At 68.4% G+C, this 55943-nt stretch carries 56 protein-coding genes and 2 pseudogenes (2 of these 58 running past the window's edge); 27 read left to right on the top strand and 31 right to left on the bottom strand.

From position 1 onward, the window contains the following. The 15 genes and pseudogenes from HEQ16_07980 to HEQ16_07910 all read right to left on the bottom strand — a co-directional run. On the bottom strand, positions 1–1110 hold the 5' portion of the coding sequence (locus HEQ16_07980) for a sensor histidine kinase (GenBank protein ID MCO4053979.1). It extends 270 nt beyond the left edge of the window; only the first 1110 of its 1380 coding nucleotides appear in the window; its start codon is at positions 1108–1110; its stop codon lies beyond the left edge, outside the window. Positions 1111–1158: 48 nt separating this feature from the next. Further along, on the bottom strand, positions 1159–1827 hold the full coding sequence (locus HEQ16_07975; GenBank protein ID MCO4053978.1) for a response regulator transcription factor: 669 nt from the start codon (positions 1825–1827) through the stop codon (positions 1159–1161). Positions 1828–1859: 32 nt separating this feature from the next. Next, positions 1860–2168: a hypothetical protein gene (locus HEQ16_07970; protein MCO4053977.1), complete on the bottom strand. Its 309-nt coding sequence runs from the start codon at positions 2166–2168 to the stop codon at positions 1860–1862. Positions 2169–2243: 75 nt separating this feature from the next. Beyond that, on the bottom strand, positions 2244–3017 hold the full coding sequence (locus HEQ16_07965; protein ID MCO4053976.1) for a glycoside hydrolase family 108 protein: 774 nt from the start codon (positions 3015–3017) through the stop codon (positions 2244–2246). Between the two features lie 37 nt (positions 3018–3054). After that, the gene (locus HEQ16_07960) at positions 3055–6966 is read right to left on the bottom strand and encodes a hypothetical protein (GenBank protein ID MCO4053975.1); all 3912 of its coding nucleotides are present in this window, start codon (positions 6964–6966) and stop codon (positions 3055–3057) included. Beyond that, positions 6963–7427 (bottom strand): peptidase P60, encoded by a 465-nt coding sequence (locus HEQ16_07955; GenBank protein MCO4053974.1) that lies wholly within the window; start codon positions 7425–7427, stop codon positions 6963–6965. Before HEQ16_07955 ends, HEQ16_07960 begins: the two co-directional genes overlap by 4 nt. Further along, positions 7424–8307, bottom strand: a pseudogene (locus HEQ16_07950) (DUF2163 domain-containing protein). Before HEQ16_07950 ends, HEQ16_07955 begins: the two are co-directional and overlap by 4 nt. A 2-nt stretch (positions 8308–8309) precedes the next feature. Further along, complete coding sequence (locus tag HEQ16_07945; GenBank protein MCO4053973.1) at positions 8310–8948, bottom strand: DUF2460 domain-containing protein; 639 nt, start codon at positions 8946–8948, stop codon at positions 8310–8312. A 12-nt stretch (positions 8949–8960) separates the two neighbouring features. Then, positions 8961–9566 carry a phage tail tape measure protein gene (locus HEQ16_07940; protein MCO4053972.1) on the bottom strand — a complete coding sequence of 202 codons (606 nt, stop codon included), beginning with the start codon at positions 9564–9566 and terminating at the stop codon, positions 8961–8963. A gap of 51 nt (positions 9567–9617) precedes the next feature. Then, positions 9618–9830, bottom strand: a complete 213-nt coding sequence (locus tag HEQ16_07935) for a phage tail assembly chaperone (protein ID MCO4053971.1) — start codon at positions 9828–9830, stop codon at positions 9618–9620. Then, positions 9830–10207 (bottom strand): gene transfer agent family protein, encoded by a 378-nt coding sequence (locus tag HEQ16_07930; GenBank protein ID MCO4053970.1) that lies wholly within the window; start codon positions 10205–10207, stop codon positions 9830–9832. The genes HEQ16_07935 and HEQ16_07930 overlap by 1 nt, the downstream gene beginning before the upstream one ends. Before the next feature lie 3 nt (positions 10208–10210). Beyond that, positions 10211–10621: a phage major tail protein, TP901-1 family gene (locus HEQ16_07925; protein MCO4053969.1), complete on the bottom strand. Its 411-nt coding sequence runs from the start codon at positions 10619–10621 to the stop codon at positions 10211–10213. Between the two features lie 21 nt (positions 10622–10642). After that, entirely contained in the window at positions 10643–11053 is a 411-nt protein-coding gene (locus tag HEQ16_07920; protein MCO4053968.1) for a DUF3168 domain-containing protein, read from the bottom strand. Next, positions 11050–11391 (bottom strand): phage head closure protein, encoded by a 342-nt coding sequence (locus HEQ16_07915; protein MCO4053967.1) that lies wholly within the window; start codon positions 11389–11391, stop codon positions 11050–11052. The genes HEQ16_07920 and HEQ16_07915 overlap by 4 nt, the downstream gene beginning before the upstream one ends. A 2-nt stretch (positions 11392–11393) precedes the next feature. Next, on the bottom strand, positions 11394–11963 hold the full coding sequence (locus tag HEQ16_07910; GenBank protein ID MCO4053966.1) for a hypothetical protein: 570 nt from the start codon (positions 11961–11963) through the stop codon (positions 11394–11396). Here HEQ16_07910 and HEQ16_07905 point away from each other — a divergent pair. Both HEQ16_07905 and HEQ16_07900 read left to right on the top strand, forming a co-directional pair. Beyond that, positions 11962–12717 (top strand): S1 family peptidase, encoded by a 756-nt coding sequence (locus HEQ16_07905; protein ID MCO4053965.1) that lies wholly within the window; start codon positions 11962–11964, stop codon positions 12715–12717. The two genes, HEQ16_07910 and HEQ16_07905, sit on opposite strands and share 2 nt — an antisense overlap. 71 nt (positions 12718–12788) lie before the next feature. Beyond that, a complete protein-coding gene (locus HEQ16_07900) occupies positions 12789–13712 on the top strand; it encodes a S1 family peptidase (protein MCO4053964.1) in 924 nt (307 codons plus the stop codon). Between the two features lie 6 nt (positions 13713–13718). Here HEQ16_07900 and HEQ16_07895 read toward each other — a convergent pair whose 3' ends face one another. From HEQ16_07895 to HEQ16_07870, 6 genes are all read right to left on the bottom strand, one after another. Continuing rightward, positions 13719–14972, bottom strand: coding sequence for a phage major capsid protein (locus tag HEQ16_07895; protein MCO4053963.1), 1254 nt, complete (start codon positions 14970–14972; stop codon positions 13719–13721). Positions 14973–15029: 57 nt separating this feature from the next. Then, positions 15030–15491, bottom strand: coding sequence for an HK97 family phage prohead protease (locus tag HEQ16_07890; GenBank protein MCO4053962.1), 462 nt, complete (start codon positions 15489–15491; stop codon positions 15030–15032). 68 nt (positions 15492–15559) lie between these two features. Beyond that, positions 15560–15811: a hypothetical protein gene (locus HEQ16_07885; GenBank protein MCO4053961.1), complete on the bottom strand. Its 252-nt coding sequence runs from the start codon at positions 15809–15811 to the stop codon at positions 15560–15562. Between the two features lie 60 nt (positions 15812–15871). Further along, complete coding sequence (locus tag HEQ16_07880; protein ID MCO4053960.1) at positions 15872–16054, bottom strand: hypothetical protein; 183 nt, start codon at positions 16052–16054, stop codon at positions 15872–15874. Continuing rightward, positions 16020–17255 (bottom strand): phage portal protein, encoded by a 1236-nt coding sequence (locus HEQ16_07875; protein ID MCO4053959.1) that lies wholly within the window; start codon positions 17253–17255, stop codon positions 16020–16022. Before HEQ16_07875 ends, HEQ16_07880 begins: the two co-directional genes overlap by 35 nt. A gap of 73 nt (positions 17256–17328) precedes the next feature. Beyond that, complete coding sequence (locus tag HEQ16_07870; protein MCO4053958.1) at positions 17329–17571, bottom strand: hypothetical protein; 243 nt, start codon at positions 17569–17571, stop codon at positions 17329–17331. A 204-nt stretch (positions 17572–17775) separates the two neighbouring features. Here HEQ16_07870 and HEQ16_07865 point away from each other — a divergent pair, with 204 nt between their 5' ends. After that, positions 17776–18600 carry an IS5 family transposase gene (locus tag HEQ16_07865; GenBank protein ID MCO4053957.1) on the top strand — a complete coding sequence of 275 codons (825 nt, stop codon included), beginning with the start codon at positions 17776–17778 and terminating at the stop codon, positions 18598–18600. On the opposite strand, the gene HEQ16_07860 is transcribed toward HEQ16_07865, so the two are convergent. The 6 genes from HEQ16_07860 to HEQ16_07835 form a co-directional block, all read right to left on the bottom strand. Then, positions 18538–19041, bottom strand: coding sequence for a hypothetical protein (locus HEQ16_07860; GenBank protein ID MCO4053956.1), 504 nt, complete (start codon positions 19039–19041; stop codon positions 18538–18540). The genes HEQ16_07865 and HEQ16_07860 overlap by 63 nt on opposite strands. A 65-nt stretch (positions 19042–19106) precedes the next feature. Then, positions 19107–20354, bottom strand: coding sequence for a DNA-packaging protein (locus HEQ16_07855; protein ID MCO4053955.1), 1248 nt, complete (start codon positions 20352–20354; stop codon positions 19107–19109). Further along, the gene (locus HEQ16_07850) at positions 20296–20724 is read right to left on the bottom strand and encodes a hypothetical protein (protein MCO4053954.1); all 429 of its coding nucleotides are present in this window, start codon (positions 20722–20724) and stop codon (positions 20296–20298) included. Before HEQ16_07850 ends, HEQ16_07855 begins: the two co-directional genes overlap by 59 nt. Before the next feature lie 407 nt (positions 20725–21131). Beyond that, positions 21132–21716 carry a TIGR00730 family Rossman fold protein gene (locus HEQ16_07845; protein ID MCO4053953.1) on the bottom strand — a complete coding sequence of 195 codons (585 nt, stop codon included), beginning with the start codon at positions 21714–21716 and terminating at the stop codon, positions 21132–21134. Further along, a complete protein-coding gene (locus HEQ16_07840) occupies positions 21713–23104 on the bottom strand; it encodes a dipeptidase (GenBank protein ID MCO4053952.1) in 1392 nt (463 codons plus the stop codon). Before HEQ16_07840 ends, HEQ16_07845 begins: the two co-directional genes overlap by 4 nt. A 172-nt stretch (positions 23105–23276) precedes the next feature. Continuing rightward, complete coding sequence (locus tag HEQ16_07835; protein MCO4053951.1) at positions 23277–24812, bottom strand: DUF853 family protein; 1536 nt, start codon at positions 24810–24812, stop codon at positions 23277–23279. 197 nt (positions 24813–25009) lie between these two features. Here HEQ16_07835 and HEQ16_07830 point away from each other — a divergent pair, with 197 nt between their 5' ends. The 5 genes from HEQ16_07830 to HEQ16_07810 all read left to right on the top strand — a co-directional run bounded on the left by HEQ16_07830 (position 25010) and on the right by HEQ16_07810 (position 30774). Then, entirely contained in the window at positions 25010–25390 is a 381-nt protein-coding gene (locus HEQ16_07830; GenBank protein MCO4053950.1) for a DUF2267 domain-containing protein, read from the top strand. A 151-nt stretch (positions 25391–25541) separates the two neighbouring features. After that, a complete protein-coding gene (locus tag HEQ16_07825) occupies positions 25542–27416 on the top strand; it encodes a methylmalonyl-CoA mutase (GenBank protein ID MCO4053949.1) in 1875 nt (624 codons plus the stop codon). Then, on the top strand, positions 27400–29574 hold the full coding sequence (gene scpA / locus HEQ16_07820) for a methylmalonyl-CoA mutase (protein MCO4053948.1): 2175 nt from the start codon (positions 27400–27402) through the stop codon (positions 29572–29574). Before HEQ16_07825 ends, scpA begins: the two co-directional genes overlap by 17 nt. Before the next feature lie 37 nt (positions 29575–29611). Next, positions 29612–30430: an NADPH-dependent oxidoreductase gene (locus tag HEQ16_07815; protein ID MCO4053947.1), complete on the top strand. Its 819-nt coding sequence runs from the start codon at positions 29612–29614 to the stop codon at positions 30428–30430. Positions 30431–30582: 152 nt separating this feature from the next. Next, the gene (locus HEQ16_07810; GenBank protein MCO4053946.1) at positions 30583–30774 is read left to right on the top strand and encodes a hypothetical protein; all 192 of its coding nucleotides are present in this window, start codon (positions 30583–30585) and stop codon (positions 30772–30774) included. Positions 30775–30793: 19 nt separating this feature from the next. On the opposite strand, the gene HEQ16_07805 is transcribed toward HEQ16_07810, so the two are convergent. Then, positions 30794–31816 (bottom strand): alpha/beta hydrolase, encoded by a 1023-nt coding sequence (locus HEQ16_07805; GenBank protein ID MCO4053945.1) that lies wholly within the window; start codon positions 31814–31816, stop codon positions 30794–30796. A 116-nt stretch (positions 31817–31932) separates the two neighbouring features. Next, positions 31933–33108 carry an alpha/beta hydrolase gene (locus HEQ16_07800; protein MCO4053944.1) on the bottom strand — a complete coding sequence of 392 codons (1176 nt, stop codon included), beginning with the start codon at positions 33106–33108 and terminating at the stop codon, positions 31933–31935. A 56-nt stretch (positions 33109–33164) separates the two neighbouring features. On the opposite strand from HEQ16_07800, the gene HEQ16_07795 reads away from it, so the two are divergent. From HEQ16_07795 to HEQ16_07755, 9 genes and pseudogenes are all read left to right on the top strand, one after another. Continuing rightward, positions 33165–33881 (top strand): peptidase C15, encoded by a 717-nt coding sequence (locus HEQ16_07795; protein MCO4053943.1) that lies wholly within the window; start codon positions 33165–33167, stop codon positions 33879–33881. Positions 33882–33918: 37 nt separating this feature from the next. Next, complete coding sequence (locus tag HEQ16_07790; protein MCO4053942.1) at positions 33919–35316, top strand: TIGR03808 family TAT-translocated repetitive protein; 1398 nt, start codon at positions 33919–33921, stop codon at positions 35314–35316. 252 nt (positions 35317–35568) lie between these two features. Further along, positions 35569–35976 (top strand): annotated as a pseudogene (locus HEQ16_07785) (hypothetical protein). A 608-nt stretch (positions 35977–36584) separates the two neighbouring features. Next, positions 36585–38885: an NADP-dependent malic enzyme gene (locus HEQ16_07780; GenBank protein MCO4053941.1), complete on the top strand. Its 2301-nt coding sequence runs from the start codon at positions 36585–36587 to the stop codon at positions 38883–38885. Between the two features lie 340 nt (positions 38886–39225). Further along, positions 39226–40833, top strand: a complete 1608-nt coding sequence (locus tag HEQ16_07775; GenBank protein ID MCO4053940.1) for a peptide ABC transporter substrate-binding protein — start codon at positions 39226–39228, stop codon at positions 40831–40833. Between the two features lie 80 nt (positions 40834–40913). After that, a complete protein-coding gene (gene oppB, locus HEQ16_07770) occupies positions 40914–41837 on the top strand; it encodes an oligopeptide ABC transporter permease OppB (GenBank protein ID MCO4053939.1) in 924 nt (307 codons plus the stop codon). Next, the gene (locus HEQ16_07765) at positions 41834–42973 is read left to right on the top strand and encodes an ABC transporter permease subunit (GenBank protein MCO4053938.1); all 1140 of its coding nucleotides are present in this window, start codon (positions 41834–41836) and stop codon (positions 42971–42973) included. Before oppB ends, HEQ16_07765 begins: the two co-directional genes overlap by 4 nt. Continuing rightward, positions 42973–44574, top strand: coding sequence for an ABC transporter ATP-binding protein (locus HEQ16_07760; protein MCO4053937.1), 1602 nt, complete (start codon positions 42973–42975; stop codon positions 44572–44574). Before HEQ16_07765 ends, HEQ16_07760 begins: the two co-directional genes overlap by 1 nt. A 135-nt stretch (positions 44575–44709) precedes the next feature. Continuing rightward, positions 44710–45561, top strand: coding sequence for a D-amino-acid transaminase (locus HEQ16_07755; protein MCO4053936.1), 852 nt, complete (start codon positions 44710–44712; stop codon positions 45559–45561). A gap of 14 nt (positions 45562–45575) precedes the next feature. Here HEQ16_07755 and HEQ16_07750 read toward each other — a convergent pair whose 3' ends face one another. Next, on the bottom strand, positions 45576–46226 hold the full coding sequence (locus HEQ16_07750) for a hypothetical protein (GenBank protein ID MCO4053935.1): 651 nt from the start codon (positions 46224–46226) through the stop codon (positions 45576–45578). Further along, the gene (locus HEQ16_07745) at positions 46223–46741 is read right to left on the bottom strand and encodes an invasion associated locus B family protein (protein ID MCO4053934.1); all 519 of its coding nucleotides are present in this window, start codon (positions 46739–46741) and stop codon (positions 46223–46225) included. Before HEQ16_07745 ends, HEQ16_07750 begins: the two co-directional genes overlap by 4 nt. A gap of 454 nt (positions 46742–47195) precedes the next feature. On the opposite strand from HEQ16_07745, the gene coxB reads away from it, so the two are divergent. The 10 genes from coxB to HEQ16_07695 form a co-directional block, all read left to right on the top strand. Next, positions 47196–48047, top strand: coding sequence for a cytochrome c oxidase subunit II (coxB, locus tag HEQ16_07740; GenBank protein MCO4053933.1), 852 nt, complete (start codon positions 47196–47198; stop codon positions 48045–48047). A gap of 24 nt (positions 48048–48071) precedes the next feature. Beyond that, positions 48072–49697 carry a cytochrome c oxidase subunit I gene (ctaD, locus tag HEQ16_07735; GenBank protein ID MCO4053932.1) on the top strand — a complete coding sequence of 542 codons (1626 nt, stop codon included), beginning with the start codon at positions 48072–48074 and terminating at the stop codon, positions 49695–49697. A 200-nt stretch (positions 49698–49897) separates the two neighbouring features. Further along, positions 49898–50848 carry a protoheme IX farnesyltransferase gene (locus HEQ16_07730; GenBank protein ID MCO4053931.1) on the top strand — a complete coding sequence of 317 codons (951 nt, stop codon included), beginning with the start codon at positions 49898–49900 and terminating at the stop codon, positions 50846–50848. Position 50849: 1 nt separating this feature from the next. Next, entirely contained in the window at positions 50850–50993 is a 144-nt protein-coding gene (locus HEQ16_07725; protein ID MCO4053930.1) for a protoheme IX farnesyltransferase, read from the top strand. Further along, a complete protein-coding gene (locus HEQ16_07720) occupies positions 50990–51619 on the top strand; it encodes a cytochrome c oxidase assembly protein (protein MCO4053929.1) in 630 nt (209 codons plus the stop codon). The genes HEQ16_07725 and HEQ16_07720 overlap by 4 nt, the downstream gene beginning before the upstream one ends. 53 nt (positions 51620–51672) lie before the next feature. Next, positions 51673–52530 (top strand): cytochrome c oxidase subunit 3, encoded by an 858-nt coding sequence (locus HEQ16_07715; GenBank protein ID MCO4053928.1) that lies wholly within the window; start codon positions 51673–51675, stop codon positions 52528–52530. A 69-nt stretch (positions 52531–52599) separates the two neighbouring features. Further along, the gene (locus tag HEQ16_07710; protein MCO4053927.1) at positions 52600–52959 is read left to right on the top strand and encodes a DUF983 domain-containing protein; all 360 of its coding nucleotides are present in this window, start codon (positions 52600–52602) and stop codon (positions 52957–52959) included. Positions 52960–52961: 2 nt separating this feature from the next. After that, positions 52962–53789, top strand: a complete 828-nt coding sequence (locus HEQ16_07705) for an SURF1 family protein (protein ID MCO4053926.1) — start codon at positions 52962–52964, stop codon at positions 53787–53789. 92 nt (positions 53790–53881) lie between these two features. Further along, the gene (locus tag HEQ16_07700) at positions 53882–55297 is read left to right on the top strand and encodes a threonine synthase (protein MCO4053925.1); all 1416 of its coding nucleotides are present in this window, start codon (positions 53882–53884) and stop codon (positions 55295–55297) included. Further along, positions 55294–55943: the beginning of an insulinase family protein gene (locus tag HEQ16_07695; GenBank protein ID MCO4053924.1), read on the top strand. It continues 697 nt past the right edge of the window; the window shows 650 of its 1347 coding nt (coding positions 1–650); its start codon is at positions 55294–55296; its stop codon lies beyond the right edge, outside the window. The genes HEQ16_07700 and HEQ16_07695 overlap by 4 nt, the downstream gene beginning before the upstream one ends.

The raw sequence follows: 55943 nt of genomic DNA, 5'->3' as shown, positions 1-55943 counted from the left end.
GGCCCACTTGAAGGCGTTGTCCAGCAGGTTGCCCAGCATCTCCTCAAGATCCTGCTTCTCGCCCCGGAAGCGCAGGGCTCGCTCGACATGGATGGTCACGGTCACGCCCTTGTGCCGGTAGATCTTCTCGAAGGTGCGGATCAGCGCATCCACCGGCGGCGTCACGTCGCAGTCGCCGCCCAGCACGCCCGAGAGGGCCGCGGCGCGGGCGCGATCGAGATAATAGCTCACCTGGTCGCGCATAAGCATCGCCTGTTCGCTGACCTTCGCCGCAAGCACGCCGGGGTGCGAATCAGCCTCGTTGACGATGACGCTCAGCGGCGTCTTCAGCGCATGGGCAAGATTGCCGACATGGGTGCGGGCGCGGTCGAGAATCTCGCGGTTGGACTCGATCAGCTGATTGAGCTCACCTGCCAGCGGCTGGATGTCAGGGGGGTAGGCCCCGTCGATGCGGCTGGCGGCGCCGGTCCTCACCTCCCCCACCGACTGGCGCAGCCGCGCCAGCGGCGCGAGGCCAAGCCTGACCTGGAACAGGGTGGAGGCGATGAGCGCCATGAACAGCAGGCCGAAGGTGATGCTCAGCGCGATGCGGAAATCCCGGATGTCATCGACGAACTCATCGGCGGGCGCCGCCACGGCGATGATGTAGCGGCCATCCTCGCCGGCATCGATGCTGCGCTCGAACTGCCGCAGGCGGCGCTCGTCAGGCCCGATGATGTAGCCCTGCCGCGCGCCGCGGGCGACCTCGGCGCCGAGATCCTCGAGCTTGGGCAGTTGCCCGCCCACCAGCGAACGGGATGCGCGGATGACGGGCCGATCGCCATCGGTGCGCATCACCTGCCAGTACCAGCCCGACATGGGCAGGTCGAAGCGCGGCTCGCCCAGATCCCCGATCTGGCGACGGTCATTGTCTATGGGCGCGGCGAGGTCGGCCACGATCTCCTTGACATAGACGCCGAGGCGCTCGTCGAAGCCGCGCTCGGTGACCTGGCGCTGCAGCGTCGACAGGATGAGGCCCGCGACGAGGAGGATGATGAACGACCACAGGGCCGCCAGGCTGATGAGCCGGCCCGATAGCGATGATTTGGCGAGGCTGCCGGGCAAGCGCATCGTCACGATCCCTCACGCCAGCCGCCGGCCTGCCCCGCACGGGGCCGCTCAGCGCGTGCCGGGAGCCGCGAGCACATAGCCGAGGCCACGAATGGTCTGGATGACATCGACGCCGAGCTTCTTGCGCAGGCGGCCGACGAAAACCTCGATCGTGTTGGAGTCGCGGTCGAAATCCTGATCGTAGAGATGCTCGACCAGCTCGCCGCGCGACACCACGCGGCCCTGATGATGCATCAGGTAGGCCAGCAGCCGGTATTCATGGGAGGTGAGCTTCACCGGCTGGCCATCGACCAGGACACGGCTGGCGCGGGTGTCCACGCGGACCGGACCGCAGACGATCTCGCTTGTGGCGTGGCCGGCCGCGCGGCGCAGCAGCGCCCGCAGACGCGCCAGCAACTCCTCCACATGGAAGGGCTTGACCACGTAATCATCCGCGCCGGCATCGAAGGCGGCGACCTTGTCGCTCCATCGGTCGCGGGCGGTGAGGATCAGCACCGGCATCGTCTTGCCGGCGCGGCGCCACTGCTGCAGCACGCTCACGCCATCGACCATGGGCAGGCCGAGGTCCAGCACCACGGCGTCGTAAGGCTCGGTCTCGCCCAGATAGCCGCCATCCTCGCCATCGAAGGCGCGATCGACGGCGTAACCGGCCTGCTCCAGCGCCGTCACGACCTGCCTGTTGAGATCCTTGTCATCCTCGACCACGAGAAGTCGCACGGCCATCCCCTCCCACGCGCGGACAATGCGCGTCAGCGCACCTCTGCGACCTTGCCCGAGCTGCCGTCAACCGTCACGTGGCCGACGCGGCCGTCGCGCTGTAGCAGGGTGACGCGGTAGACCAGCCGCTCATCCTGGTGGCAGAGCCGGACGCGCACCACCTCGCCGGCCTGGGCGCCGCGCGCGGCGCGCGTCGCCTCGATGGCTGGCACGGCATGGCCGGCGTTGACGGCCGCGCGCAGTTCCTCGCCTGTCAGGCAGGCATTCTGCGCCCGCAAGGGCGCAGCCGCGCTTGCGGCGAGCGCGACCGAGACGGCACATGTGAGGTGGAACGGATGCATGCGAGACGACTAGGGTTGAACGCCTGAACTCATCATGAATAGGCGGCGGCCACCGCAATGGCACGCCGCCGACGTTCACATGCTCGCGATGCGCTTGGTCGCGCCAATGCGGAAGATGGTGGAGGCGATGAAGCTGAGGCCCGCCACCACCTGCGGCACCGCCTCGGCAAGGCGGGCCGTGTCCGCCGCGCTGGTGTGCCCCCCTGCAAGGGACAGCATGATGGCGCCAAGGCCGATGAGGTTGGACCACAGCGTGCGCGAGGCCATGAGGTTTTTCGTGTCGGTCATGGGCGTTTCGTCCTTCGGCCGGAGAGGAGGCATGTCCGCCGCGCCTTGTCCGGCCAGGGCCAGGGCGGCGGCTTCGGTTTCGGTCACGCGGCGTCGCCAGCCACGGCCGAAGGCGGTCCAGGTCGGCAGACGCTCGAGGAAGCCCAGGCGCCGGCTCGAATAGGCGCGGATCAGCCCGGCGACCGGCCGCGCGCGGGCTGCGGCGAGCGTCACCGGGCCGATCACGCCATCTTCCCGGACCAAGAGCTCGCGCTGCAGCCAGCGGGCGGCGCGGCCGGGGCCTGAATTGACGGCAGCGTCGAAGATGGCGAGATCGAGTCCACCTGGGAGCCTGTCGGCGTTGATCGCGTCCCAGTAGCGGGCGCGATAGATCCGACCGGCCTCGGCACGATCGAGCGCCATCAGCTCCGCTTTCGAAACAGGCCGGCCGCGATGCTGCGCCAGCGTGGCGCGGGTGATGCCCATATTGGTCGCGCCGCCCGGATCGAGCGGGTGATCGGCATAGCCGCCTTCATGCCGGAAGATCAGGCTCAGTGCCTGCGGATAGGTTTCGCGCGCCATGGGGCCTCCTGTTGCGGTTTGCGGATCATGCAGCGGCTCACGCCACGACGACGAGGCTGCGCCGGACATGGCCCAGGCCAACAGCCTCGCTGAGCTGCGCGACCGCAATGTCGAGCGTGGCCTGGGGCGCTCCGAAATCGGCCGTTTCCCAACCGGCTTCATAGAGCGCTTGCGGCGCGCTGCAGGTGAGACGCCGCAGCGGCACACCACCGCCATGGATGGTGACGTCGTAGCGCTCGGAGCTCTCGCCGAGCGGGACTTCGGCCAGCTCCCAGTTGTCGCCGTCGAGCCGGGTGCGGCGCGTCCAGCCGATGAGGATGCCCGACGCCGTACGGCGCGCCCTCAGATGCACGGGCGAGAGTGGGCGCAGGGCATGGCCGGTGGCAACGGTCTCAAGCTCCAGCACGGCCGGATCGGCGGCATCGAGCCCGGCTGGCACGAGCCTGTGGCGCAGGGCGCGGCCGAGATCGCCAAGCCCGCTCACCAGCGGAACCAGCGCCTCGTCGAGCGCGACCAGCAGTGCGCCGGCCGGTGCGGACGTCCGCGCGACGTCCTCCGTGCCGCCAAGACCACGCAGCAGCCGGGCGAGGCGATAGCGCCGCGGGCCGACCAGTGTGACCGAGGCCGCCGCCAGAACCTCCCATCGGCCATCGGCGCCCTGAACCGCGAAGCTGTTGGCGCCGGCCAGCGCAGCGCGATCGGAGACGGACTGAAGTTGTCCAGCCTCGATCTCGACCTCGCAGGATGCCGTCAGGTCCCAGCGCCAGAACAGGCCAGGCGGGAGCGGCGCAACGAGCCGTCCCATCAGCGCCGGGCGGGAGATGCGCCCGACCGTGGCGAAGCTCACGCCATCGGCAGAGCGCAGCAGGTCGAGCCCACCCGGCCAGGGCGCGGCATGGGCGGCCATGTATTGCAGCACCGGCGGCTCACGAATGGCAGTGAGTTCGAGCACCACGGCGAAGGGCTTGCCCGGCAGGGCCGGCGCTGCGATGCGGCGTGGGGGCTCGGCCGGCGGGGCAACAGGCGGCGCAGGCGAGCGCTCGGCGCTCAGCGCGGTGACGCGCCGCACCGCCCCATCGGCGATCTCGACGATGTGGAACAGGCGCTGCGCGCCATCAACTGAAAGCGAGATCATGTCGCCGGGCTCAAGGCGCAGCTCGCGCGGCGAGAGCGAAAGGCTCAGGGTTTCGCGCCCGACCCAGGCCTCCCTCAGCCGCATCTCGGCCAGCCGGTCCGCCTCGGGCCGCGCCGTGACGATCGCCGCCTCGATGGACAGCTCGCGACGAGCCGCTCCCGCCAGCCGGCGCGAGCGGCTCGTCGCGCGCCGGTACTCCCAGGCGCCGTCAATGAACCCGACGCGCAGCTCGCGTGGCAGCTCCGACTCCTGCGCGCGGCGCAGGATGAAGGGCCGGCCTTCCTTATCCGGGACCAGAGCCTGCGGAGTGACCATGATGGGATTGCGGCCGCCGCGCCCCCGGATGACAAGCCGGCCTTCGCTGAAGGCGGCATCGAGCCCGAAAAGCCGCGCCAGCGGCTCGATCGCCTCCCGCGCCGCCATGGGGCGATCGACGACATAGCCCTCGACGATGTGATCCATCTCCAGCCTGGCAGCAGGTTCGAGGCCGAAATCGGCGAGGATCGCAGCGATCAGCGCATCAAGCGGGGCTGCCTCCAGCCGGCCATTGAGCCAGTGCCCGGTGCGCCAGTTTCCGCCATCGCTCCACACCTCCCCAAGCATGGGGAAGGCAGGAAACGGCCGCGCATCCCAGGCCCAGACGGCGATGTCGGCGGGATCGATCATCCGCGACGCTTTGTTCGCAGACAGCGGATTGGCCTGAGGATCGAACATGGCCGAGCCGGGGGTGAGTGCCGCGATCTGCGCCGCAAGCGCCCGCAGCTGCATCAGGTCGTCGCGCTCCCCGGTCGAGAAGAAGGGAACCGCGCCCTCCGAGGAGCGCGGATCGGGAAAGACGTTCGGCGCATTCGCGCCCTTGTCCACGGCCGGACAGCCGATTTCCGTGAGCCAGATCGGCTTGGAGCCGGGAACCCAAGGCGTTGCCCCCGCCAGCTCCACGCCGCCGACCCGCTCGCGGTGCGGGCTCAGCCACCAGCCGGCCAGATCCTTGGGCCGGAACACCCAGGGCTTGCCATGAGCGCCGTCGGTGATCGGCGTGCGGAGCTGCGCGGCGCGGGCGGCGCCATCGGCATAGAACCAGTCGAAGGCCTCACCCGAGCGCTGCCGCGCGGCGAGATGGTCAAGGTCATGCACCGACCGGGCGGAGCCGGCATCCAGATGATCGGGGCCATCGCGCCAGTCCGTGACCGGCGGATAGTAGTCGATCCCCACCGCGCTGATGGCGCTCGAGGCCCAGAGCGGATCGAGCGGAAAACGCACCTCCTGGCCGCCATCGCGCACATGGGCGCCATACTCGGTCCAGTCCGCCGCATAGGTGATGCGCGTGGCGGGGCCGAGCATGGTCCGCGCATCGGCGGCGATCGCCATGAGGGCGGACACGAAGGGATAGGCGCCGGCACCAGACCTGACGCGGCTGAGCCCCACCATCTCCGAGCCGATGACGAAGCCATCCACCCCGCCGGCCTGCCCCGCAAGGCGCGCATAGTGCAGGATATGGCGGCGGAAGCTCCACTCGTCGGGCCGGGCGCAGGCGATGGCCCCGTTGAGCACGGAGAGGTCGGACGGCCCGACCGTGCCGACAAAGGCTGCAAGCTGCGCCGTTGCGGCCGCCGTGCCGTCGGGCGAGCCCGCCAGCCCCGGCGCAGGCGCGCAGGTGATGCGCCCGCGCCAGGGAAAGGCGGGTTGCGATGCCGCGCCACCCGGCGCAGGCAGCGCGTTTCCGGGTCCGACATCCATCATGATGAAGGGATAGAGCGTGACCTTGAGGCCCCTGCGCTTGAGCTCGGCGATCAGCGAGAGCACGCTTTCGTCACTCGGCGTGCCGCCATAGGCCGCGCGCCCCTCCACCTGCGTGACGAGCCGGGCGCTGGCGCGGGTCTGCCCCGCCACGCGCCAGGTGGCGCCGGTTGTCGTCTTGACGGCATTGTCGATGCGCGGCGCCACAGTGCAGGAGCCGACGCGCAGGTCGTCGCCGAACCAGCTGATGATCACCTGCACTCCCGTCAGGTTCGGGCACAGGGCCTGAAGCTGGTCGAGCGAAGCCATGACATCGCTGTCGGCAGCCAGTTGATGGCGGTTCTCGGGCTGGGAGCCGCCGAGGCCGAGAGGCCTTGTCACGCGGCCCACCTGATAGGCGAACTCGCTGGAGCCGGGGATGAGATTCACGGAGCGGATGAGATCCCCCGCGCCCGGCAGCGCGCGCACCACCTCGAAGGAGAACTGCGGCACGCGGTTGCCATAATCCGCGAGCGGGAGCCGCTCGAACACGACATAGGCCGTGCCGCGATAGGCCGGCGCGTTGCCAGCGCCTTCCTTGGCGAGAATCAGCGCGTCGGGCTGCTGGACGCCATCGCCTCGATAGACGCGCATGGTCAGCCGGGTGAGATCGACCTCGCGGCCATCAGCCCAGACGCGCCGCACGAAGCTGATCGGCCCGTCGCACAGGCCGATCGCGAGGTTGGCGAAATAGCTGAAGCTGGTTTCGCGCTGCCGCTGGCCGGACAGGCTCTTGCCGCCCGAGGCCTTGCGCGTGGCGGTGACGACCTGTTCCTCGAAGCGCGTGGCCCAGATCAGCTGGCCACCAATCCGCGCACGGCCATAAAGGCGCTGGATCGGGCCGCCCTCGCTGGCGCTGAGCCCGTCCATCTCGCGCAGCCTTGGGCCTTCGACGAGCCTGGGCTTGCCGGCGAACAGCGCATTGTCGATGGCGGCCCCGGCCACGGCGCCGGCGGCCCGGCCGATCATGCCGCCGATGGGCCCGCCGAAATAGGAGCCGATGGCCGAGCCGGCGGCCTGCAACACGAGCGTGGTCATGGCGTGATCTCCGGAAAGCGGAAGGCTGCTGCGAGGTGCCGTTGCCACCAGGGGCCGAAGGGCGCCTCGCAGACCGACGCGCCGTCATGGGCGTGGATCATCAGTCCCGGGGCGCTCAGGATGGCGAGGTGCTTGGCCGGCAGGTAGGCGCGCCAGCGAAAGGCGAGCACGTCGCCGGGCATAAGCTGCTCGATCTCCACCCGCAGGAGGTGACGCGCCGCAGCAGCGAGCAGCGGCTCTGCCCGCCCCGTCCCCGCCAAAGCGTCCTCTGCGGGCAGGCTCTCTGCCCAATCCGGCGCGTAAGGCGGCAGGTCTTCGGGCTCGGAACCATAGCGCTCGCGCCAGACGCCACGCAAAAGCCCGAGGCAATCGCAGCCGACGCCGCGCAGCGATGCCTGGTGGCTGTAGGGCGTGCCGATCCAGCCACGCGCCGCGGCCACGATGTCCTTGCGGCCCCTCACCGGAAGAGGCTCCCGCCATCGAAGGCCTGCCCGCCATCCTCGGTGGCCACCTGAAACAGGAAGTCGCTGCCCGGAATGTGCGGAAAGCCCTGGAAGTTGACGCTGTTGCCGAAGCGATCGCGGCATGTGGCGAAGCTCTTGTCGCAGCCCGGCGAAAGGCTGACCGCATCGCCGATTGCCATCGGGCGCGGCGCGTCGAGCCAGAGCTCGATGCGGTGGAGCCCGTCGTCAAGGTGATGCCGCCTGATCTCGACGGCGTGGCCGGCATTCGCGCCGCCGAGCACGGCGAGCCGTCCGCCGGTGAAGCGGCCGGCCGGAACCGCCGCGAGGCCTGCGACAGCGATCCAGCCGCGGCCATCGGTGGCGGCGATGGTCGCGGCAAGGGGATCGACCGCCACCGTGCAGCGCGCATCTCCCAGATCGGCGCCGCAGCGCATGGCGTAGAGCCGGCCGCGCTCCTCGTCATGGCGGTGGCCCGCGCCCCGCAACTCGGCGGTGAAGCCCGTGTCGCCGCGGGTGATCTCGCCGATCGTCAGGACGTCGAGCCGCTGCCGGTCGCCGGCTCGCTCCAGTCCACGATGTGAATGGCGACCTCGGCATCGTCATAAAGCCCGCGCGAGATGTCGGCCTCGGTGATGCCGGCTGAATGAAGCACGCCGGCCACATCGAGGCTGGCAACCGCAAAGCCCAGTTCGCTCTGCGCCTCGCTGGCTTCGAGGCCGGATCGGGCCTTGTGGACCACGCCATCAATGACGAGATCGCGGTCGTGATCGGTGAAGCCCATCACCACGCCGTCGGCGCGGTTGAGGGTCCAGCAGCGGGCGAGCGTGGTGACGGCGCCCGCGAGATGGGCGGCAAGGCCGGGATGGACGGCGCGCATGGTCAGAGCACCAGTTCGACCAGAGGAATGCTGGGGATGGCGCCCGCGTCGAACGCGCTGAGCTCCACATCGAGCTCATCAATGTCGAAGCGCACCGGCACGTCGAACTCGAAGCCGGCGAGCAACGCCGCGCCGGCCGGCGGCGGCGCCGCAAGCGTGACGACGCCGCTCGCGGCATCGACCGCAAAGGCCGAGGACGCAAGCGGCGCATCTCCGACGGCAAGCCGCACCGTACCGGCCACGGGCTTCACGATGGGGCGCTCATAGGGCGCATGGGCCCCGCCATAGCGCTTGACCAGCTGGAATGCGGTGCGGACGCCATCGCCCTGCCCGATCGGCTGATCGAGCGCCGTCGGCGGCGCATTGCCTGGAGCGCTGGTCCAGTCGAGCGGATCGCGCCAGCGGAAGCCGATGAGGCGCCCGCGCCGCTCCTCGAAGAAGGCGACGACCTCCGCCAGGGCGGCAAGCGTCCTCACGCCGTAGCCCGCATCGAAGCGCCGCCGCGAATGCTGCCAGCGCGCATTGCGATGCTCGCGGCCCGAGGCAAGCGTGACGATGTCGGTGCGACGCGCCGGCCCACCCCGCGCGCCGCGGGATATCTCGATCGGAAAACGCACCTCGTGAAAATCAGCGAAGCTCATGAAGCCCCCTTGTCAGAGCGTGCGGCGGCCGCGCGAGACGGCGCGGGCCATGGCGGCGGAAATCTGGCCTTCCGAGCGGCGGAAGCTTTCGAGATCGGCGGCGGCGATGTTCACGGTGATGCTGGCCGGCGCTGCGCCCTGCCCCGCGGCGCTGACGCCGAGCTTGCCGTCGGGGCCGCGCGACAGGGGCAGGATGGCCTCGGCGCCCGCCTCGCCCATCAGCCCCAGATTGCGGCCCATTCCGAAATAGGTAGGCTGGCCGATCACCCCGCCATTGGCGAAGGGCCTGACCGAACCCATGAGCTGCATGGGCGGGCCGACGCCGCCACCAGAGCCGCCGAGCCCGCCTGGAACCGACTGCAAGCCCTCGGACAGCAGGCCGGAGACGCCCTGTTCGAGCGGCTTGAAGGCGGATTTGAGGAGCGACTGCGACAGGCGCAGACCGATGCTGCGCAGCACATCCTCGAAGCGCCGCCCCTCCGTCGCGCCCCTGGCGAAGGCGCTGGACAGGGTGTTGCCCAGGGTGGTGGCGCTCACGCGCAGTTCACGCAGCAGATTGGCCTGCACAAGGAGCGGCTGGGTTGCATCCTCTGCGGCCGGGGCGTCGTCAGGGGTCATGGGGCATGTCCTGTCAAGGTTGCGGTGGATGGCGGGCGAAGGGGGCGGCGATCAGCCATGCCGGCGGATCAGGTCCTCCAGGCTGGCCCGATCGAGCGGTGCAGGGCGGATCTGGCCTGCGCCCGCCATCAGGGCGAGTTCGCGCGGGGTCAGGGACCAGAATGTGTCAGGGGGCAGCCGCAGGTGGCCAAGGCCGAGCGCCAGCGCATCGGCCCAAGGGAAGGCCGGCGCCTTTCCAGCGCGCGATGGGCCACCTGCGGCGATCAAGGGTTGTTGCAGGGGTCCCTGCGAGCGGCCACGCCTGCTGCCTCCGCGGTGACGGCGGCTTCGCCTTCATCCCCGAAGGTCGCGACCAGCAGGGCCGCGATGGCGCCGATCACGGGCCCGAGGCCATCTTGAAGCCCAAGTGCCGCGATGTCGGCGTCGGACAACTGATGGCCCGCGCCGTGCAGGCCGATGCGCAACAGGCCGATGATGTCGCGCGCGCCGAGCCGGCCCGCGCCGAAGCGCTCCGCCAATCCGGCAAGATCGCCTGCGCCCATCGCGTCCTCCAGTTCGGCGAGGCCGCCAAGGGTGAGGCGCAGGCTGAGGCGTCGGCCGCCGATTTCGAGCGGGATTTCCCCGCGATGCCGGTTCGCCATGGCTCAGATCGCCGTGAAAGTGAGCGCGCCGGCGGAATCGAGCGAAAGCTCAAACGTGACCTCGGCCGCATGTTCGCCGCGATATTCGAGCGTGGAGAGCTGGAACAGCCCCTGCACGCGGCCGAAATCGGGGATCACCAGCTGCCAGGCGCGAATGTCGCCATCGAAGAATATCTGGCGCACCAGCGCATGGGACGCCTCGTCGCGGAACACGCCCGCGCCCGAGATCGCTGCACGACGCATCCCGGCCCCGGCGAGCAATTCGCGCCAGCGGCCGCTCGATTCGGCATGGGTGATGTCCACTGCCTCGGCGTTGAAGGCGATTTGCCGCGCCCGCAGGCCAGCAACGGTGGTGAAGGTTCCGGGCGTGTTTTCGAGGCGCAGCAGCAGGTCCCGGCCGCGTTGGGCTGTCATGGCTTTGTCCTTTCCTGAGGGTCAGAGGCGTTCGGTGACGCAGCGCAGGCGCACCGTCGCGCTGGAAAGCCCGGTGCGGGCGTCGCGCTTGAGGTCGAGGCCGGTCTGGCGGATCTGCACGAGCCGGTGACCGGCCGGACTGAGCGGCGCGTCGTGCAGCAGGGCGGCAAGGCGCGCCGCGATCGTGAGGGCAGCGGCCGTCTCGCCACCGCTGCCTGCCCAGACGACGAAGGACAGGGCCTGCTCGCAGCCCTCCTCGGTGCCGGTCGACCAGTCCCGGGCCTCGACATCGCCATGGACGATGTAGGGGCCGGAGGCGGCGCGCGGCGGCTCGTCATAGAGGCGCGGGCCGCCAAGCAACGCGCCCAGCTCCGCGTCCGCTACAAGGCGGGCCTGGATGACCCGGCGAAGGGCGATCACGGCATCCATCATGGCTTGATCTCCTCGCAGAGGCAGACAAGGCGGCGGCGCGTGCCGTCGGGATCGCCCGCCGAAACGATGCCGAGCGTCATGTCCGCTCCGATGAGGCGCATTCCGGCGGTGACGCCCGCTCGCCAGCGGAAGCTGACCTCATGACGGGCAGCCTGTTCGGGCCGGCCGGCGAGCCTTCGCTCCTCCCCGCCGCGCCAGAGCAATTGCGCCCAGACCAACGCGACCGGCTGGTGCGTGGTGGCCCAGCCTCCCGCATCGTCCGCGATGAGGACAGGCTGTTCGAGCGTGAGGCGGCGGCGGGCCGAGCCGATCCGGGATGCACTGCGGTTCCTTGCCATGCTCAGAGCCTCGCGCGGCGATAGGGCGCGATCAGCGCCATGACATCGGCAGGCAGACGCGCCTCGGTGCCCTGGGCATCGTCGCCCCGGTTCTCGAACCAGCGCGCGACGAGCCGCAGCATGGCCTGGCGCAGGGGCGCGGGCACATCGGCCGCAGCCGGCCCGAAGCCGCAGACCAGATCGATCTCGATGCCGGACTGGCGGCGGCCGGGCTCTGGCGGCGATGCGTCAAGCCGCAGCACGGCCGGGTCCGTGTTCGGCATCAGCGACAGCACCCCCGCCGGCACGGGCGTCGCCGTTCCCACCGCATCGAAGGTGCGCGCGGCTGCGATCGACGCGACGGGTGCAAAGGGCAGCCTGAGCGCGCCGCCTGCCGGCCAGGCGCCCAGCACGAGACGCCATGTCTGCGCGATCATCAGCCGGCCGCTCGCCGCCTCGATCAGCAGGCGCGAAGCGGTGATCAGCGCGCGCAGCAGTTCATCCTCGTCAGGACCGTCGATCCTGAGATAGAGCTTGGCGTCGGCCAGCGAGACGGGCTCGACGGCAGGTGGCGCGATCAGGATGGGGCTCATGATGTCCTCGGCAAAAACACGGTTGCGGTTCGGCCTGCGCCTGGGCGCGGCGCTGCTGCTGGCGGGGTGGGCCGGCACGGCGCAGGGAATCGTCGGCGGCCAGACGGGCGGGCCGCTCGATGCGTCGGCGGTGATGGTGCTGCATGACCGGGGCGGCGTCTGCACCGGGGTGGTGGTGGCGCCCGACGTCATCCTGACGGCGGCGCACTGCGTGCCGCAGGGAGCCCAGCTCAGGGTGCATTATCGCGAGACGGGCCAGCCTGTTCTGCTCGAAACCCAGGCGGTCCAGCGCCATCCGGGCTACCGGGCCAATGCCGTGAAGGAGCGCAAGCGCTCGATCGACCTTGCGCTCGTGAAGCTGCCCGCGCCCTTGCCCGGGCGCTTCGAGGCCGCGACGCTGAGCGCCGCCGCGCCGGAGGGCCGCGTGACCGTGGCAGGCTATGGGCTCGGCCGCGAGGGCGTGGCCTCCAGCACCGGCACATGGCGCTCGGTCCGGCTCGACGTGGCCACGCCCTATGGGCCGAGCCGCATCCTGCTGTGGGCGCGTGGCCCCGCAGGCTCCGGCGGTTGCCAGGGCGATTCAGGGGGGCCCATGATCGATTCCGAGGGCGGCGTAGCTGCGATCATGACCTGGTCGGTCGGCACAGGCGGCAGGTCCTGCGGCGATCTCACCCAGGGCGCGCTGCTCGGCGCGCAGCGCGAGTGGATCGACGTCAGCCTGGCGCGCTGGTCTCGCAGCGCGAACTGGCGCTGAGAGGTGGCATTTTCACCAGGGCGGCGCGGGGACGCTGGACGCGCCGGCGGCGCTGGAACAAAATGAAGGCGATGAACCGGATCACGCAGCACAGGCATGGCCGCAAGGCCGGCGCCCATTTTGTGGCCTTCAGCGCCGCCCTCATGCTTGCCGGCGCGCTGCCGCAGCCCGCCAGCGCCATCGTGGGCGGCGATCTGGTGCGCGCCTCCGATCAGGCGCGCCGCTGGACCGTGAAGGTGGAGAGCAGCAAGGGCGAGCTTTGCACCGGCGTGGTGCTGAGCCCGCGCATCATCCTCACCGCAGCCCATTGCGTGCTCGTGGACGGACGCTTCAGCATCGTCGCGCTCGACGCTGGGATGCGCCGGCGCAGCATCGGCGTGACGCATGTCGTGGCGCACGAGACCTTCCTGCCGGGCCGCACGCCGAGCACCCAGCCCGGCGTGGATCTGGCGCTGCTGCGGCTGGCCGAGGCGCTGCCGCAGGGCACACAGCCCGTAACCATGGGCGGCGAGCTGGGCACGGGCGAGCCCCTGACCATCGCAGGATTCGGCCTTGGCCAGGAGGACAGGCGGCAGACAGCCCGGACGCTTCGGCAGAGCCGGCTGATGTCGGCCGGGTCCTACACGTCGAGCAACAGCGTCGTGGTGGCCGTGGACATGAACAACCTAGGGCAGGCACCGGGAGCCGGCGCCTGCCGCGGCGATTCAGGCGGGCCCATCACACGCGGGGGGCCGGACTCGAACGAACTCGTCGGCGTGGTCAGCTGGTCGAGCGGGCCGACCAACCAGAGGGTGCGCAGGGTATGCGGCGGCTACACCGCCATCACCCCCGTCGCCCCGCATCTGGACTGGATCAACTCCCGCGCCGACCTGCTCGCAAAGATGCCGGAGGAGCCGTCCGCCCGGCCCGCCGCGCCGCCCGAGGCAGGCGCGCGCCGTCCCCTGCGCTCCCCGCTGCCGAACACATTGCCGGTCCGGCAGCAGGGCGGCGGCTGAGGCGGCTCAGGCTGCGAAGCGCAGGCCCTTGATCGCGGCGAAGTCCTGAATGCCGCCACCCACCCTCTTGGTGGTATAAAACAGCACATACGGCTTGGCGGAATACGGATCGCGCAGGATGCGCACACCTGCCCGGTCCACGATCAGGTAGCCGCGCCGGAAGTCGCCGAACAGGACCGAGACGGAGTTGGCGGCGACGGCCGGCATCGCCTCGGCCTCGGCCACGGGAAAGTTCATCAGCGTGGCGGGCTGGCCGACGCCGGCCGGCGGCGTCCAGATGTAGTTGCCGGCGGAGTCGCGGAAGCGCCGGATCGTGCTCTGCGTGCGGCGGTTCATGAGGAAGGCGCCGTTCTGGCGGTAGCCGGTGCGCAAGGCGTAAACCAGATCGATCAGGACATCAGACGGATTGGACCCCGAGAAGGCGCCGGCCGCGCCGGTGTTGAGGACGCCGATGTTGCCCCAGCTCCAGCTCGCATCCGCCACCACGGGCGCGGTGAGCACGCCGCGCGGCTGGGTCGTGCCGTTTCCGGTGAGGAAGGCGGCGCTTTCCTGCTCGGCGAATACCGTCTCCACCTCTTCCGCAACCCAGGCATCGACATCCACCAGCGCGTCGTCCAGAATGGACTGCGTGGCCGAGGGCATGGCGTAAAGCTCCATGGCCGGAAAGACGAGCTCGGAGAGCTGCTGCGAGGCCGTCTCGGGCCGCGCCGCAGTCTCCCCCACCCAGCCCGATGCCGGGCCTGTGACTGAGAAGGCCGCGCGGTAGGTCCCCGCAGAAATCGAGCGGACGGTGGCGAGGCTGCGCATCGGCGACAGGTTCGCCAGCCGTCGCAGGATCTCGCCCTCGACCTCGGCCGGGGCGACGAAGCCGCCATCGGGGCCGGAGCCGACCGACAGCGCCTTGCCCTCAAGGCCAGGCCCGGCCACCTCTCCGCGCCGCACATAGGCATCGAAGCTGGCCTTGCGCTCGGCGGAGCGGCCCTCGTCGCGACGTGACGCGCCATCCAGCGCAGGGCGGCGGTTGCCCAGAGCGAGGCGGTCCATGCGTCGCTTGTGCTCGTCGAGCGCATCGTCGATCCGCGCCAGCTTCTCGTCGAGCAGGACATCGGCGCTGGAGCGCTGCTCGATCTCGTGCAGGCGCTGGTCGTTGGTCTCGCGGAAGGCCTCGAAGGCGTTCCTCAGCTCGCGATAGGCTTCGCCGGCCTCGCCCAGATGGGCCTTGGCTTCAGGGGCGGCGGCAGGTTGGGACAGGCTGTCCATTGGGCAGGCTCCTTGAGGGTTGGTGGAGGGACACAACAGGGGTTCGGGTTGCCACGCTCAGGCGTGGGCTGGCCCGGCACAGGGGCGGCACGCGGCCTTGACCGCAGAGACGCGCGCCTGAGGCAGAAGCGGGAAGGTCACGATGGAGATTTCCCAAAGGTCGATTTCATGCAGCCGGCGATGGCCGGTGCGCGGATCGGTGCGGGCCTTGACGGTGCGGAATCCGATCGACAGCCCGTCGATCGCACCCTCCCGCATCAGGGCCAGCGTCTCCCGGGCGCGGGCCACGCCATCGGAAAGCCGGCCCCGCACGAACAGGCCGCGCTCATCCTCGCGCAGCAGCAGCCAGCGGCCGATCGGCTGGCCGGGGTCATGCTGCCAGAGCAGCCTGATGCCGGAGGGTCCGCGCCTTGCCAGCGAGCGGGCGAAGGCGCCGGGCTCCACGACATCCTTGCCAAGGTCGGGCAGGCCGAAAAGGCTGGCATAGCCCTCGAACTGGCCGGCGGCATCGATCCGCATGCGGGGCTCCGGGTGGCTCTTCGCCTCGAGCCAGGGCCGAACTGCGAAATGGGCTTGACGGGGGCTCCTCATCGCGGCTTCGCCCTTGATGGGCGCGGCCCTGGCGCCGCTTCGGCGCTGCCTGCAACGGAGCGCGGGCGCGCGCTGCGCTGCGGCGAAAGCCCGAGGCGCTGCACGTCGCGGTCGAGCCGTTCCAGAACGCGCACGAAATGGCGGATGGCGTCATGCGCTTCGGCGCGCTCATTCTCCTTGCGCTCGGCAGGCGGCACGGGGCCGCTCAAACGAAAAAGCCCGCCTTGCGGCGGGCGGTCCGGTGTCATCTTGTCAGCTCCCTCGTTGTGGTTTGGGCGGGTGGCGCGCGGCGCCGGGCCTCGGACTCGTCAGCTTTTGTGGCGCTGGTTGAAGCGCGCCAATTCCCTGACGAACTCGTCGAAGCGGCGGTTGGCCGCCGCCAGATGCTTCAAGGTGCGCGTAAGCAGCATCGAGGCGCCCACGGCCCAGAACAGAAGCGCGATGTGGCCGATGTCGCTATTCTCGGCGAAGCGTTCGAGAAGAGTCTCCATGGCCGTTCGCCTCCCCGGCGGTGGTCGGTTTGACAGGCGGATATCCCAGCGCCTCACGTTTCTCGGCCTCGGTCAGCAGGTCCCCGGCCGCCAGCACGCGGCGCCAGAGCTTCTCGCGGTCCTCCGCCAGTTCCTCGATCGCGTCGAGGTCGGGCTCGATTTCGATGCGCGCGCCATAGGCTGTCTCCAGCCAGCCGGCCATCGAGCCCAGCGTGCGCCTGACGAGCGGGATCACCGTCTGCCGCCAGAGGGCGCGGTTGGCTTCTGCATAGTTGGCGTGGGTCGAGTCCCCCGGCAGCCCGAGCAGCAGCGGCGGCACGCCGTAGGCGAGCGCGATCTCGCGGGCGGCGGCGGCCTTGGCCTCGATGAAATCCATGTCCTTGGGGCTCAGCGATAGCGGCTTCCAGTCGAGGCCGCCCTCCAGCAGGAGGGGCCTGCCGGCATTGCGCGAACCCTGGAAGCCATCCTCAAGCTCGGCCTTCAACCTCTCGAACTGCGCATCCGTCAGCGTCGCGCCGTCAGGCCCGGCATAGACCAGCGCGCCGGAGGGGCGGGCCGCATTGTCGAGCAGCGCCTTGTTCCACATGCCGGCAGCATTGTGGGTGTCGAGCGCGCGGGCGGCCGCCTCCATCGGCGACAGCCCGTAGTGATCATCGAGTGGATGGAACAGCGTCAGGTGCAGGATCGGCGGCAGGCCATCCCCATCCTGGCGGAAGCGCACGGTCTGGCCGCCCACGGTGTAGTCATGGGCCTCCGCCCAGCCATCGGGGCCGGGCACTACGCGCATCCGGTCGGGGCGCAGCGCATGCAGCTCCCGCACATCGGCATCGAGCGAGACCGCCTCGACATAGGCGTTGCCCGACAGGAGCAGGTGGCCATAGACCGTCTCGAGGAAGGCGCCTGCGGCCTGGTTCGGGTTCGGCCGCACCAGCAGAGCCTGCAGCGGATGGCCGGAGGCCTCTGCTCCATCGACGCGCACGCTGAGCGCAAGCTGGGCGGCGCTTTCCGCCACAAGCCGCACGCAGCGATGCACGATGGCATTGGTCTGGTAGCCCTCGCGGGCCAGCGCGCCGTAATCGCGCGGGGTCCACAGCGCCCGGCCATGGCGCTGCAACGCGATCAGGGGCGCTGTGCGCGAGCGCTTTGCTTCAGGCACAGGAGCGCGCGCCCGCGAGAGCCAGCCGGAGAAGAGATTAGGCATGTGTGGGGTTTCCTCAAACGAAAAGCCCGCCGGAGAGGCGGGCTTTCAAAATTTTAATCAACGCAGCTAGCTTCTATGCAGCGTGGTGCATTTCCTCGCAATCATCATACCCGTCAGCGCAATCCATGCCCTCTTGGTCTGAAACCAAAGATGGTTCGTTCAAAAGCGCATCGTTCCATTCTTTGGCAGACATGCGATCAATCAAGGTCTGGTTTGGCTTTGCGTAAAATGCGTCTGCACGCTTATGAGCTGCGGTCATAGCGTCGAGCAACGTGTCCGGGGCCTCAACTGCACCAGCAGGAATCCTCGCGGTCATTTCACACCTCCTTTCCTAACCATTTTGACTTTGATTGCGGTACAATCAAGTCGCTATACCCGTACCGGGCATATTTTTTCGGGTCAACGGCATCCTTGACGCGAACCTCTCGGCAGTTGAGGAGCTTCGCGTACTCCTCAGAGACTGTTTGGAAAGTCGGCGATTGGTGTTTCGGTGGGCTGGCGAATGTGATTCACATTACGGATGTGGACACATGAGAACCGGGGCCGGATGGCCAAGATCGCCAAGAAGACGAAGCGCTATCCCTGCGACCTGACGGACGAGGAGTGGGCCCGGATCGCGCCCTTGATGCCCAAACCCGGACGGACGGGACGGCCTCGGGAGACGGACTTCCGCGAGGTGATCAACGCCGTGCGCTATCTGGTGCGCTCGGGCTGCGGCTGGCGGATGCTGCCTCATCATTTCGGCCATTGGCGAACGGTTTACGGCTGGTTCCGCGAACTGGCGCGGCGCTTCCTGTTCCAGACCATCCACGATGTCGAGCTGATGCTCGACCGGGAGCGGGTTGGTCGCGAGGCAAGCCCCACGGCGGCGGTGATCGACAGCCAGTCGGTCAAGGCTCCGCAAGCCAAAACAAGGGGTTACGACGCCAACAAGAAGATACGCGGCCGCAAGCGACATATCGCGGTCGATACCGACGGACGGCTCTTGATGGTCAATCTGACGACCGCCGACATCTCCGACAGCGCCGGTGCGCAAGCCATCCTCGATGCCATCCGCAAGCGCTGGCCCTGGGTGAAGCATCTCTTCGCCGACGCCGCCTACGACCGCCTGACCTTGATGGACAAGGCCGCCTATCTCAACTTCGTCATCGAGATCATCCGGCGCTCCGAGCAGCAGAAGGGCTTCCATGTTCTGCCCCGGCGCTGGGTCGTCGAGCGGACCTTCGGATGGATGATGCGCTGGCGCCGCCTCGTCCGCGACTATGAAAAACGCATCGACGTCTCAACCGCCATGATCCACGTCGCCATGGGCGGCCTTCTTATCCGAAGAAACGCTCATCCCTGACTTTCCAAACGGACTCTCAGCGCATGCCAAAATCATAACCAATGCACCCTGGAGATACGATGGGGCAAACGATCTTTCGATCCAGTTAAGAGACAGATAGCTCTTGCTGCGATTTGGCTTACCAAGCGCAAGGGCCTGCAGTTGCCTTTTTCCATTTATAACTTGCCATACGGCCATATCGAAGTGAGAGGGACAATTCTTGAATTTATACCAAAGGCGTTCCCAACTATGAGAAAAACCCTCATGTGTTTCTGGCGAATAATATTTACGCCATTCTAACTGAGCAAAATTTACAGCTTCATCTGTTATAGAAGAAATCTGTACAGATCTCCACTGCATGGCGCCTTTAGATTTATCAATACTTGATTCAATCGAGTCAACGATACGCTCCCGCGCGCGACGACGCAGAACATAGTAGTATGCAGCCTTCTCGATTGACATGGGATTAACTCACAACCTCGTCGGTTGTTCAATGACAGAGAGTGCAATTCACTTCAAGCTTCTGCTCACAGGCCCCGCACGCGCGGCCTGGCCGGCGGCCCCAGCGCCAGATGCGTCACGGCCCAGACCAGCGCGTCGAGGCGGTCAGGCGAGCGCCCCGAGCTGAGGCCGCCGGGGCCGAAATCGCACATCTCGTCCTCGAGCGCGGGCAGCGCGCCGACATGGCGCACGCGGCCGCGGGCATAGAGCGCCGCCACCGGCTCGGCGCGCAGATACTTGCCGCGCGTGGCCCTTACAGCGGTCACAGGCAGCGTATCGTCGGCCTGATGCAGCACCGAGGTGGCCATCTCGCCGCCCTGGTTGACTTCGACCACGATGCAGTCCGCCTGCCAGCGCTGGTAGAGCGCGGCCACACGCCCCGCCCACTCAAGGGGCCGCGCGCGGGACAGGGTGCCGTCATGGAGCACATGCACCACGCCATCGGCGCAGATGCCCGCGACGATCATGCCGCAGGCATCGGCCTGTCGGCCGGAACTGGCTGGCGGATCGACCGCCACGCAGATGCGGGCCAGCGGCGGGCAGGCGCGGATGCGCAGGGCCTCGATCATGGGCCGGCTCCACAGCGCATCGGCCCGCTCCTCGATCAGCTCTCCGTCAAGCTCCTGCCGGCCCAGGCGCGTTCCGCCATAGGCGCGGGTCATGGCCGCTATGAAGTCGGGCGCAAGGTTGAAGGCGTTGTCTCGCGTCCGCGCCCGGCTCACCGCCGTGGCCGGATCGGCCAGCAGGCGGCGGATGAGCGCCGTGGGGCGCGGCGTCGTGGTGGCGAGCAGGCGGGGATGCGCGCCCAGCCTCAGGCCGAACTGCAGCTGGTCCCAGGTCTCGTCCGCGTGGCGCCACTTGCCGATCTCGTCGCACCAGGCCGCCTCGAACTGCGGGCCGCGCAGGCTTTCCGGGTCCTCCGCGGAGAAGACCTGGCCGATCGCCCCGTTTGGCCAGGTGAGCCTGCGGTTGCTGGGCCGCCAGAGCGGGCGCTCGGCGCCGTCATGGGCAGCCAGCACCCCGGACACGCCCTCGATCATCACGTCGCGCACATCGGCGAAGGTCTCGCCCACCAGCGCGAGGCGGCCAAGCGGCTGCGCACCGGGCGCGCCGAGCGCCAGGCTCCTGATCCATTCGGCGCCGGCGCGCGTCTTGCCCGCGCCGCGCCCGCCGATCATGAGCCAGACGGCCCAGGCGCCAGGGGGCGGCAGCTGGTCATCGCGCGCCCAGAAGGCCCAGTCCCTCAGCCAGAGCTTCAGCAGCGCCGGCGGCATCGTCCCCAGCGCCGTCTCCCGCCCGGCGGGGCTCAAGTCCTTCCAGGCGTCGCGCAAGCTCCGCGCGCAGGCTGGCGAGATCGGCAAGGGCGCTGTCGGGGTCGAGTTCATGGGGATTGTCCGCATCCTCCAGCGCACGGTCCACTTCGATGGCGGCGGCATCCATCTCGATCAACTCCTTGATGGTGCGGGCCAGGGTCGCCAGAGCCTTGGCCTGCGCCTCGGCGCCGGCTTCCCCCGGCGCAAGGCCCTTGAGGCGCAACTCGTGCGCCCTGATCTGGGCCTCGGCCGCCTGCCAGAGCCGCTCAACCAGATCGACCCGGCTCGCACGCACGGCGCCCTCGGTCACAACCTCAACTCGATGATTCATGACGATCCCCACACACCCGAAAACCTGGCGCATGTCCGCCACGGCAAGGGGCTCCCTGCCGTGCATGCTCCAGAACGCCGAAAGCCGCCATCGCTGTCTCGGCGGTGGCGGCTCTCAGTCACAATTCTTGAGCGTGCCGGATTGATAGCCGATCAGCGCGACGCTGTCAAGGACATTATTCCTACAACCTTAAAGGGTGTCAAGTTGCATGTCGTACAGTGCGCGGCTCTGCCCCTGACGATATCGCCTCACAGCTGCGACAAGCAGGCCCGAGCCCCAGTCGCGGGCGCGAGGCAGGACGACACGACGCTGCTGTTGCCGGGTTAGCCCTCGCCCCGGCGGTTCTGCTCCGGCGAGGCGGGTGGGAGGCTGGAGCGCGGCTCGTGAAAGCCGTCATCAGCAATCGGTCAGCTCTGGGCCTGCTCCATCCATTTCGGCGTGGCGGTGGGCACGAAGGCCGCCAGCTTGTCGAGCAATGCGCCGGGGCGCGTGTCCATCAGCGCCATGTGGCGGTGCTGCTCGCGCACGAATCCCTCGCTGGTGGCCTTGTCCAGGAAATGCAGCATCTCGGCATAAAATCCGTCGACATCATAAAAGCCGAGCGGCTTGTGGTGGATGCCGAGCTGGGCCCAGGTCCAGATCTCGAAGATCTCCTCATAGGTGCCGATACCCCCCGGCATGGCGATGAAGGCGTCGGCGAGTTCGGCCATCTTCGCCTTGCGCTCGTGCATGGAGTTGACGACGTCCTTGCGCGTGAGGCCGCGGTGGCCGACCTCCTTGGCCTCGAGAGATGCGGGAATGACGCCATGGACCGCCCCGCCAGCCTCGAGCGCGGCATCGGCGATGACGCCCATCAGCCCCACCGAGCCGCCGCCATAGACGAGGGTGAGGCCGCGCCGCGCGATCTCGCGGCCCAGCGCGCGGGCGCCCTCGGCATAGCTGTCCTTCGCCCCGATGCTGGAGCCGCAGAAGACGCAGACAGACTTGATCATGGCCTTGGCGCTCCGAGCGCGGCGAGGATGCGCGCCCAGCTGCGCGCGCCCTTCTGGAAGGAGGAGAGGTCGTACTTCTCGTTGGGCGAGTGCACGCGGTCGTCGTCGAGGCCGAAGCCGACGAGGAGCGTGTCGATGCCGAGCGTGCGCTTGAAATCGCCCACCACCGGGATCGATCCGCCCGAGCCGATGATCGCGGCGGGGCGGCCCCATTCCTCGGTCAGGGCCTTCTCGGCCTTGGCCAGCGCCGGCATGTCCCAATCGAGGCTGATGGCGCGCGAGCCCTTGTAGCGGATGAAGTCGGCACGGCAATCGGCCGGGATGCGGGCGCGCACATAGGCCTCGAAGGCCTCGATGATGGCTTCCGGGTCCTGATCGCCGACCAGGCGGAAGGACACCTTGGCGCAGGCTTCGGAGGCGATCACCGTCTTGGTGCCCTCGCCCTGATATCCGCCCCAGATGCCGTTGACATCGCATGTGGGCCGCGACTGGATCATCTCGATCAGCAGCCGGTCGCGCTCGCCGGCCGGCACGCGCAGGCCGACCTGCCCCAGGAAATCCTCAGGCGTGAGGCCAAGCCCCGCCCAGGCGGCCTTGATCTGCGCCGGCAGCTCATGGACCCCGTCATAGAAGCCCGGCAGCGTGACCTTGCCATTGTCGTCGTGCAGCCCGGCCAGCACCTTGGTCAGCACGCGGATCGGGTTCGCGGCCGCGCCGCCGAACAGGCCCGAATGCAGGTCGCGGTCGGCGGCCGTGATCTTGACCTCCATGTAGACCAGCCCGCGCAGGGCGGCCGTGATGGCAGGGGTGTGGCGGTCCCACATGCCGGTGTCGCAGACCAGCGCCACATCGGCGGCGAGCTCCTGCTGGTTGGCCTCGATGAAGGCGGGCAGGTTCAGCGAGCCCGATTCCTCCTCGCCCTCCACCAGGATGGTGACGCCCACCGGCAGATCGCCCGTCTCCGCCAGCCAGGCGCGGCAGGCTTCGATGAAGGTCATCACCTGCCCCTTGTCGTCGCAGGCGCCGCGCCCGGTGATGACGTGGCGGCCAGGCTCGATCTCGGCGATGCGCGGCTCGAAGGGCGGCGCATGCCACAGGCTCAGCGGATCAACCGGCTGCACGTCATAGTGGCCATAGAACAGCACATGGGGCGCGCCCTTCCTGGGGCGGTGTCCGAGCACGATGGGATGGCCCGGCGTCGGCCGGGCCGACGCCTTGAAGCCAAGCTCCGCCAGATCCCGCACCAGCCAGTCCGCCGCACGGGCGCTGTCGGCCTTGTAGGCGCTGTCGGTCGAGATGGACGGGATGCGCAGCCACTCCATGAGCCGCGCGAGCGCGCCCTCACGGTCGGCATCGAGACGGGCAAGGACAGGCTGGAGAGCGGACATGGGAGCACCGGGGATGATTCAGGAGAAGCTACTGTGACAGGCGCGCGCCGGCCGGGAAACGGCAAAGTGGGCATGACGCCGGCGAGGGGGGAGCGCGGCGGGATCGTTGGAGCGCGTCATGAAGTCCTGAAGGCGCGCCATGCTGATGGCCGCCTCCCTCCCCGCCCTGCCCTCAGCGGCGGCCGCCCAGGATGCTGCCCAGAACGCCGCGGATGATGGCGGTTCCGATCTGGCGGCCGACCGAGGAGGCCACCGAGCGGGCGGCGCTGGTGGCGATCTTCTCGGCCATGGACGGGGTGGAGCGGCCCTTGGCGCCGGGCTTGGCCGCGCCGCCGCCGAAGATGCCTTCCAGCATGCCGCCAATGCCCCCTGCGCCGGCCTGCTGGGCGGGCGCGTTGGGGTTGGCGGGGTCGAGCCCCTTCCGCTTCATCAGCACCTCGTAGGCGCTCTCGCCGTCGATGGGCTGGTCATACTTGCCGCGCAGGCCGGAGGCCGCCATGGCCTGGGCGCGGACGGCCGGCGTCACGGGGCCGACCTGGGCCATGGGCGGGGCGATCAGCGCGCGCTCCACGATTGAAGGCACGCCGCGCCCTTCGAGCAGCGAGATCAGGGCTTCGCCCACGGCCAGCTGGGTGATGGCCTCCTCGGTCTTGAACTTGGGGTTCTGGCGGAAGGTTTCGGCCGCCGCCTTCACCGCCTTCTGGTCGCGCGGGGTGAAGGCGCGCAGGGCGTGCTGCACGCGGTTGCCGAGCTGGGCCAGCACCGTGTCGGGGATGTCGAGCGGGTTCTGCGTGACGAAATAGACGCCCACGCCCTTGGAACGGATGAGCCGCACCACCGTCTCGACCGCTTCGAGCAGCACCTTGGGCGCGCCGTTGAAGAGCAGGTGCGCCTCGTCGAAGAAGAAGACGAGCTTGGGCTTGTCGAGATCGCCAACTTCGGGCAGCTCCTCGAACAGCTCCGAGAGCAGCCAGAGCAGGAAGGTGGCGTAGAGCCTGGGGTTCGCCATCAGCTTGTCGGCGGCGAGGATGTTGACGATGCCGCGCCCGTCGCGGTCGGTGCGCATCAGGTCATGGATGTCGAGCGCCGGCTCGCCGAAGAAGAAGTGGCCCTTCTGGTTCTCGAGCACGAGCAGCTGGCGCTGGATGGTGCCCACGGTCTGGGCCGAGACATTGCCATACTGCACGGTGAGCTGGGCCGCGTTCTCGGCGATGTGGGTCAGGATGGCGCGCAGGTCCTTCAGGTCGATGAGCAGCAGGCCCTGCTCGTCGGCGATGCGGAAGGCGATGTTGAGCACGCCCTCCTGCGTGTCGTTGAGGTCGAGCAGGCGGGCCAGCAGCAGCGGGCCCATCTCGGATATGGTGGCGCGGATCGGGTGGCCCTGCTCGCCGAACAGATCCCAGAACACGGTCGAGAACATGTCGGGCTCGTAGGGCACGCCAAGCTCGTCCGCGCGCTTGACGAAGGGCGGCTTGGCGTCGCCCGGCGCGCCGATGCCGCTGAGGTCGCCCTTGATGTCGGCCGCGAAGACAGGAACCCCGGCGCGGGCGAAGCCTTCGGCCATCACCTGCAGCGTCACGGTCTTGCCCGTGCCGGTTGCGCCCGTCACCAGCCCGTGGCGGTTGGCGAGCTTGAGCGTGAGCAGTTCGGGCTTGTGGCTCTTGCCGACCAGGAAAGTGCCATCGGGGATCGTCAGCTTGTCGGCCATGGGGCTCAAGTCTCGTCAACGGGGGTGGATGCGGACGCAGGTGTATTGTATTGCATCGCCCTGCGGAAGTGGGCGCTGGTGGCGCCACCAGCCATACTGAAGCATTGCGCCTTGATTTCGCGCCCGTCGGAGGCGACAAAGCCTTCCAACGAGGCGGGCGGCGTGCCTGCCGAGGCCACAGGGCAAGGATAGCCACCATGGACGAACTCATCGCGCGCGTGACCGCAGCAGCCGGCATCGACGCCGCCATGGCCACCAAGGCCATCGGCATGATCCTGAACTTCCTCAGGAAGGAAGGCCCTCCCGCCGAGGTCAATGAGCTCATCGCCCAGCTTCCGGGCGCGGAGGACGCCATGGCCAATGCCGGCAAGGGCGGCATGATGGGCGGGCTCGCCGGCATGATGCCGGGCGGCGGCGGCGTGATGGGCCTCGGCGCATCGCTGATGGGCGCAGGCCTCTCCATGGGCCAGGTGCAGAGCGTCTCCAGGACCATGTTCGCCTTCGGCCGCGAAAAGGCCGGCGAGGACGCCATGGGCGCCATCGTGGGCGCGATTCCGGGCCTTGGCCAGTTCGTCTGAGTTTGAGGCCGCCACGGCGGGGCTTGGCCGAAGGGGGGATTTGCGGGAGAGCGCCCCCATGGCATGACAGCACGCGCCGGGCCTGAACGGCGCGTTCCCTGAACGCCGGGTCAGCGCCGGCGCCATAGCTTTGCGTGCGAAGGCTCCGTCCATGGCCAACTCATCCGCTCTCAATCCGTTCGAGCCCGCCGGCGAGGCGCAGTGGCGCGCCGCCGTCGACAAGGCGCTCAAGGGCGCCGATTTCGACAGGGCGATGTTCAGCCGCACCGCCGACGGCATCGTCATCGCGCCGCTCCAGCCGCGCAAGACGGGGGCGACGCCGATCCTCAAGGCCCGGGCCGGGCAGCGCTGGCGCATCGCCGCGCGCGTCGAGCACCCGGAGGAGGAGGACGCCGCGCGGCAGGCCCTCGCCGACCTCGAAGGCGGGGCGGACATGCTCAGCCTGATCTTTCATCATGCGCCCTCGGCGCGCGGCTTCGGCCTCAAGACCACGGATGCGCGCACGCTCGATGCCGCGCTGGAAGGGGTGAGCCTCGATCTCGTCGCGATCCGGCTTGAGCCCGCGCCGCAGGCGCGCATCACCGCGCGGATCTTCGCGGAGGTGGCGGCGCGCCGCAAACTCGACCCGGCGGCGCTGGATGTCAGCTTCAACATCGATCCGATCGGGCTTCTGGCGCATAGCGGCGTGCTGCTTGCGCCCTGGGCCGATGTGGGCCAACGTCTCGCCGACATCGTGAGCGAGTTCGGCAAGCTCGGCTTCAAGGGGCCTTTTCTTGGCTGCGATGCGCGCATGGTCCACGAGGCCGGCGGCTCGGAAGGTCAGGAGCTGGGCTGGGCGCTGGCCTGCGCCACGGCCTACATGCGGGCGCTGACGGATCGGGGCGTGGCGCTGGCCGAGGCCGAGCGCATGGTGGGCTTCACGCTGGCGGTGGACCAGGACCAGTTCATCGGCATCGCCAAGCTGCGCGCCCTGCGCCGGCTGATGGCGCGCGTGCAGGCGGCCTGCGGGCTCGCGCCCGCGCCGATCCGCATCCATGCCGAGACGGCCTGGCGCATGATGACGAAGGCCGACACGCCGGTGAACATGCTGCGCAACGCCACTGCGGTGTTCGCGGCGGCGGTGGGCGGGGCTGACAGCATCGGGGCGCTGCCCCACACCGCCGCACTGGGCCCTGGCGACGATTTCGCGCGGCGCGTGGCGCGCAACACACAGCATGTGCTGGCAGAGGAAAGCCATCTGTGGCGCGTGGCCGACCCCGCAGCAGGCGCCGGCAGCATCGAGGCCCTGACCGATGCGCTGTGCGAGCGCGGCTGGGCCGCCTTCCAGCAGATCGAGAGCGAGGGCGGGCTGGTGGCCTCGTTGACGGGCGGGCGCCTCCAGCAGGCCATCGCGGCTGTCCGGGCGCGGCGCGAGCGCGACATCGCCACCGGCAAGGCGGCGCTGACCGGCACGAGCGCCTTCCCCGACCTCACCGAAAAGGCCAGGACGGCGCTGGACCTCAAGCCCGCCGTTTCGGCCGCGCCCAAGGGCGGCTCGGTCTGTGCGTCCGCCCTGCCCTCGCTGCGCCTCGCAGAGCCGTTCGAGCAATGCCGAGACCGGGCCGCGGCGCTCGTCACCGAGGGCAAGGCCGCCACAGTGTTTCTGGCCATGCTCGGGCCTGCGCAGGCCGCCGCGCCGCGCATCGGCTTCGCAGGCGGGGTCTTCGCGGCGGGCGGCATCGGCGCCATCCAGCCCGACAGCTTCGCCGGGGCGGACGGCGCGACCGATCTCGTCGCGCTCACCGACGCCTTCAAGGCCAGCGGAGCCAGACTGGCCTGCCTGTGCGGCCCCGATGGAGCCTATGACGCCGAGGCGGTCGATGCCGCGATGGCGCTGGCGGCCAGCGGAGCGCACGGCATCTGGCTGGCCGGCAGGCCGGGCGAGCGCGAGGCGGCGCTCAGGGCAGCCGGCATGACAGGTTTCATCTTCGCCGGGTGTGATATGATTGCCGCCCTGAAGGAGGCGCTCGATGTCATCGCTGCCTGATTTCGCCGCGCTTCCGCCCTGGGCGGACCTGCCGCCCGCTCACGCGGACCACGCCGCTCCCGCCGAGTCCGGGCCCTGGCTCACGCCGGAGGGCATCGCAGTCAGGACCGTGCATGGCGAAGGCGATCTCGCCGGGCTCGATTTCCTCGACACCTGGCCGGGGCTGCCACCCTTCGTGCGCGGCCCCTACCCCACCATGTATGTCAACCAGCCCTGGACGATCCGGCAATATGCCGGTTTCTCCACCGCAAGGGATTCCAACGCCTTCTACCGGCGCAATCTCGCGGCGGGGCAGAAGGGCCTGTCGGTGGCCTTCGACCTCGCCACGCATCGCGGCTATGATTCCGATCATCCGCGCGTGGGGGGCGATGTCGGGATGGCCGGGGTGGCGATCGATTCCATCCTCGACATGCGCGAGCTCTTCGCCGGCATCCCGCTCGACCAGATGAGCGTGTCGATGACGATGAACGGGGCCGTGCTGCCCGTTCTGGCGCTCTACATCGTCGCCGCAGAGGAACAGGGCGTGCCGCAGGCGAAGCTCGCCGGGACCATCCAGAACGACATCCTCAAGGAGTTCATGGTCCGCAACACCTACATCTACCCGCCTGCCGCCTCGATGCGGATCATCGGCGACATCTTCGCGCATACCTCGGCGCACATGCCGAAGTTCAACTCGATCTCGATCTCCGGCTACCACATGCAGGAGGCCGGGGCGACGCAGGACCTCGAACTCGCCTACACGCTGGCGGACGGCGCCGAATACATCCGCGCCGGCATCGCGGCCGGGCTCGACATCGATGCCTTCGCGCCGCGCCTCTCCTTCTTCTGGGCGGTGGGCGCCAACTTCTTCATGGAGGTGGCCAAGCTCAGGGCCGCACGCCTGATCTGGGCCAGGCTGGTGAAGGATTTCGGCGCGCGAAGCCACAAGTCACTGCCGCTGCGCACCCATTGCCAGACCTCGGGCTGGTCGCTGACCGCGCAGGACGTGTTCAACAACGTCACCCGCACCATGGTCGAGGCCATGGCGGCGACGCAAGGCGGGACGCAATCGCTGCACACCAACAGCCTCGACGAGGCGCTGGCGCTGCCGACCGATTTCTCGGCCCGGATCGCGCGCAACACCCAGATCATGCTCCAGCAGGAAAGCGGCACCACGCGCATGATCGACCCGTGGGGCGGCTCCCATTACGTGGAGCGGCTCACTGCCGATCTGGCGCAGCGGGCGCTCGGCCACATCGCCGAGGTCGAGGCGCTGGGCGGCATGGCCAAGGCCATCGAGAAGGGCATCCCCAAGCTGCGCATCGAGGAGGCGGCGGCCCGCACCCAGGCGCGCATCGACGAGGGCGTGCAGAAGATCATCGGCGTGAACGTGTTCAAGCCCGACAGCGAAGCCACGATCGACGTGCTCAAGGTGGACAACGCCACCGTCCGGGCCGAGCAGATCGGCAAGCTCCAGAGGCTGCGCGCCAGCCGCGACGCCGCAGCCTGCGAGGCGGCGCTGGGCGCGCTGAGCGAAGGGGCTCGCGGCATGGGCAACTTGCTCGCGTTGTCGATCGACGCGGCCCGCGCCGGCGCGACCGTGGGCGAGATCAGCCTCGCCATGGAGCAGGTTTTCGGCCGCCACAGGGCCGAGATCAAATCGATCAAGGGCGTGTACAAGCGCGAGGCGGGCGCGGGCTCCTTCGCGGTCATACGCGTGCAGGGCATGACCCAGGCCTTCGAGGAGAATGACGGCCGGCGGCCCCGCATCCTCGTCGCGAAGATGGGGCAGGATGGGCATGACCGGGGTCAGAAGGTGATCTCCTCCGCCTTCGCGGATCTGGGCTTCGATGTCGAGATCGGCCCGCTCTTCGCCACTCCGGAGGAAGCGGCGCGGCAGGCGGCGGAGGGCGATGTCCACATCATCGGCGTGTCCTCGCTCGCCGCCGGCCATCTGACGCTCGTGCCGGCGCTCAAGGCCGCGCTCGAGAAGGCGGGCCGGCCCGACATCATGATCGTGGTCGGCGGCGTGATCCCGCCGCAGGATTTCGAGGCGCTGCGCGAGGCCGGCGCATCGGCCATCTTCCCACCCGGCACGGTGATCCCGGAAGCGGCGGCCCAACTGCTCGATGAACTCAACGCACGGCTGGGCTATGCCCAGCGCAGCGCGGCGGAATGACCCGCCCGCTGGCACCTGACTGGCCTCACAGGACGACATGACCTCAACGCCCTTCTCCCAGCGCTACGGCGCCGACGATGCCCCTGCGCGGCCTCTCATCAGCCCCGCCATCGAACTGATGCTGAACCATCGCTCGGTGCGCGCCTACAGGCCCGATCCGCTGCCCGAGGGCGCGCTTGAGGCCATCGTGGCGGCGGCGCAGTCGGCAGCGACCTCCTCCAACCTCCAGACCTGGAGCGTGGTCGCCGTCGAGAATCCAGACACGAAGGCGCGCCTCGCCGCGCTTGCCGGCGGGCAGAAGCACATCGAGGAATGCCCGGTCTTCCTGCTGTTCCTCGCCGATCTGGCGCGGCTCAACCGGGTGGCCGATTCGGCCGGCCTGCCCCATGCCGGCAACGACACGTTCGAGATGTTCCTCGTCGCGGCCATCGATGCGGCGCTGGCGGCGCAGAATGCCTGCGTGGCGGCCGAAAGCCTCGGCCTGTCCACGGTGTATATCGGCGCCATGCGCAACCGGCCCGAGGAGGCTGCGGCGCTGCTTGGCCTGCCTTCCTTCGCGGCGGTGGTGTTCGGCCTGTGCGTCGGCCTTCTCGCCGAGGGCCGCGAAGGCTCAGTGAAGCCCCGGCTGCCGCAGGAGGCAGTGCTGCACCGCGAACGCTACGAGCTTGAACGGCAGGATGCGGCCATCGCCCGCTACAACGAGGCCATGGCCGCGTTCAACGCCCGCGAACGCGCCGGAACGACGACGCCCTGGACAGTGCATTCCGCGCGGCGGGTTGCGGGCCCCGAGAGCCTGTCCGGCCGCCATGTGCTGATGCAGGTGCTGCGCCGGATGGGTTTCTTCAAGGCGGAATGATCCTCGGCGCCGGAGCGCCACTGGCCTACTTGCGTTCCGGCCCTCGTCAGCCAAGGCGAGGAGCGCGGAATGGCCACTCGGAACGATCAAGGCGAGCAGCGGCCCGAACGCCGCAAGAGGGGCGGCAGGCCACCGACTGTCAGGCCTCAAGGGTGGAACAGGGCCTCGGGCAGCCAGGCCGGTTCACGCTCCAGCCCATCCTGGACAAGGGCATCGAGGAATACATCCGCGATGTGGATGTCGATGAGCTTGACGTGCTGCTGACGCTGCTCAGGCGAAGCGAGCACGCCATGTTCGGCCTCAAGCGCAAGGTTCGGTTGTTCGGCGCCATCGACATCGACTGAAAGCGGCGGCCGTCCGGCCTCAGCGCGCGCGCTCGATGGCCCGGCCGATGACCTGGCGGACCTCATGATCGCTCAGGAACAGGTCATGACGGATGATCTGCAGGTTGCCGCCGAAGCTCGAGGCATCGGCGACACGCACGCCGAGCGCATCAAGCCGTTCGCGCTCCGCCGATCCGGCGCGGGCGATGCCGCCTGCAAGGCGCGAGGACACGGCCAGAGCCCGGTCGTTGGTGGCCGAGATCACCGTGATGCGGTTCGCGGCAGGCCCAAGCTTGCGCACCGTCTGCTCGAACTGGTCTATGTCGATGTCGGGCGAGGCCAGCACAATGGCGCCGACGCGGTTCATCACCGCCTCTCCCGCCTCGCTGCGCAGCTGGCGCAAGGTCTCCAGCGTCAGAAGCGTGCCCATGGAGTGCGCCACGATGTGCACGCGCCCGATTGTGGGATTGCTGGCCAGCGCCTTCAGCGCCTCCTCGAAGCCGTCGCGCGACCACATCGCGCTTTCGCGGTCATACTGATAGGCGATCAGCCGGCCCCCCGAGGGCCAGGTGAACAGGGCTGTGCGGCCGCTCCAGGCGATTGCGTCCGAGAGCTGCGCCGCGCTGGCGACCGCTGTTTCGAAGGTCTCGTTGAAGCCGTGGACATAGATCAGCACGTCCTTGCCGTTGGCCGATTGCGACAGCGCGCCGGCGGCGCCGGAACTGCTGACGCCGGCCAGCGCATTCACCGTCCAGGGCGATGCGACGGCGGCGGTGATGGAGCCGGTGATGCTGCGGTCGGGCGGGTTGAGCCGCGCCTCGGCGAAGCTGAGGCCGGGGCCGCGATCGGCGGTGAAATAGGGGCTGCGCATCCCCGGCGCGGCGCGGCGCGTCGTGGCCACGAGCACCACCGGTTCTTCCTGAATCGGCGTGAGCCCCTCGCGCGCGACCACGAAGGGCGAGTTGAGCCCACGCTCGTTGAACAGGCAGCCGGACAGGCCAAGGCCCAGGCCCATCAGCAGCAGAAAGCGAAGCGGGCGCGGCAGGATGGTCGGCAGCAACATTTTGAAGACCAGTCAGAAAAATCAGTCTGCGCGGGAAAAGCGCAGGGCGGGATTAAGGAGGGGTTAGAGCCCGAGCAGCAAGGCGGATTTGAGGCGCGCTCGATCTGGCCGGCCCTTCAGGGCGCGCCGATGGACGAACCGGCGACGGGCTCGGCCGGCTGGCCTATCCTGAGCGGCAAGGTGATGACCTGCCCCACCGCGTTCAGCGTGCCCTGGGTGAGGAGGCCAGCGCCCTCCACCGCATTGACGCCGCCGCTCTCGAGCCTCTGGCCGGTGGCCAGCCGCATGCCAATGGAACGCACCACGGCCGGGCTCTGGGCAAACTTGCCGTGCCCGGTGGCGTCGGCCGTCTCGACGGTGGTGAGATCGACGACGTCGACGCCGTTTCGGGCCAGATTGGTGCGGTAGGGCTCCTGATTGGGATCGATCGAGCCGAGCCGCTCGCGGCTGCCCCAGATCAGGCGCGAGACCCGCAAGGCCTCGTCATCGCGCGAGATGAAGAGCGAGATGCGCGGCGGGGACGGCCCGAAGCTGCGGCCCTGTTCGAGCGCCACATCCACATCGATGTCCGGGGCGGCGAGCATCAGGTTGCTGATCTTGGGATGGACGCGCCCATTGCGGATGCCCATCTGGCGCAGCGATTCCATGGCCAGCCAGCCACCCATGGAATGGGCCAGAACCGACACCTCCGAGACGGCGGGGTCCGCCGCCAGCATGGCGAGCAGGCTCTCCAGCCCGTCGCGCGAGACCGAGGCGCTGGTGCGGTCATAAGGATAGGCCGAAAGCGTGCCCCAGGATGACCAGCTGAACAGCACGGGCGTCACGGCCGCGCCGGAATCATGCACGATCTGGGCGAACCGGAACGCGGCCTCGTCGAAGCGGGTGTTGTAGCCGTGGACGAAGACCAGCACATGGGACCGGCGCGTCTGGCGCACGCGCTGGCGCAGCGTGGCGACGAAGCGCTCCTTGTCGAGATAGCTCGCGCTCGCGGCGGCGAAGGCGCTGCGCGGGTCGGGCGGGATGGTCTGCGACCAGGCGATGTCGCCGGGCTTGTGGCCGGGGGGAATGCTGATCGCCAGCCTGGCGAAGCGCGGGGTCAGGGTGCGGTCGCCGCTGAACATCAGGCCAGGATTGTCGATGGGCCGCCGCGTCGTGCTGACCAGCAGATCGATCACGCTGGCTTCTGCGGGAATGCCGGCGACAGGCGCAAGCGCAGCCGGCGGTCGCGAAGCGCAGCCTGCAAGGCCGAGCGCAAGCACGGCCATGGCCAATTCGCGCCAATGCGAGTTCATCGCCATCCGCATCCGTCGCACTTCCGCCCTTGCAACCTCGTCGCTAAGGTCGTGCCATGACAAGCCCGGCCATACAAGCGCCTAGCGGAGCCGACGCTGGCGCAACGCGCCTGCTGGTGACGGGCTTCGGGCCCTTTCCGGGCGTGATGAAGAACCCGACGGCCAGCCTTATGCGCCTGGTTGTGAGGCGGCTGCGCCGCGCGCCGGGTCTGATCGTGGCAGGCGGCGAACTCACTGTGCGCTACGCCTCGGCCCGCGCCGAGCTCGCAGGGCTGATCAGCCGGCACGAGCCTCACGCCATCCTGTTGCTCGGCCTTGCCTCGCGCGCGCGCCAGGTCCGCGTCGAGCGCCATGCGCGGCTGCTCGACAGCCCGCTTCACCCGGATGCTGACGGGCGCGCGGGAGCAATCCCCGAGGGCGCGGCCAAGCGGCTACCGGCGTTGCCGCTCAAGGCGAAGGCCGCGCTGGAGCCGGCGCTGGCGCAGCTGCGCGCAGGCGGGCTGAAGGCCCGGCTCTCGCCGAGCGCGGGGCGCTATCTGTGCAACGCGGTCTATGCGGCGGCGCTGGCTGACCCCTCGCCGGGGGCGGCGAGGCGCCGCGTGCTGTTTGTGCATGTGCCATGGACCCGGCCCCCGGCCGGCTGCGTCCCGAAATCCCGCGCCGCGCGCTGGAAGCCCGCGCCGGAGCGACTTGCCGCAGCGCTCGCCGCCATGGCCCGCCAGATGGCGCGCGAGTCGCGGCGTGCCGTAACGGGACATGTGCCGCTGGCATGAAGCTTGAGCCTTCGCCTCCGCAACAGGAGTGCGTTACATGCTGACGCGGCGCGAACTCATACGGACGGCCCTGATCGGGACAATGGCGGCCCCGGCCGCGGCATGGGCCCAGACGGCCGGGATTCAGCCGGCGGGACCGCGGCCTGCCAATCCCGGCGGCGCCGGGCTCGGCGGGATCGGGCTCGACGCCACCTATCTTGGTCTCCGGCCGGGCTCCCCGGACGACCAGTCGCGCCGCCTGCAGGAAGCGCTGGTCGAGGCTGCGCGACGCAACGCCCCCTTGCTGCTGCCGCCGGGGCGCTACCGCATTTCCAATGTCGTCATTCCCGAGGGGATGCGCGTCGTCGGCGTGCCGGGCGCCACGGTGCTGGCTGCGGTCAATCCAGGGCCCATCCTGCTGGCGCGGCGCACTCGTCGCGCGGCGCTGCAGGGCCTGACGCTGGACGGCATGGAGCTGCGGGCGCCGAGCCGCGCCGGCCTGTTCGTGGCCGAGGATGTGGCCGAGATCGACATCAGCGATTGCGAGATGCGCAAAGCCGGCGCCAACGGCATCAGCCTCGTGCGCTCCGCAGGCCGGATCGAGCGCTGCCGGTTCGCCAGCGCCGCCGATTTCGGCGTGTTCAGCCTCGATTCGCGCGGCCTCGCCATCGAGCGCAACAGCCTTGAGGACATCGGCAACAACGGCATCGGCCTGTGGCGCAGCGCCGTGGGCGACGACAATTCGCGCATCTCGGGCAACCGCATCACGCGGGTGCGCAGCGATGCCGGCGGCGACGGGCCGAACGGCAACGGCGTGCTGCTGTTCCGGGCGGGCGGCATCATCGTCGAGGGCAACACCTTCCGTGACTGCGCGCTGACCTTCATCCGCAACAATTCCGGCTCGGCCGTGCAGATGCTGGGCAATAACGGGCTGCGCTGCGGCGAGGTCGCCTACTATTCCGAGTTCGCCTTCGAGGGCACGGTGATGGCCAACAACATCGCCGAGGATGTCGCGCAGGGCTTCAACATCACCAATCTCGATCATGGCGGGCGCCTCGCCATTTGCGCCAACAACCTGATCCGCAAGGCGCGCCGCGGCCTGGCGCCCAAGGGCAAGGAGCTGATCGGCGGCTCGGGCATCCATGTCGAGGCCGAGGCCTCCGTCACCGGCAACGTGATCGAGGACGCATCCGATGTGGGCATCTCGCTCGGATGGAGCTGGGGAATGCGCAACCTGCTCGCCACCGGCAACATGATCCGCACCTGCCCGGTCGGCATCGGGGTCAGCCTCGTGCCAAAGGAGCGCAACGTGGTGATCGCCAACAACGTCATCGCGGGGGCCGCGCGCGGCGCAGTGGTGGGCACCGAATATGGCAAGCCCGTCACCGGCGACCTGACCCGCGCGCCGGACAGCCGCGCCGCCGGCGTCCGCGTGGAGGGCAATTCCGTGGCGTGAGGGCGCGCTGGCGGGCTTGGCAAGCCCGCGCGGCAGCCCGACATCGGCGCGACGCCCCGCATGGGCGCGCAAGCTCGGGCGCGCCGCGCGCCGCTTCAACCGGCGCAGGGGCCGATCCGACGACCATCTCGGAATCGTGAGCGCGGAGCCGCCGGCAGATGGCGCACGCCCCAGCTTCGCCACGCTCTTCTGGTTAATGAAACCTTCCAGGGACGGTCATCCCGGCCGTTCGCAATGGCAGGAGATTGAACCATGTGTGACTACAGCCTGCACCATGTTGCATCCACTCCGGCTCAGGTCGGCGACAAGCTCGTGACCACACCGTTCCCCATGTCCGGCACTCGCGGCTTTGCGGCCGAAGGGCGTCCTGACGTGGTCGTCTGCATCCCTCCCGGCGCGGAACTCGCCTTCGAGAAGGATGTCGGCGTGAACCGCGCGCTGGGCCTGTTGCCCTCGCGCAAGATCGCAGCGCGCGTGGCCCGTTTCCGGCAGGTCAACATGGACCAGCCCTATGCCCACCACGATGCGCTGGAATTCCCTGACGGGCTCATCGTCCATCTCACCAGTCTGGCGTTGGGTCAGCGGGCCACGGTCCTGCAGCTGCCCGCCCAGCCGAAGCTTGGGAGCGCAGAGGCCGCAAAGGCGGAGCTGCGGGTCGAGGCGGATGACACTGCCGGCCAGCCTTCGCTCCCCCTGCCCTCGCCGCATCGCGAGATCGTCTGATCCCTGACAGCAAACGGCAGGCGGAGCATGGCGGCGCCTGCCGATCAATGGCCGGGCTTCAGCTCACTTGCTTGGGTGAAGCGCCCACATGTTGCGCCCGATGGTCCGGAGCGTGGCCGCAAGCCGGGCGGCGTCCTCACCTGCGAGGTCCGGTCGCAATCGACCGCGACACCGGTCATGCCGGCATCAGGAACCACGGCCAGGCCGAACAGCAAGGCCAAGGCGCCTCCCTCGCGCCAGGAAAACCGCGACAGGAATGACCTGGCCGACAAATCCACAGCCCTTGCGGAAGGCAGGCGCTGCACTCCAGGGAGTTGCGAAGCGCTGAACACGGACGCGGAGCCGACTCTTCAGCAGCCCTTCCTTGCCCGGGTAATGAATCTGATGCGAAGAAAACTTCATAAACCGGTTTAATGTCGCGTCCGCCTGCCATGACCGGAGCGACCTGCGTCCGGGGCGCTCCATGCCCACCCGCACAGCCTGCTTGACCGAGGGCGGCGAAACGCGTCAACACAGTCCGGCCACGATCCGGAAGTGTCCCTGCCATGCCGAAGAGCACCTTGTCCGCCGATCTGCGCTCCGGCGCGCTCGTGTATCATCGCTACCCCAAGCCCGGTAAGCTCGAGATCCAGGCCACCAAGCCGCTGGGCAACCAGCGCGACCTGGCGCTTGCCTACTCACCCGGCGTGGCGGCGGCCTGCGAGGCGATCGTGGAGGATCCGGCGCAGGCGGCGGAGCTGACTGCGCGGCAGAATCTCGTCGCCGTGATCACCAACGGAACGGCCGTTCTCGGCCTCGGGGACATCGGACCGCTGGCCTCAAAGCCGGTGATGGAAGGCAAGGCGGTCCTTTTCAAGAAATTCGCCGGGATCGACGTGTTCGACATCGAGGTCGAACAGAAGGACATCGACAGGTTCGTCGATGTCGTGGCCGCGCTTGAGCCCACTTTCGGGGGCATCAATCTCGAGGACATCAAGGGACCCGAGTGCTTCGACATCGAGGAGAAGCTCAAGGCCCGCATGAGCATCCCTGTCTTCCATGACGACCAGCATGGCACAGCGATCATCGTCGCGGCGGCGGTCACCAACGGGCTCGAGATCGCCAACAAGCTGCTGCCGGACGTCAAGATCGTGGTGTCCGGCGCGGGCGCGGCGGCGCTGGCCTGCCTGAATCTTCTGGTCAGGCTGGGCGCCGATGTCGCCAACATCTGGGTCACCGACCTCGAGGGCGTGGTCTATCGCGGCCGCCCCGTGCTGATGGACCGCTGGAAGGACATCTATGCCCAGGACACCGACAAGCGCACGCTTGCCGAAGTGATCGAGGGCGCCGACATCTTCCTGGGCCTGTCCGCCGCCAATGTGCTGAAGCCCGAGATGGCGCGCAAAATGGCGCGGCGCCCGCTCATCATGGCGCTGGCCAACCCCAACCCCGAGATCACGCCCGAGGAGGCGCTGGCGATCCGCCCCGACGCCATGATCTGCACCGGGCGCTCGGACTACCCCAACCAGGTCAACAACGTCCTGTGCTTTCCTTACATCTTCCGCGGCGCGCTCGATTGCGGCGCCATGACGATCAACGAGGAGATGAAGGCCGCCGCCGTGCGCGCCATCGCGACGCTGGCGCGGGAGGCGCCCTCCGATGTCGCCGCACGCGCCTATGGCGGCGAGCAGCGCACCTTCGGCGATGAATCGCTGATCCCCAACCCGTTCGATCCGCGCCTGATCCTGCGCATCGCGCCGGCGGTGGCGCAGGCGGCGATGGACACGGGCGTGGCCAAGAAGCCTATCGAGGACATGGACGCCTATCGCGAGCAGCTCTCGCGTTTCGTGTTCCGCTCGGGCTTCATCATGAAGCCGCTCTTCACCCAGGCGAAGGCGGACCCCAAGCGCGTGATCTACGCCGAGGGCGAGGATGAGCGCGTGCTGCGCGCTGCCCAGGTCGTGCTCGAAGAGGGCATGGCGGTGCCGATCCTGATCGGGCGGCCTTCGGTGGTCGAGGCGCGCATCAAGCGCTTCGGGCTGAGCCTGAGCATCGGCCGGGATTTCGAGCTGGTGAACCCGGAGGACGATCCTCGCTACCGCGACTATGTTCAGACCTTCCTCGACATCGCAGGCCGGCGCGGCATCACGCCCGAGGCCGCCAAGAACCTCGTGCGCACCAACAACACGGTGATCGCGGCGCTGGCGGTGGCGCGCGGCGAGGCCGACGCCATGATCACGGGCCTGGAAGGCCGGTTCCTCAGCCGCCTCAGGCACATCCGCGACATCATCGGCTGCGCGCCGGGCGTGCGCGACCTCTCCGCGATGACGCTGATCGTCACCAACAAGGGCCCGTACTTCCTCACCGACACGCATCTGAAGGCGGACCCCACCGCGGAGGAAGTCGCCGACGCCACCTTGCTCGCGGCGAAGCACGTGGCGCGCTTCGGCATGACGCCCAAGGTCGCGCTGCTGTCCCATTCCGATTTCGGGGCGGCCGACACCGCCTCCTCGCTGAAGATGCGCAAGGCCACACAGCTCATCAACGAGCGCGAGCCCGCGCTTGAATGCGACGGTGAGATGGAAGCGGACACCGCGTTCTCGGCCATGATCCGGGAGCGGGTGCTGCCATCATCGCGGCTCAAGGGCGAGGCCAACCTGATGGTCTTCCCCAACCTCGACGCCGCCAACATCGCCTACCAGTTCGCCAAGATGCTGAGCGATGCGCTGCCGGTGGGGCCGATCCTGCTCGGCGCCGCCAGGCCGGCGCATATCCTCACCGGCTCATCCACGGCGCGCGGCGTGGTCAACATGACGGCGGTGGCCGTGGTCGAGGCGCAGGATCTCGCGCGCGCCGCCGCCGGCTGAGCCGACGCCGGGTTTACGCACTGCGGGCATGGCCGCCGTCGCTCGTGCCGGCAGGGTCGACAGCGCGGCTTTGCTGGCGACGGCCAAGCCATTGCGGCGGCGCCATCGCGCCGACCGGACGCATCGCGCGGGAGGCCCCTGAATTCCTGTTCTGACGCGGACTCACCGTATCGGGTTGCACGCCCCCCGACGCCATGGCGGCCCCGAAGCGCAGCGACAAGCAACATGGCCCAGCGATGAATTCGTTCATAACTGAACCATTGCTCTTGCGCGGCGTCCGGCAGCAGCCATACTGGCCCCAGAACGGACCTCGGAGGTCCGCAAAGAGGAGGTTTTCCTGATGCTGCATCGTCCTTTCGCTCGCACGGCGCTCGCCGCCCTGCTGCTTTCCGCCAGCTTCGCCGTGACACAGCCGGCGCTGGCCCAGGTGATCTACAATCGCGGCCAGGAAGCCGACCCCGAGACGCTCGACCCGCAGAAGATCTCGACCTCGGCCGAGTTCCACATCATGCGCGATCTCTATGAAGGCCTGATCATCCATGACGGCCAGGGCAAGGTCGCGCCGGGCGTCGCGGAAAGCTGGAAGGCCTCCGACGACGGCAAGGTGTTCACCTTCACCCTGCGCGCCAACGCCAGATGGTCGAATGGCGATGCGGTGAAGGCAGGCGACTTCGTCTTCGCGTGGCGCCGGGCCGCCGCTCCGGAAACCGGCGCGAAGTACACCAATGTGCTCTATCCGGTGAAGGGCCTTGAGGCCGCGCACAAGGGAACGGCCGGCGCGAAGCTCGAGGATATCGGCATCCGGGCCATCGACGACCGCACGCTCGAGATCACGCTCAACAACCCCACGCCCTATTTCATCGAGCTTCTGACGCTGCCGGTGGCGGGGCCGCTGCATCCGCCTTCCGTGACGCAGCACGGCACCAATTTCGTCAAGCCGGAGAACAAGGTGTCCAACGGCGCCTTCCGGCTGCGCGAGTTCACGCCCGGCGCGCAGGCCTCGCTGGTCAAGAACCCGAACTTCCATGACGCGGCCAACGTCAAGATCGATCAGGTCAACTTCATTCCGATCGCGGATTCCGCCGCCGCCGCGCGCCGTTTCCAGGCCGGGGAGATCCTCTCGACCGTCAATATACCGGCCAACCAGATCAAGACGCTGCGCCAACAGCTCGGCGCGCAGGTCTCTGTGACGCCGCAGCTCGGCACCTGGTATCTCACCTTCAATACCGAGAAGGCGCCGTTCAACGACGCGCGCGTGCGCCGGGCGCTGTCGATGGTGCTGGACCGCGAATTCATCGCCGATCAGGTGTGGAACGGCTCGATGCTGCCGGGCTACTCCTTCGTGCCGCCGGGCACCAACAATTACGGCCCGCAGATCGAACTCTCCTTCAAGAACCAGTCGGCGATCGACCGCGAGGAAGCGGCCAAGAAGCTGCTGGCCGAGGCCGGCTTCGGGCCGGGCAAGCCGCTCAAGGTCGAATACCGCTTCAACATGAGCCCCGAGAACCAGGCCACCTTCGTCGCCATCGCCGACCAGTGGAAGGCCATCGGCGTCGAAACCTCCCCGATCTCCACAGACGGGCGCACGCACTTCGCCTTCCTGCGCGATCGGGGCGCCTATGACGTGGCCCGCGCCGGCTGGATCGCCGACTACAACGACCCGCAGAACTTCCTCTTCCTGCTCGAGTCGAGCGCCATTCCTGGCCTCAACTACGCGCGCTGGTCGAACCCCAAATATGATGGGCTGATGAATCGCGCCGCCGCCGAGACCGACATCGCCAAGCGCGCCGCCCTCCTTGGCGAGGCCGAAAAGCTGCTGCTCGAGGAGGCCCCCTACGCGCCGGTGCTGTTCTTCACCAACCGCAACCTGATCTCGCCGAGACTGATGGGGTTCACGCCCAATCCACGCGCCAGCAACCCGACCCGCTTCATGTCGATCAAGGGTTGAGCCATGACGACATGCGCTCCGCGCGAGCGCGCCCCTGGCCCTTCCCGCCTCGCGGGGAGGGTTGAGGCGGCTTTGCCGCCATGCTGAGCTACATCTTCAAGCGGCTGCTGTCGGCGCTGCCCACGCTGTTCGTCGTGGTCACACTGTCTTTCTTCCTCATCCGGCTGGCGCCGGGCGGGCCCTTCGACCTCGAGCAGCCGCTCGAGGCGAAGGTGATGGAAAACCTCAACCGCATCTACAAGCTCGATCGCCCCCTGATCGAGCAATACTGGCTCTACCTCACCCATCTGGCGCGCGGCGATTTCGGTCCGTCCTTCTACGCGCGCGACTTCACCGTGGCGGAATTGCTGGCGCGCGGCCTGCCGGTCTCCATCACCATCGGCGGGCTGGCGCTCTTGATCGCGCTCATGGTTGGCATCGTGCTGGGCACAATCGCGGCCTTCCGGCAGAACCATGGCGCCGATTATTCCGTGATGGTGTTCGCCACCTTCGGCATCACCATCCCCACCTTCGTGGTGGCCCCGGTGCTGCAGATCGTTTTCGGGCTGATGCTCGCCTGGCTGCCCGTCGGCGGCTGGAATGACGGGGCGGTGCGCAACATGATCTTGCCGGTGGTGGCGCTCGCCCTGCCGCAGATCGCGGTCGTGGCCCGCATGATCCGCGCCTCGATGATCGAGGCGCTGCGTTCCAACCATATCCGCACGCTGCGCAGCCAGGGCCTGCCGCGCTCGACCATCGCCATTCATGCGCTGCGCGGCGCGATGCTGCCGGTGGTGTCCTACATGGGCCCTGCCGCCGCGGCGCTGCTGACCGGGTCCGTGGTGATCGAGACGATCTTCGGCCTGCCGGGCGTAGGCCGCTACTTTGTCGAGGGCGCGCTCAACCGCGACTACACGCTGGTGATGGGCACGGTGGTGATGGTCGCGGTGTTCGTCCTGTTCTTCAATCTCGTGGTCGATGTGCTCTACGGCCTGCTCGACCCGCGCGTGAGGTATGATTCATGAGCGCTCCGGGTTCAGGGGCCGCTGCGGCGGCGGGACAGCCCCCACCGATCGGACGATCGCTCTGGACTGACGCGCGCATCCGCCTGTTCCGCAACAAGGCGGCGGTTGCGAGCCTGTTCTTCCTGATCTTCATGACGCTGCTGGCCATCATCGGGCCCATGCTCTCGCCGCACCAGTATGAGCGCGTCTACACCGACTATGTCCGCGTGCCGGCCAGCCTCACGGCCTACCCCAAACCCGATCAGGTGGCGCCGGCGGTGGAGCGCATCGCCGCGCGCATCCGCGCGCAGATCGAGAGCCAGCAGATCGTGGGCGCTTCCGTGCGCGTGGTTCTGACCAGCATGAGGCCGATCGACGAGCGCAACCTCGCCTTCTTCGGCCGCTCAGACCTGTTCCAGGGCGCGGCTGTGGTGGAACGGGCCGAGGAAGGCCGCAGGCTGGTGGTGGAGGCGCCTATCCGCTGGCGGACATTCCTGTTCGGAACGGACGGCAACGGGCGCGACCTGTTCACACGCACCCTCGTCGCCGGCCGCGTTTCGCTGGCGATCGGGCTGCTCGCAACGGGCGTGGCGCTGCTCATCGGCGTCGCCTATGGCGCCACTGCGGGCTATCTCGGGGGGCGGGTTGACACGGTGATGATGCGCATCGTGGACATTCTCTATGCCCTGCCCTTCATCTTCTTCGTCATCATGCTGGTGGTGTTCTTCGGGCGGAACTTCATCTTGATGTTCCTCGCGGTCGGCGCCATCGAGTGGCTGGACATGGCGCGGATCGTGCGCGGGCAGACGCTCTCCATCAAGCGCATGGAGTTCGTGCAGGCGGCCGAGGCGCTGGGCGTGCGCTCCAGCGGCATCCTCAAGCGGCACATCATCCCCAACACCCTCGGGCCGGTGGTGGTCTACATGACGCTTCTGGTGCCGAAGGTCATCCTGCTCGAAAGCTTCCTGTCATTCCTCGGCCTTGGCGTGCAGGAGCCGATGACGAGTTGGGGCGTTCTGATCGCTGATGGCGCGCGCAACATCCAGAATGCGCTGTGGCTCCTGATCTTCCCGGCCGTGTTTCTTGTCAGCACGCTGTTCGCGCTGAACTTCCTGGGCGACGGGCTGCGCGACGCGCTCGATCCGAAGGACCGGTGATGGAGCCGATCCTCAGCTTCCGAAACGTCGCGATCCGCTTCCGCACCAATGACGGCATGGTCGAGGCGGTGAAGGGTTCGAGCCTCGACGTCCGCCCCGGCGAGTTCGTGGCCATCGTGGGGGAATCGGGCTCGGGCAAGAGCCAGAGCATCCTCGCCGCCATGGGCCTGCTCGCCCAGAATGGCGAGGTCACGGGCTCGATCCGCTATCGCGGCCAGGAGATCATCGGGCTGCCCGGTGCGGAGCTGAACAAGCTGCGCGGCGCCAAGCTGGCCATGATCTTCCAGGAGCCGATGACCTCGCTCGATCCGCTCTACAAGATCGGGGCGCAGATCGGCGCCACCTTGCGCCAGCACCAGGGGCTTTCCCGGCAGGCGGCGCGGGCCAGGGCGCTGGAATTGCTCAAGCTCGTGAAGATCCCGCAGCCGGAGAGCCGGCTCGATTCCTATCCTCACGAGTTGTCGGGCGGGCAGCGCCAGCGCGTGATGATCGCGATGGCGCTGGCCAACAATCCCGACATCCTGATCGCCGACGAACCCACCACGGCGCTGGACGTGACGATCGAGGCGGAGATCCTGGCCCTGATTGCCGAATTGCGCCAGCGGCTTGGCATGGCGGTGGTGCTCATCACCCATGACCTGGGCATCGTGCGCGCCTATGCTGACCGCGTCTATGTGATGCGCACGGGCGAGATCGTCGAGCATGGCGAGGCGGCCGCGCTGTTCGCCGCGCCGCAGCACCCTTACACGCAGATGCTGCTGGCCGCCGAGCCCGAGGGCCGCAAGGCCCCGCCGCCGGAGAGCGCCCCGATCGTGGTGGAGGCGAGCGACGTGCGCGTCACCTATCGCATGAGGCGCGGCTTCTTCGGACGCGACTCCTCCGATGTGCGCGCGGTGGACGGGGTGAGCCTGACGCTCAGGCGCGGGCAGACCATCGGCATCGTGGGCGAATCGGGCTCCGGCAAATCCACCCTGGGAAAGGCCATCCTCAAGCTCGCGCCGGCAGCGGGATCGATCCGCTTCGAGGATCGGGCGCTGCTGCCGCTCAGCCGCGAGGAGATGCGGCCCCTGCGCAAGCAGTTGCAGGTGGTGTTCCAGGACCCGTTCGGCTCGCTCAGCCCGCGCATGACGGTGGGCGACATCATCACCGAGGGCCTGCTCGTGCACGAACCGGCCCTGAGCCGGCGCGACCGCGACGCGCGCGCCGCCCAGGCGCTCGACGAGGTGCAGCTCGATCCCGCCTTGCGCAACCGCTATCCGCACGAATTCTCGGGCGGGCAGCGCCAGCGCATCGCCATCGCCCGTGCCATGATTCTCAAGCCGCATGTCGTCATCCTCGACGAGCCCACCTCGGCGCTGGACCGCACCGTCCAGAAGGCGATCGTGCTGCTGCTCAAGCAGTTCCAGCAGAATCACGGGCTGTCCTATCTGTTCATCAGCCATGACCTCACCGTGGTCCGCGCCATGAGCGACCATGTCATGGTGATGAAGGACGGACGCGTGGTGGAGGCCGGCCACACCGACGCCATCTTCGACGCCCCGCAGGACAGCTACACGCGCAAGCTCATCGCGGCCGCAGTCAAGGGAAAGCCGCCAAGCTGAGACGCCTTGCCGCCGACGCGACCCGCCATGTCCTTGTTGCGGAGCGATGCGCTTGATCTGACCCCCCCGATCTCGCCATGATGGCGATCACAGGCAGCCGGCCGGGCCGCGCCGCCACAGCCTCACAGGACGTCCATGTCGCGCATCGTATATGTCAACGGCTCCTATGTGCCCGAAGAGCAGGCCAGGGTTTCCGTGTTCGACCGGGGCTTCCTGTTCGCGGACGGCATCTACGAGGTCTCGGCGGTGATCAACGGGCGGCTGATCGACGTCGACGCGCATCTGGCGCGGCTTGAGCGCTCCTGCGCCGAGATCAGGCTGGAGCTGCCATGGAGCCGGGGCGAGCTTGTCGGCATCCACCACGAGCTGATGAGCCGCAACAACCTGACATCGGGCGGCGTCTACCTTCAGGTCACGCGCGGGGCGGCGGATCGCAGCTTTCCCTTCCCGGCCAAGGCGAAGCCCAGCCTGGTGATGTTCACCCAGGCCCGCGCCATGAACCGCGAGGTCGGGCGCGGCTACACCATGGTCTCGGTGCCGGATCTGCGCTGGAAGCGCCGCGACATCAAGAGCGTGGGTCTGCTGGCCCAGGTGCTGGCCAAGCAGGCCGCCGCCGAGCAGGGCTGCGACGAGGCGCTGATGATCGAGGATGGCGTCATCACCGAGGGCGGATCCTCCACGGTGTGGATCGTCAAGGACCGCACGCTGATCTCGCGGCCGCTCTCACAGGCGGTTCTGTCCGGCATCACGCGCAAGGCGGTGCTGAGCTATCTCGGCGAGACGGGCTTCACCTTCGAGGAGCGCGCCTTCACGCTCGATGAGGCGATGGCGGCGGACGAGGTGTTCATCTCGGCTGCGACGGCGCTGGTGATGCCGGTGACGGAGATCGACGGTCAGGCCGTAGGCGGGGGGCAGCCCGGCCCCGTGGCCCGCCGGCTGCGGGACATCTATTTCGACCTGGCGGAACAGGGCGGCGCGCTGGGTTGAGCGCGCCGCCCTGGTCAGCGACGGCGCGCCGAGGTGGCGGCGCCGCCGAGCGAGATGAACACATCCGTGTCGCCGCTGGCCTGAAGGGTCGCGGCCGGGATCACGATGTTGGGCTCGATGTGGGTCCAGCCAGCCTGGGCCTGGCCGCTCGGCACGGTGGCGCCGACGCGCACATTGCGCGCCAGCACCACCTGATCGCCACGGCGCACCTCGATGCGCAGGTTTGAGCCCAGCGTGCCGGCAGAGCCGGCAGGCCCGACGAGGACGCGGCCTTCGGCGCCGACCCGCATTGTCACGCCGCCGCCCGGCGCACGGGCGCATTCGCGCGCCACATCGGTGATGGTGATCTGGGAGCGGACGCTTTCGCTCGAGCCGCCGCCTATCCGGACCGCCGCGCCGCCGGGCACGATCGACACGGGCGGGCAGACCAGTTCATCGGGGTCGATATCCTCGACATAGACCGGGGCGGGCGCCGTGGCCGAACCGAAGCGCAGCATGTTGCCAAGCGTCGAGCCTCCGGCGGGCGCGGCCGGGCTGGAGCCGCTGTCGAAGAGGCCGCCGCCGCAGCCGGCGAGCAGCATGGCCAGCGCCATGGCCGGGGCCAGTTTCCTGCCAACGGCGCCGAGACGGGGGGAGGCAGCAGAAAGGGAACGGTCAACAATCACGGAAGTTTCTCCAGCCCTTCGCCGAACCCGGTCAGCGATACAGGTATCCCGACGCCCTCCTCAGGTGTTTGAAACACGATGAAGGTGGCGTTCTGCCCGGCCTTGAGCGCGGCGATCAGCGCGTCATCCATCACCACCTCGGCGATGCAGCCTGTGTTCAGGCAGCGCACGAAGCCGGCGCGGCCAATGTCCTTGTCGTCGATCTTGAGCCCCAGGCCGGCCGGGAGCAGCACGCCAAGGGGCGCGACGACGCGCAGCAGGCGGCTCTGGCTGTCGGCCGTCTTGAGGGCGATGACGAGCAACGTGACGTTGGGCCTGTCTTCGGCCGCTACGTTCTGCACGAGCGCGCACTGTTCGGACTTGGCGCCTGGCGGCGTCTCGCAGCGCATCTGCCAATCGCCGTGGCTGGAGCGCACCACACCCTGAGCCATGGCGGGACCTGAGCCGGCCGCGAACGCGGCGAACGCCGCCGCCGCCAGGACGCCCTTGAGGTTGCACCAAGGCCATTGCCGCATCGTGCCGTCTTCCCGCTTTGCCACTTCTTGCCCCGTGCCGGACCGGGCCCCGCGCGAATCGCGGATGGGCGCCGGCCGCGCGGGCCGTAACTGTGTTCGCACCATTAACGCCCGGACCTGTCAAGACAAGGCCTCGTCACAGGAGCGTCCCGCCGCGCGCCGCAAACGCGCCGCGAGGACATGACCGCGCGCACCGGCAGGCCCCGGATGACCGCCCGGCCGATGTGGGGCTATGTCGCATAAACTGCGCCAAACAGCCAATTGAATCGCTGGCGCGCTTGTGGTCTTTGATTTAGAGCAATGCCCGAATGCCGCGTGTAAATCGATGCGGCCGCGCGATTTCCAGCCCCAAGGCAGGCGTCGCGGCAGACGAACAGGTCAAGGAGCTTGGAATACGATGCGTGGACGCCAAAACCGCGTTACGAACTGGGTCGCCGCATGGCTGGCGAAAGGCATGGCGGCGGCGGGAATCGCGGCGGCGGCAGTGCTTGCGCCAATCGTGGCCTTCGCGGCGCCAAACGGCCCGGACGGCCAGATCAACCTCAGCACCCCGGCCTCGAACAAGATGGCCGAAATCGTCTGGTTTCATAACTATCTGCTGATCCTGATCACCGCGATCTGCATCTTCGTTCTGGCGCTGCTGGTCTATGTCTGCTGGCGCTTCGCGGAGAAGCGCAACCCCACCCCATCGCGGCTCACGCACCATGCCGGGCTCGAAGTGGCATGGACCATCATCCCGGTGCTGATCCTGGTCGTGGTCGCCATCCCGTCCTTCCGCATCATGCGCGACCAGCTCGTGATCCCGCCGGCCGACGTGACGCTGAAGATCACCGGCAAGCAGTGGTTCTGGACATGGGAATACCCGAAGGATGGCGGCGGCTTCACCTTCGACCAGATCATGCTGGACGACAAGCAGCGCTTGGAGCTGGTGAATTCGGGCAAGGCCAAGCCGGCCGACGTGCCGCGCCTTCTCGCGGTCGACAACGAGGCCGTGATCCCGGTCAACAAGGTCATCCGCCTGCAGGTGACCGCCGGCGACGTGATCCACAAGTTTGCCATGCCGGCCTTCGGGCTCAAGCTCGACGCCATCCCCGGCCGTCTGAACGAATTGTGGTTCCGCGCCGAGAAGGAAGGCGTCTTCTATGGCCAGTGCAGCCATGTCTGCGGCGAGAATCACGCCTTCATGCCCATCGCGATCCGTGTCGTGAGCGAACAGGCCTACGCCGCCTGGCTCGCCGAATCGCAAAAGCGCTTCGCAAGCCGCGACGGCGCGACGACCAAGGTCGCCGCCGTCATCGGCCAGTGAAACTGACTTGAGAGGAACAGCTCAATGGCCTATGGCTCATCAGCAGCGCATGCCCACGACGACCACGCCCATGCCAACCCCACGGGCTGGAAGCGCTGGCTCTATTCCACAAACCACAAGGACATCGGCACGCTCTACCTGATCTTCGCGATCGGGGCGGGCCTGGTCGGCACCTTCCTGTCGATCGCCATGCGGCTCGAGTTGCAGGAGCCGGGGATGCAGTATTTTGCGTCCGGGCAGGCCTACAACGTATTCGTGACCGGCCATGGCCTCATCATGATCTTCTTCATGGTGATGCCGGCCCTGATCGGGGGCTTCGGCAACTGGTTCGTGCCGCTGATGATCGGCGCGCCGGACATGGCCTTCCCGCGGATGAACAACATCTCTTTCTGGCTCACCGTCGCCGCCTTCGCGCTGCTCGTGATCTCGATGTTCGTCGAGGGCGCGCCCGGCTCGACCGGCGTCGGCACGGGCTGGACGATCTATCCGCCCTTCTCCTCGACCGGCCATCCCGGCCCGTCGGTGGATTTTGGCATCTTCGCGCTGCACCTTGCGGGGGCCGCCTCGATCCTGGGCGCGATCAACTTCATCACCACGATCCTGAACATGCGCGCTCCGGGCATGACGCTGCACAAGATGCCGCTCTTTGCCTGGTCGATGCTGATCACCGCCTTCCTGCTGCTGCTGGCGCTGCCCGTGCTCGCGGGCGCGATAACCATGCTGCTCACGGACCGCAACTTCGGCACGACCTTCTTCGATCCGGCCGGCGGCGGCGATCCGGTGCTCTACCAGCACCTGTTCTGGTTCTTTGGGCACCCTGAAGTCTACATCATGATCCTGCCGGCCTTCGGCATCGTCAGCCACATCATCTCGACCTTCTCGCGCAAGCCGATCTTCGGCTATCTCGGCATGGCCTACGCCATGGTGGCGATCGGCGTGGTCGGCTTCATCGTGTGGGCGCACCACATGTACACGGTCGGCCTGTCGCTCAACACGCAGCGCTACTTCGTGTTTGCGACCATGGTCATCGCCGTGCCCACCGGCGTGAAGATCTTCTCCTGGATCGCGACGATGTGGGGCGGGTCGATCCGCTTCTCGGCGGCCATGGTCTGGGCGATCGGCTTCATCTTCCTGTTCACGGTCGGCGGCGTCACCGGCGTCGTGCTGGCCAACGCTGCGGTCGACCGCGCGCTGCACGCCACCTACTACGTGGTGGCGCACTTCCACTACGTGCTCTCGCTGGGCGCCGTGTTCGGCATCTTCGCGGGCTGGTATTACTGGTTCCCGAAAATGAGCGGCTACACCATCCCGGACTGGATGGGCCATGTGCACTTCTGGCTGGCCTTCATCGGCGCCAACGTGCTGTTCTTCCCGCAGCACTTCCTCGGCCTCGCCGGCATGCCGCGCCACTATGTGGATTATCCGGCCGCCTACGCCTACTGGCACTGGTGGTCCTCGATGGGCTCCTACATCTTCCTCGCCAGCCTGTTCTGGTTCTTCTTCGCGGTGGCCTATGCCTTCATGAAGAAGGAGCGCGCGGCGGACAATCCGTGGGGCGAAGGCGCCACGACGCTGGAATGGACGCTGCCCTCGCCGCCGCCCTTCCACCAGTTCGAGACCCTGCCGCGCATCACCGGCAAGGATCACTGAGGCTGAACCTTCCGCGGCGCCGGCCGGATTCCCTCCGGCCGGCGCCGTGCCTGCCCCGCTCTTCTTTCCCGAACGCCGATCCGCCAGGCCCGCGCCGGCGTTCGGGAAAGCAGACACCGCTGGAAATCGGCCGCCTGGCCGCAGCATGACGCACCGTTTCGGCCCGCCGCGCAGGGCCGCATTGCAAGGCCACAACGATCATGTCCGCCGCGTTCGACAAAGCCGCCGAGGCCGCCCTGCCCGCCACCAGCGCGGGCGGCGATGTGGGTGATTACTTCGAGCTTCTCAAGCCGCGCGTCATGTCGCTCGTGATCTTCACCGCGCTGGTGGGGATCGTGGTGGCGCCGGGCGCGGTGCATCCGGTGATCGCGGCCGCCTCGCTTCTGGCCATCGCGGTCGGCGCCGGCGCGTCGGGGGCGCTCAACATGTGGTATGATGCCGACATCGACGCAGTGATGAGCCGCACGGCCAAGCGCCCGATCCCGGCAGGGCGCATCCAGCCGCAGGAGGCCTATGCCTTCGGCATGGCGCTGTCTGCGGGCTCCGTGCTGATGCTTGGCGTCGTGGCCAACTGGCTGGCCGCCGGGCTGCTTGCCTTCACGATCTTCTTCTATGCGGTCGTCTATTCGATGTGGCTCAAGCGCAGCACGGCGCAGAACATCGTGATCGGCGGCGCGGCTGGCGCCTTCCCGCCGATGATCGGGGAAGCGGTGGTGACGGGCCAGATCGGCTGGGCCGGCTTCGTGCTCTTCACCATCATCTTCTTGTGGACTCCCCCGCACTTCTGGGCGCTCGCCATGGCCAAGGCCAAGGATTACGAGAAGGCCGGGGTGCCGATGATGCCCAACGTGGCGGGCGACGCCTCCACGCGCCGGCAGATCATGGCCTACACGATCGCCCTCGTGATCTTCGCCTTCGTGCCGGTGGCCATGGGCATGGGCGGCGTCGCCTATGGCGTCGTGGCCCTGCTCGGCGGTCTCGGCATGGTCGGAATCGCCTGGCGCATCCTCAAGGCCGCGAGCGTGGAGGCCAGCCACAAGGCCGGAATGCAGATGTTCGGCTTCTCGATCCTGTACCTGTTCGCGGTGTTCTCGGCGCTGCTCGCCGAACACAGCCTTGGCCTGATGTGGGCCGTGCCGCGGATCATCTGACATGGCCGAACGCTTCCCCGTCCCGCCCAAGTTGAGCCCGGATGAAGAGCGGGTGCGCCGCCGCCGCTCGATGGCGATCGCCGTCGCGCTCGGGGCGCTGGCCGTGATATTCTATGCCGTATCCATGGTGAAGATCGTCGCATGAGCGAGAAAGCAGATAGTCCTTCCGCAAAGCCTGAGGACATCGCGCGGCTGAAGGCCACGCGCACGGCGCTGTGGTGCGGCGCCATCGTGGCGTCCATGACCGCGCTCGCCTTCGCATCCGTGCCGCTTTATGACCTGTTCTGCCGCGTCACCGGTTTTGGCGGCACGCCCATGGTTCGCAGCGTGGGGGCGTCGGGCACCTCGGACCGCGTGGTGCAGGTGCGCTTCGACGCCAATGTCATGCCGGCGCTCGGCTGGAGCTTCGAGGCTGAACGGAGCGTCATCAATGCGCGCGTCGGCGAGACGATGACAGTGTTTTACAAGGTGACCAACCGCTCCGACCGCGAGACGACAGGGATCGCCACCTTCAACGTGCAGCCCTCCACGGCGGGGGCGCATTTCGTGAAGATGCAGTGCTTCTGCTTCACCGAGCACACGCTCAAGCCGGGCGAGAGCATGGAGGCGCCGGTGGTGTTCTACATCGATCCGGACATCGAGACGAACCGGGACATGCGCGATGTCGGGGCCATGACCCTGTCGTACACCTATTTCCCGTCCAGGAACGGGCAGGCTGTCAGCGGCCCCCTTGCCGACGCGAAAGTCGGCGGGGACAAGCCGAAACTCTGACGCTATAGACTGAGATCACGAGACCGAGACCCACGACCAGGAAGAGGGCTGCGATGGCCAGCGGGACCACCAAGAACCACGATTATCACCTCGTCGATCCGAGCCCGTGGCCGTTGATCGGCGCGTTCGCCGCCTTCGTGATGGCGACCGGCATGGTGATGACCATGAAGGGCATGGCTCCCGCGGGCATGAAGATCGGGCCGCTGGTGCTCGGCGCAGGGGTGCTGGGCGTGCTCTACACCATGTTCGCCTGGTGGGTGGACGTGACGCGCGAGGCCGAGCATCAGGGCCACCACACCCGCGTGGTGCAGATCCATCACCGCTATGGCATGATGATGTTCATCGCCTCCGAGGTGATGTTCTTCGTGGCCTGGTTCTGGGCCTATTTCGATGTCGCACTGTTCGCCGGCGAGGCGCAGCAATACGCCCGTGCTGATTTCACGGGCGGGGTCTGGCCGCCCAAGGGCATCGAGACCTTCGATCCGTGGCACCTGCCGCTTCTCAACACGCTGATCCTGCTGACCTCGGGCACCACGGTGACCTGGGCGCACCACGCGATGCTGCATGATGACCGCAAGGGCCTGAAGCAGGCGCTGTGGCTGACCGTTATCCTGGGCGTTCTCTTCACGGTCTGCCAGGTCTACGAGTATTCGCACGCCGCCTTCACCTTCTCGGGCCACGTCTATGGCTCGACCTTCTACATGGCCACCGGCTTCCATGGCGCGCATGTGGTGATCGGCACGATCTTCCTGGCGGTGTGCCTGTACCGCGCCTATCTCGGCCACTTCACGCCCAAGCAGCATCTCGGCTTCGAGTTCGCCGCCTGGTACTGGCACTTCGTGGACGTGGTGTGGCTGTTCCTGTTCGCCGCGATCTATGTCTGGGGCGCGGGCGCCGCCGCTGGCCACTGAGCCGGACCATACGAGGACAACGGGGCGGCCTGGGCCGCCCCTTTTTCATTGGGGAACCGGAGCACTGCCATGGCAACGCCCTCGCCCTTTTCCGCCGGCCTCGCCTGCCGCTGTCCACGCTGCGGCGAGGGCAGGATCCTGAGCGGCTTTCTCACCGTGCGCCCATCCTGCGCGGCGTGCGGGCTTGATCTTGGCTTCGCCGATTCAGCCGATGGCCCCGCCGTCATCATCATGTTCATCGCGGGCTTCGCCATCATCGGCGGCGTCCTGGCGCTGGAAATGGCCTATGAGCCGCCGTTCTGGGTGCATATGGCGATCTGGGTCCCGCTTGCCGTCGCGCTGTGCCTGAGCCTGCTCAGACCCATGAAGGGCCTCGCCATCGCCCTGCAATATGCGCGCGACGCCGGTGAGGGCCGGGTGGAGCGCTGAGCATGGCGAAGGCCGCACGCAAGACCAAACGCGCTGCGGGACGCGCCAAAGCGCCTGGCGCAGCCAGCGCCCTGGCGCGGCCGGCTTCGCTCCTGCTGCTCACCGTCCTCGCCGCGCTATCGATCGTCATCCTGTGCGGTCTCGGCTTCTGGCAATTGCAGCGCATGGGCGAGAAGCGCGCCTTCCTTGACCGGCTGGCCGCCCAGCGCAGCGTGGCCCCTGCGCAACTGCCGGAGCCTGCGCTGTGGCCGACGCTCAACCTGGACCGCGCCGATCTTTCCCGGGTCACGGCCAGCGGCGTGTGGCTGCCCCAGGCCAGCGCCACGGTGCGTGTGGCGATGGGCGCGCCGCAGCCGGGCGAGCGGCGGCTGGGCGGCTTCGGCCGCTATCTCATCACAGCCATGCGCCTCGACAATGGCGCGGTGGTGCTGGTGAACCGCGGCTTTGCGCCCGAGGAGATGCACGCCGCGCTGCCGGCCCCGACCGGGCGGGCGCAGGTCATCGGCATCCTGCGCAAGCCCGAAGCCTCCAACAGCTTCACGCCGCCCCCGGACCCCGCGCAGCGCGATTTCCACACGCGCGATCCGGCGACAATCGCAGCTGCGCTCAACGTCAGGGCCGCACCCTTCCTGATCGAGGCGGAGCGCTCGGGCGATGCGATGATCCCGCCGGTCGGCACCGACATCGCGGAGCTGATCAGGCGCGTGCCGAACAACCATCTGCAATACGCCCTAACCTGGTTCGGGCTTGCGGCCGCGCTGGCCGGCGTCTTCATCGCCTTCATCCGCGCGGGGCGGGCGATGCCGGCGCCGGGCAGCGACAAGCCATGACGCTACGTCAATCTGGCGCGCGGGGGCGTTTACGCCTATAGGACAGCCCCATTCCACCATTGGCCCTTGATCACGCGCCGAGGATTTCCGCCGTGCTGCACATCTCCACGCGGGGCGAGGCCCCCGCCCTTTCCTTCTGCGACGCGCTGTTGGCGGGGCTGGCGCGCGATGGCGGTCTGTACGTGCCCGAGAGCTATCCGCGCCTCAGCCAGGACGAGATCGCAGGCTTTGCCGGCCAGTCCTACGCCAGCGTCGCAAAGACCGTGATGGGCGCTCTGGTGGGCGGGGAGATCCCGCAAGCGGCGCTCGATGGCATGATCGACGCGGCCTATGCCAGCTTCCGCCATCCGGCAGTGTGTCCGCTCGTGCAGATCGGCGACAATCTCTTCGTGCAGGAGCTGTTCCACGGCCCCACGCTGGCCTTCAAGGACGTGGCGATGCAGCTGCTCGGGCGCATGATGGACCATGTGCTCACCGAGCGGGGCCAGCGCGCGACAATCGTTGGCGCGACCTCGGGCGACACGGGCGGAGCGGCGATCGAGGCCTTCCGCGGCCTCAGCCAGGTCGACATCTTCATCCTCTATCCCCACGGCCGGGTCTCCGAGGTGCAGCGCCGGCAGATGACCACCGTGGACGCGCCCAATGTCCACGCCCTCGCCATCGATGGCGATTTCGACGACTGCCAGGCGCTTGTGAAGGCGATGTTCAACCATCAGGCCTTCCGCGACGAGATGCGCCTGTCGGGCGTCAACTCGATCAACTGGGGCCGCATCGCAGCGCAGGTCGTCTACTACTTCACCGCCGCCGTTTCACTGGGGGCGCCCGGCCGGCCGGTGTCGTTCTCGGTGCCGACCGGCAATTTCGGCGACGTGCTGGCAGGCTGGGTCGCCAAGCGCATGGGCTTGCCGATCGAGCGGCTGGTTGTGGCGACGAACGTCAATGACATCCTGGTGCGCACCGTGCGCACGGGCGCCTACCAGGCCACGGGCGTGACGCCGACCACATCGCCGTCGATGGACATCCAGGTATCGTCCAACTTCGAGCGCCTGCTGTTCGAGGCGCATGGACGCGACGGCGTCGCCATCAGGCGCATGATGGGCAACCTCGCCCAGTCGAAGCGTTTCGAGGTGGAGCCAGGGCCGCTCGAGGCCATTCGCGGCGAGTTCGATGCGGTGGCGGTGAGCGAGGCCGCGACGGCCGGCGAAATCGCCTCCGTCTGGCGGCAGGCGGGCTACCTGCTCGATCCGCACACGGCGATCGGCGTCGATGCGGCAAGGCAGGGACTCGCAGCGGACCCGCGCACGCCGATGGTGGTGCTGGGCACCGCGCACCCGGCCAAGTTTCCCGACGCCGTGCGCGCAGCCTCCGGCGTCCACCCCGCCCTGCCGGCGCATCTGTCCGACCTGCTGGAGCGCAAGGAGCTGTTCACGCGCCTGCCCAATGCGCAGGGCGATGTCGAGCGCTTCATCCGCAGCCAGGCCCGCGCCGTGCGCTCGGTGGCGGCATGAGCGCCAAGCTCACCCTTCCGGCGGCTGCGCCCGGGCTGATCATGCCCGGCGACGAAGGCGTGACGATCACCACCCTGCCTTCGGGGCTGCGGATCGTGTCCGAGCGCATGAACCATGCCTCCACCGTGTCGCTGGGCGTGTGGATCAGCGCCGGCTCCCGCCATGAGGCGGCGGGGCAGCACGGGCTGGCGCACCTGCTAGAGCATATGGCCTTCAAGGGCACGGCGCGGCGCTCGGCGCGGCAGATCGCCGAGGAGATCGAGGCCGTGGGCGGCGACATCAACGCCGCCACGAGCATCGAATACACCTGCTACACCGCACGCACGCTGGAAGAGGACCTTACCCTCGCCATCGACATCCTGGCCGACATCCTGCTCAACTCCAGCTTCGCGGCGGAGGAACTGGCCCGCGAGAAGGGCGTGATCCTGCAGGAACTGGCGGCGGTGGAGGATACGCCGGACGATCTCGTCTACGACCTGTTCCTGGCGCGCGGCTTCGCCGAACAGCCGCTCGGCCGCGCCATCCTCGGCACGCCGGAAACGGTGCAGGGCTTCGATGCCGATGCGATCCGCGCCTATCTTGCCGGGCATTACACCGCCGGGCGCATGGTCATCGCCGCCTGCGGCGCGGTGGACCATGATCGGCT

It is taken from the genome of Bosea sp. (in: a-proteobacteria), assembly GCA_023910605.1.
Taxonomy (GTDB): domain Bacteria; phylum Pseudomonadota; class Alphaproteobacteria; order Rhizobiales; family Beijerinckiaceae; genus Allobosea.
The sequence above is the reverse complement of the archived record's forward strand: the minus strand, read 5'-3'. Positions and strand labels throughout refer to the sequence as shown.

Coding starts and splice junctions, on each gene's coding strand:
- HEQ16_07885 (MCO4053961.1), bottom strand. CDS start 15,811: ATGACACCGGACCGCCCGCCGCAAGGCGGGCTTTTTCGTTTGAGCGGC.
- HEQ16_07725 (MCO4053930.1), top strand. CDS start 50,850: ATGGCCGAACGCTTCCCCGTCCCGCCCAAGTTGAGCCCGGATGAAGAG.
- coxB (MCO4053933.1), top strand. CDS start 47,196: ATGGCGGCGGCGGGAATCGCGGCGGCGGCAGTGCTTGCGCCAATCGTG.
- HEQ16_07910 (MCO4053966.1), bottom strand. CDS start 11,963: ATGAGCCCCATCCTGATCGCGCCACCTGCCGTCGAGCCCGTCTCGCTG.
- HEQ16_07825 (MCO4053949.1), top strand. CDS start 25,542: ATGGCCAACTCATCCGCTCTCAATCCGTTCGAGCCCGCCGGCGAGGCG.
- HEQ16_07710 (MCO4053927.1), top strand. CDS start 52,600: ATGGCAACGCCCTCGCCCTTTTCCGCCGGCCTCGCCTGCCGCTGTCCA.
- scpA (MCO4053948.1), top strand. CDS start 27,400: ATGTCATCGCTGCCTGATTTCGCCGCGCTTCCGCCCTGGGCGGACCTG.
- HEQ16_07780 (MCO4053941.1), top strand. CDS start 36,585: ATGCCGAAGAGCACCTTGTCCGCCGATCTGCGCTCCGGCGCGCTCGTG.
- HEQ16_07760 (MCO4053937.1), top strand. CDS start 42,973: ATGGAGCCGATCCTCAGCTTCCGAAACGTCGCGATCCGCTTCCGCACC.
- HEQ16_07940 (MCO4053972.1), bottom strand. CDS start 9,566: ATGACCCCTGACGACGCCCCGGCCGCAGAGGATGCAACCCAGCCGCTC.
- HEQ16_07860 (MCO4053956.1), bottom strand. CDS start 19,041: ATGTCAATCGAGAAGGCTGCATACTACTATGTTCTGCGTCGTCGCGCG.
- HEQ16_07880 (MCO4053960.1), bottom strand. CDS start 16,054: ATGGAGACTCTTCTCGAACGCTTCGCCGAGAATAGCGACATCGGCCAC.
- HEQ16_07960 (MCO4053975.1), bottom strand. CDS start 6,966: ATGACCACGCTCGTGTTGCAGGCCGCCGGCTCGGCCATCGGCTCCTAT.
- HEQ16_07800 (MCO4053944.1), bottom strand. CDS start 33,108: ATGAACTCGCATTGGCGCGAATTGGCCATGGCCGTGCTTGCGCTCGGC.
- HEQ16_07875 (MCO4053959.1), bottom strand. CDS start 17,255: ATGCCTAATCTCTTCTCCGGCTGGCTCTCGCGGGCGCGCGCTCCTGTG.
- HEQ16_07850 (MCO4053954.1), bottom strand. CDS start 20,724: ATGAATCATCGAGTTGAGGTTGTGACCGAGGGCGCCGTGCGTGCGAGC.
- HEQ16_07830 (MCO4053950.1), top strand. CDS start 25,010: ATGGACGAACTCATCGCGCGCGTGACCGCAGCAGCCGGCATCGACGCC.
- oppB (MCO4053939.1), top strand. CDS start 40,914: ATGCTGAGCTACATCTTCAAGCGGCTGCTGTCGGCGCTGCCCACGCTG.
- HEQ16_07865 (MCO4053957.1), top strand. CDS start 17,776: ATGTGGACACATGAGAACCGGGGCCGGATGGCCAAGATCGCCAAGAAG.
- HEQ16_07795 (MCO4053943.1), top strand. CDS start 33,165: ATGACAAGCCCGGCCATACAAGCGCCTAGCGGAGCCGACGCTGGCGCA.
- HEQ16_07720 (MCO4053929.1), top strand. CDS start 50,990: ATGAGCGAGAAAGCAGATAGTCCTTCCGCAAAGCCTGAGGACATCGCG.
- HEQ16_07755 (MCO4053936.1), top strand. CDS start 44,710: ATGTCGCGCATCGTATATGTCAACGGCTCCTATGTGCCCGAAGAGCAG.
- HEQ16_07835 (MCO4053951.1), bottom strand. CDS start 24,812: ATGGCCGACAAGCTGACGATCCCCGATGGCACTTTCCTGGTCGGCAAG.
- HEQ16_07930 (MCO4053970.1), bottom strand. CDS start 10,207: ATGGCGAACCGGCATCGCGGGGAAATCCCGCTCGAAATCGGCGGCCGA.
- HEQ16_07815 (MCO4053947.1), top strand. CDS start 29,612: ATGACCTCAACGCCCTTCTCCCAGCGCTACGGCGCCGACGATGCCCCT.
- HEQ16_07905 (MCO4053965.1), top strand. CDS start 11,962: ATGATGTCCTCGGCAAAAACACGGTTGCGGTTCGGCCTGCGCCTGGGC.
- HEQ16_07730 (MCO4053931.1), top strand. CDS start 49,898: ATGTCCGCCGCGTTCGACAAAGCCGCCGAGGCCGCCCTGCCCGCCACC.
- HEQ16_07945 (MCO4053973.1), bottom strand. CDS start 8,948: ATGAGCTTCGCTGATTTTCACGAGGTGCGTTTTCCGATCGAGATATCC.
- HEQ16_07840 (MCO4053952.1), bottom strand. CDS start 23,104: ATGTCCGCTCTCCAGCCTGTCCTTGCCCGTCTCGATGCCGACCGTGAG.
- HEQ16_07920 (MCO4053968.1), bottom strand. CDS start 11,053: ATGATGGATGCCGTGATCGCCCTTCGCCGGGTCATCCAGGCCCGCCTT.
- HEQ16_07970 (MCO4053977.1), bottom strand. CDS start 2,168: ATGCATCCGTTCCACCTCACATGTGCCGTCTCGGTCGCGCTCGCCGCA.
- HEQ16_07965 (MCO4053976.1), bottom strand. CDS start 3,017: ATGGCGCGCGAAACCTATCCGCAGGCACTGAGCCTGATCTTCCGGCAT.
- HEQ16_07715 (MCO4053928.1), top strand. CDS start 51,673: ATGGCCAGCGGGACCACCAAGAACCACGATTATCACCTCGTCGATCCG.
- HEQ16_07765 (MCO4053938.1), top strand. CDS start 41,834: ATGAGCGCTCCGGGTTCAGGGGCCGCTGCGGCGGCGGGACAGCCCCCA.
- HEQ16_07790 (MCO4053942.1), top strand. CDS start 33,919: ATGCTGACGCGGCGCGAACTCATACGGACGGCCCTGATCGGGACAATG.
- HEQ16_07775 (MCO4053940.1), top strand. CDS start 39,226: ATGCTGCATCGTCCTTTCGCTCGCACGGCGCTCGCCGCCCTGCTGCTT.
- HEQ16_07845 (MCO4053953.1), bottom strand. CDS start 21,716: ATGATCAAGTCTGTCTGCGTCTTCTGCGGCTCCAGCATCGGGGCGAAG.
- HEQ16_07900 (MCO4053964.1), top strand. CDS start 12,789: ATGAACCGGATCACGCAGCACAGGCATGGCCGCAAGGCCGGCGCCCAT.
- HEQ16_07870 (MCO4053958.1), bottom strand. CDS start 17,571: ATGACCGCGAGGATTCCTGCTGGTGCAGTTGAGGCCCCGGACACGTTG.
- HEQ16_07745 (MCO4053934.1), bottom strand. CDS start 46,741: ATGCGGCAATGGCCTTGGTGCAACCTCAAGGGCGTCCTGGCGGCGGCG.
- HEQ16_07705 (MCO4053926.1), top strand. CDS start 52,962: ATGGCGAAGGCCGCACGCAAGACCAAACGCGCTGCGGGACGCGCCAAA.
- HEQ16_07915 (MCO4053967.1), bottom strand. CDS start 11,391: ATGGCAAGGAACCGCAGTGCATCCCGGATCGGCTCGGCCCGCCGCCGC.
- HEQ16_07805 (MCO4053945.1), bottom strand. CDS start 31,816: ATGTTGCTGCCGACCATCCTGCCGCGCCCGCTTCGCTTTCTGCTGCTG.
- HEQ16_07890 (MCO4053962.1), bottom strand. CDS start 15,491: ATGCGGATCGATGCCGCCGGCCAGTTCGAGGGCTATGCCAGCCTTTTC.
- ctaD (MCO4053932.1), top strand. CDS start 48,072: ATGGCCTATGGCTCATCAGCAGCGCATGCCCACGACGACCACGCCCAT.
- HEQ16_07895 (MCO4053963.1), bottom strand. CDS start 14,972: ATGGACAGCCTGTCCCAACCTGCCGCCGCCCCTGAAGCCAAGGCCCAT.
- HEQ16_07855 (MCO4053955.1), bottom strand. CDS start 20,354: ATGCCGCCGGCGCTGCTGAAGCTCTGGCTGAGGGACTGGGCCTTCTGG.
- HEQ16_07925 (MCO4053969.1), bottom strand. CDS start 10,621: ATGACAGCCCAACGCGGCCGGGACCTGCTGCTGCGCCTCGAAAACACG.